The organism is Arthrobacter sp. 3Tela_A (assembly GCF_049311025.1).
In the GTDB taxonomy this organism is placed as follows: domain Bacteria; phylum Actinomycetota; class Actinomycetes; order Actinomycetales; family Micrococcaceae; genus Arthrobacter_B.
The window spans coordinates 1-44743 of the sequence record NZ_JAXIOM010000029.1 but is presented as its reverse complement, the minus strand read 5'-3'; the positions used below and the strand labels follow the sequence as shown (position 1 = coordinate 44743).

The following is a 44743-nucleotide window of genomic DNA, read 5'->3' as shown; positions in this document are numbered from 1 at the left end:
CCCCCCGGGCGCCCCCCCCCCCCGGGGGCGCGGCCCGCGGGCCCCCCCCCCGCGGGGCCCCTGTTCCGGCGGACCCATTCCAGGGCGGCGACCTGGTCGGCCAGGCCAACATTGACGTCAAAGGTGCGCCCGGCAGTGGAGTAGGAACGGAAGTCCATAAACCCCAGGGCGCCCAGCCGGTAGTTCATCGAGACAAACAGCACGTTTCCCGCTGCAGCCAGTCCTGTGCCGTCGATCAGGTCCATGGCCGCTGATCCGGTTGTGAAAGCACCGCCGTGGATGAAAACCAGGACGGGCAGCGGAGCGTCTGCCGGGGCTGCGGGTGCAGCTATGTTGAGCGTCAGGCAGTCTTCACTCATCGGAGTTTTCGGATCCGCGCCCGGCAGGAGCCGGCGGACCCGCTGCGGTGCCCAGGCGCCAAAGCTGCCTGCGTCCAGGACTTCGCTCCGGCGTTCGGGCCGGAGCGGCAGCCTCAGCCTCAGGTCCCCTACCGGGGGCCGGGCATAGGGAATGCCTCTCCAGACCCGCGCGCTGCCCGTGTGCCGTCCGCGGACGGGCCCCTCGGTGGTCTGGACGGTGAGATCTGCTTCCGCGGTGGTAGTCGGCATGTTGGTCCTTTCACCAGTGCGGCCGGAACATGGCTTGAACGGTGCCGGGCACCTTCGGATACTAGTTCCCGGCCAGGGCGCAGACCATCCCCACGGTGAATACCAACCCGTCCTGCGCCGGGATCGGGCAGCGGGATGCCATGTGCACAGTTCAGCCAGCGGCAGAACAAGTCTCTTGCGGGACCATCAGTATGCTTATGCTTCCTGTACGACCCCCGATGAGAGGAGCAACATGGCACGCGTGGCAATTATTGGCGGACACGGCAAGGTGGCACTGCAGCTGGCAAAGGACCTCGCAGCGAACGGGCACCAGGTCTCCTCGCTTTTCCGGAACCCGGACCATGTGTCCGAGGTGGCAGCAACAGGCGCTGATCCGGTTGTGGCGGACGTCGAGAAGCTGGGCGCGCAGGAAATCGCTGAGCTGCTGGGCGGGCACGACGCCGTTGTGTGGTCTGCCGGAGCAGGCGGCGGTTCCCCGGAACGGACCTACGCAGTGGACCGGGACGCCGCCATCCGTTCCATGGAGGCAGCGGAGCAGGCCGGGGTGAAGCGGTACGTCATGGTTTCCTACATGGGTGCGGGCAAGGACCACGGCGTGGATCCGGAGAACGGCTTCTATGCCTACGCAGAGGCGAAGGCAGCGGCGGATGAGCATCTGCGCCGCAGCGGCCTTGACTGGACCATCCTCGGTCCGAGCGCGCTGACTGATGATCCCGGTACCGGACGCATCAGCACCGGCCCGGCCCAGGACGGGAGTGTTTCCCGTGCCGACGTCGCCGCGGTGGCGGCTGAGGTGCTGGAGCAGCCGGGGACGGTTGGCCAGTTCATCGAGTTCATCAACGGACAGACCCCGATCCGCGATGCCGTGAGTTCCCAGGCCACGGCCTAAGCGGGACTCAGGGCAAAGGGCGGGTTACGGCAGCATCGGCGCCGTACCCCGCCCTTTCCGCTGACCCGGCGGCTGTTCAGGCATCCCTGCGGGCTCCGGGCCCTGGCTCGACGGCGAACACCTCGGGGGCCGCGTAACCTGACCGCTCAAACGCACGCACCACGGCCGCCCCAATCCGCTCCGCTTCCGGCCGGCTGACCAGGGCTACGGCTGAACCGCCAAAACCGCCGCCGGTCATGCGCGCCCCGGCGGCCCCTGCCGCCATGGCCGTTTCAACCGCCAGATCCAGTTCGGGGCAGGAAACCTCAAAGTCATCCCGCAGCGATTCATGGCTGGAGGCGAGCACCTGCCCCAGACCGCGGATGGGACGGCCTGCTTCAAGATGCGCGACGGCGGTCAGTACGCGGGCATTCTCGCTCACTACATGCCTGGCGCGCTGGTAGGCCCTCCGGTCCAGCTGTGGAGCCGCCAGCACAAGATCCGGCAAGGTCAAATCCCGCAGCGACGCTACACCCAGGGCTTCTGCTGCCCGCTCACAGTCACCTCGGCGCTCGGCGTACCCGCCGGAGTCGTGGGCGTGGCTGACTTTGGTGTCGATGACCAGCAGGGCCATTGCCTCCTCCGCAAGGTCCAGCGGCACCAGCCGGCTCTCCCGTGAGCGGCAGTCCAGGAACAGTGCGTGGCCGGCCTCGGCAAGCAGCGACGCCGACTGGTCCAGTATGCCGGTGGGCGCGCCGGCAAACTCGTTCTCTGCCTGCTGGCACAGCAGCACCAGGTCCGGCACCTCTGATCCGCTGAGTTCCCGAACGGCCAGTGCAGCCGCACATTCAACCGCGGCGGATGAGGAGAGGCCTGCGCCGACCGGAACATCGGAGTCCAGCAGGATATCCATTCCGGGCACGTGTACTCCGCGCAGGCCGAAAGCCCAGTGCACTCCGGCCAGATACCGGCTCCAGCCGGTCAGTCTTCCCGGTGCCAGGTCCGTGACCCTGATTTCGGCAGGGTCCCCGGGCGCCGTGGTGGCGAGCCTGAGAAGTCCGTCCTGCCGCGGCGCTGCGGCTATCCGGGCCCGGCGGTCGATTGCCAGGGGAAAGACGAAGCCCTGGTTGTAGTCGGTGTGCTCGCCGATGAGGTTCACCCGCCCGGGTGCTGACCAGATGCCTGCCGCTTCATACCCGTAAAGGTTCCGGAACGCCGCTGCGGTGTTCATGATGGGACTCCTGCCGTACCGGCAATCGCCGCAGGGGCGGCATCCCGCAGCCGGGCAGCCGTTGCTTCCGGACTTACATCGGCAATGAAGGCTCCCATTGCGGCTTCGGATCCGGCAAGGTATTTCAGCTTGTTCTCCGCCCGCCGGGGAGAGGTCACCTGCAGGTGCAGGCGGTAGGTATCCCGGTCCGGATGGTTCACGGGTGCCTGGTACCAGGCCGCGATGTACGGCGTCGGCGTGGGGTACAGGGCGTCGATCCGGCGCAGCACATCCAGGTAGAGAACTGAAAGTTCTTCCCGTTCCGAGTCCGTGAGCGAGGCGAGGTCCGGAACCTGGCGGTGCGGCACCACGTGGACTTCGAGCGGCATCCGGGCTGCGTAGGGAACATAGGCGGTCCACCGGCGTCCGCGCACCACTACCCTGCTGCCCTCCTGCAGCTCCCGGGCCAGGAGGTCCTGGAACAGGTCTCCTCCGGTCTCAGCGTGGTACGACTGCGCCGACTCAAGCTGGCGCAGGGTCCTCGGCGCAGGGAAAGGGTAGGCGTAAATCTGCCCGTGCGGATGGTGCAGGGTGACGCCAATGTCAGCGCCGCGGTTCTCGAAGATGAAGACCTGCTCAACCCCGGGGACGCGGGAGAGCTCGGCAGTGCGGTGCGTCCACGCCCGGATGACCGTCCGTACCCGTTCCAGGGTCAGCCCGGTGAAAGAGGCCTGGTGCTCCGGCGCAAATGCCACAACTTCACAGCGACCAATTGCCAGCACCTCTGTGCCACCGGATTCGCCCGGGCCTGTGCCGGGCCCAAACGCCGGAAAGCGGTTCTCGAATACGGCGACGTCGTAGCCGGCCGCCGGGATTTCGGTCGCGTGGCCCGGGGCGGAGGGGCAAAGCGGACACTCCGAAGCCGGCGGCAGGTGGGTGCGCGTCTGCCGGTGCTCGGCATATGAAATCCATTCCCCCAGCAGGCGGTCATACCGCATCCGCGGTGTGCCGGGACGCGGGGGCAGCGCGCGGGTGTCCGGCGGCGGCACCGGGGCAGCTGAACTCGCGGTGCGCCCGGCGTCGAAAAAGTACAGCAGCTCCCGCCCATCGGCCAGGTGTGTGCGGAGGGGACCGGTCCCGCCCGGAAGATCCGCACCGGACGCAGCCGGAACCACGCTCTTAGCCCGTGATCTTGTACTTGGCGCGGTCCGCTTCGTCCAGGACCACCTGCTCTTCGGGGGTCATGGCGGATCCGCCGCGGCTCACCGGCACCCACCACGCGCCGTCGGGAGCCTTCTCGGGGTATGTGTCGATGCACTCGTCGATTCCTGCCTGCAGAATTTGCTGCAGGCGCTGTGTCTCCTCGGGAACCGAGGCAGCGGGATCGATCTTCAGCGGTTCGCCGATGTGGATCCGGACGGGTGTCTTCCAAACTGCCTTCAGGCTCAGCCCATGGCCGCGGGTGAGCATCCGGTGCCCTCCCCAGACAGATACAGGGATAATCGGAACGCCGGCTTCCGCTGCCATGCGGACCGCTCCGGTCTTCAGCTGCCGCACAGTGAAGCTGCGGCTCACACCAGCTTCGGGAAGGACCGCCAGATAATCGCCCTTGTGCAGCTTCTCCACGGACTCGGTGTAGGCCGCTGCACCGTTCGAGCGGTCCACCACCACATGCTCGCACCAGTCGCAGACAGCCGCCACGAACTTCTTGCGTGCAGCCTTCTTGGTGACCAGGTAGCGCATGTGAACCTTGAGCTGCTTCCACAGCAGGTATTCGGCGAAGACAAAGTCCAGGTAGCCGAAATGCGTGATCGCCACGACGGCGCCCTTGCCCGGCTCCACCTTTCGGTCCAGTCCCCGGACAACTCCGTCCGTGGGCAGGTGCTCAAGTCCGGAGGCAATGACCTTGACCCGGAAGAGCTTCACCGCTGCTACACCAGCGAAAACGATGGAGCGGTAAACGTACTTGTTAGGCCGGCGTTTATGGGGCACGGTCGACTCCTTGGCTGGGGACGGGACAGCACTGGCAGTTTATCGCCTGCACGGCGCTGCCCGGTAATACCTCCGGCGGCCGGGACTACGGGTGGCCCTGCCCGGCGGCTGTTCCCCGGACCAGCAGGTATTCCCAGTCCATTTCAATGCCGCCGCTGGTATTGCGGGCATGGCGTTCGGCCAGTGAGGACAGTTCCCGGTCCAGCGCGGCGCTGCGTTCAAGGTCCTCCCCGATCCCGCGGTAGACCCCCACCACCGGACCAAAGTTCGCCTTGAAGAAGTCCCGGAAGTGCTCGGGGTTCTCGAACCTGTCCACGGTGACCATCTGCTTACGGCTTTGCCAGTCCTCGAGCGCGCCATCTTCAAAGAGGCCGGCAACGTAATCCTCCCGTCCCCACATCGGCGGGCCGGGGACGGCCGTCTGCGGGGGCTGGTAGTCGCGCATGATCGCGATCAGCTCACCGACGAATCCCTCCGGTGTCCAGTTCAGCAGGGCTATGGTTCCTCCCGGCCGGCAGACCCGCAGCAGCTCTCCCGCAGCCACCCGGTGGTTGGGCGCGAACATCACGCCGACGCAGGAGATGACGGCGTCGAACGTGCCGTCCGGGAAAGGCAGGTCCTCGGCGTCGCCCTGCACCCAGTCCACTTCCACGCCCTGGTCACCGGCAATCCCCCGGCCAGCCGCAAGGAGTTCAGGGGTAAGGTCCAGTGCCACCACGCTGGCACCTGCAAGGGCTGCGGGGATGGATGCGTTCCCGGTTCCGGCTGCCACGTCCAGAACGTAATCGCCTGGCCGAATGCCCGCCTCAGCAGCCAGGACCGCACCGAGTTCGGGAACCACCTCGCCGGCAACGCTTTTGTAGTCGCCCATCGCCCACATCCGGCGGTGCCGGTCCTTAAGCTCATCGAACGGGTCGGGGCGGGGCTGGGGTGTTTCCATGGCTGCTTCTCCTGGGCCAAGCAATCCGGGCAGGACCTTCAAGGTCCGTTCCGGCCATTCTGATCTTGCCGCGGGGGGCTGTAAAGGCGTGCGAACACCTTCGGCGCAGCACCTGCGCTGGCTATCGTTAGGTATGGCCCTCCCGGATGGCGATGTTCCCAAGGCGTCCGACGGCGCCGGCTACGGCACTGCCGCCCCGCCGGCGGCGGAACTGGATTCGCAGATTGGTTCCATCGACTGGGCAGTCCTGCCTCCGGGAGCGGTGCGGCTCAGCCTGGACGTACCCAGCGGAAAGCTCGCAGCGTCCGCCATGGGTGAGCATGGCAGGACGCCGGTGGTCCTGGTACCCGGGGTGATGGGCTCCAAGGAAGACTTCTCGCTGCTGATGCCGCTGCTGGCTGCGCAGGGCTACTACGCCCTGGCCTATGACCTGGCCGGCCAGTACGAGTCAGCTGGGGCCGGTCCGGAAAACCTTTCTCCGCCACGTCAGCATTACGACTATGACCTGTTCGTGGAGGATCTGCTTTCCGTCCTGGAACGAATGGGCGAACCGGTCCACGTCCTGGGCTATTCGTTTGCCGGAGTGGTTGCTGAACTGGCCCTGCTGCGGCGGCCCGAGCTGTTCCGGACGCTGACTCTGATGAGCGCACCCCCAGAGCCGGGATTGGCCTTCCGCTCCGTCAGCATCCTGGGGCCGTTCTCCCCTCTCGTTTCCGGACCCGTGAGTGCGGACCTGATTGTCTGGGGTGTGAAGCGGAACTTCGCCCGGGTGCCGCCGTCCAGAATGGATTTTGTGCGCCGGCGCTTCCGGTACACACGCAGGCAGTCCATCCGGGACATCATTACCCTGATGCGCCACGTCCCGGATGTCCGTTCCGAGCTGGCGGCCCAGCCGCTGCCGAAGCTGGTGGCCGTCGGTGAACATGACGTGTGGCCCAACCGGGTCCACGCCGGGTTTGCCCGGGCAATCAAGGGGCGTCTGGCGGTGTACCGCGGCGGGCACAGCCCCTGCGAGACGGCGCCCAACCAGCTGGCCCGGGACCTGCTGGCCCTTTACGCGGACGCAGCTCCACCCGCGGGCCCGTAGGCACCGCCGGGCCGGTGCCCTTCCTGCCATTCCCGCCGCAGCCTGCGCCGTGTCAGCGGGCCCTGCTGGCGGAAGTCCGTGGCGAACGTTGTCCAGGCCATGGAGAGCCGCCGCCCAAGCCCGGACCAGCTCTCGAGCGGCCGGGCAGATACTCCCACCCGGAGCGAATCCACCCAGAGAACATTCATGTCCGGTGCCACCTGCCAGCTCAGGTCCAGGTCGTCGTGGATCCTGGAACTGGAACGGTGCACTCCTTCGCGCATGCGTTTCCACATGGCTGCGGGGAGGGCGAAGTTGGAACCGAAAATGGGCGGATGACCCATCAGCAGGTTCATCGACCAGCGGTAGCCGGCTATGTAGAGGTGTTCCGCGATCCACCGGGTGAGCCCGTTTCCGCCGTAGAAGTTCCCGGGACCGGTAACGACGGTGAGTGGACCGGACGCTTCCACCAGGGCTTCAATCCGCTCCAGCCAGTCGGGCGGGGGCACCGAGTCCGCGTCCAGCCTCGCCAGCAGTTCGCAGCCCGCGGCGTCGAAGCCGCAGGCCGTAGCTGCGGCAACCCCGGGAAGAGACTCCGCTACCCGGCGGACACCGGCTGCCTCGCAGATCGCCGCTGTATCGTCTGTGGAATCGTTGTCCACGACCACAATTTCGTCCGGCGTCCGGGTCTGCCGGGCCAGTGCGGCCAGGCACTGCTCGAGGAAGGCGCCGTCGTTCCGCGCGGGTATCACTACTGAGATGGTTGCCATATCCCCTGCCCTCCGGCCTACGCAATCGTCCCATTGCCGGCGCCGGGGGTGGAAGGCGGACTGCCCGGTCAAGACCGCCGGGGCAGCAAAAAGGGCCGGCGGCTGCCGGCCCTTTCCAGGTTGTATCCGCGCCTAGAGCGTGATGGTCACTTCGTCGTAGTCGTAGCGGGGCAGGCGGTCGAACCAGGGGTTCTCTCCCGGCTTGCCCACATTGACGACCATAAAGGTGCGGCGGTTCGTGCCCGCGTGGAATTCGGCGTCGATCCCGGCGGCGTCGAAGGCGCCCATCGGACCGGCTGCAAGGCCGACGGAACGGACAGCCATGATGAAGTAGGCGGCCTGCATGTGGGCGTTGTTGTTGCCCATGATGCTGCGCAGTTCGGCATTGCCGTCGAACATGGCCTTGCGGTCGGCCGCGTGCGGGAAGAAGGTCGGGAAGCCTTCGTGCCATTCGGTGTCGAAGCTGAGCACGGCTACTGCCGGAGCGGAAGCGGTCTTGGCCTGGTTGCCTTCGGCCATGTGCTTGACCAGGCGTTCCCTCGCTTCCGGGGAATTCACCCAGGTAATGCGCATCGGCTGGATGTTCATCGAGGTGGGACCCATCTTCGTCAGTTCGTAGATGGCCCGCATCTGCTCTTCGGTGACGGGTTCAGAGGTGAACGTGTTGGCGGTGCGTGCTTCCAGGAACAGGGTGTCGAGGGCTTCGCTGTCAACGACGAACTGATCCTGGCTGGTCTGGGTAGTGCTGTTGCTCATGGAGACACTTTCTGGTTGGCGAAGTTACCGGAGATTGTTAACACCGCTAACTGCATTCCGCTTCCCAAAAGTGAACGTGATGGTCCTCACACTCAGGCGTCCGGCAGGTCCATCTTTCTTCGGCTCGGCTGTACCCGCGGCGGTTCACCGGGCATCTTCGGGTAATCCGGGGGAAAGGGGAGCTCCCCCAGTCCGTTGTCCAGATCCCGCTGCCACCACTGCAGCAGGGTGTCGATGCTGCCCTGCCGCTCGCCGAACTCAGCCCACGGGTCCCCGGTCTCAGCCAGCCTTTCCGGGACGGTTGCCACCGTGAAGGCGCGGGGATCCACGCCCTCCAGCTCCTCCCAGGTGATAGGCGTGGAGACGGGCGCGTGAGGCAGTGCGCGCGGGCTGTAGGCGCCCGCCATGGTCCGGTCCCGGTTGGCCTGGTTGAAGTCCACGAATACCTTCTCGCCGCGCTCCTCCTTCCACCACGACGTCGTTACCTGCGCTGGCATCCGGCGCTCAAGTTCCCGGGCGGCGGCAATTACCGCGTGCCGGACGTCCTGGAATTCACGTACCGGCTCAATCGGGGCGAAGACATGCAGACCGCGGTTGCCGGAGGTCTTAATTAAGGCTTCCAGTCCTGCCTCGGCCAGCACTTCGCGCAGGGCAACCGCGGCGGGTACCGCGTCGTCGAAATCGGTGCCGGGCTGGGGGTCCAGGTCAATCCGGAGCTGGTCCGGGTTGTCCGGGTCCCCGGCCAGGGAGGGCCAGGGGTGGAACACCACGGTGTTCATCTGCACTGCCCAGACAGCTGCCGCCGGTTCGTCAATGACTAGCTGGGGGTGGGACCGGGCACTGGGGTAAACGACCATCACGTCACGGACATAGTCGGGGGCGCCCTTGGGCGGGTTCTTCGAGAAGAACTGTTCTCCGTCAATGCCGCCGGGGAAACGCTGGAGGGACAGCGGCCGGTCCCCGTTCGCAGCTGTGAAGGCCCCGCCCACGGCCACCATGTAGTTGGCAAGGTCCAGTTTGGTGAAGCCGGACTCCGGCCACAGCACGCGGTCCGGACTCGAGATTCGAACCTCGCGGACACCGTGGGGTCCGGGCACGGAAAGGGTAGTTGCTTTGGCCGCCATGCAGGCAGGCTACCCGCTGCCTGCCGTGCTGTCAGCGGCGGCTGACGAACCGTCCGTGCACAAAGTGGTACAGGACCATCGCTGCAGCTACGACGGCGGTGAGCACCGCGTACATCCCGGAGAGGCCGGTCAGCGGGATGAGCAGTCCCAGCAGGAAGGGGCCCAGGCCAATACCCGCGTCGAGAATCAGGAAGAAGGTGGACGTCGCGATGCCGATCCGGTGGTCCGGGGCCACGGTCACGGCGATCGCCTGGGCGGTGGGCATCAGGGCTCCGAAGCCCATTCCCACAAACGCTCCGGCCAGGGCCAGCACCGTGGTGTTCGGCGCCCACGCCAGCAGTCCCAGTCCAACCGCGAAGGAAGTCAGGATGGGATACACCACGGCGTTGTCCCCTCGTGTGTCCTGGAGCCGTCCAACGACGAAGCGGGAGATGAACACAATTCCGGCGTAAATCAGGAAGAAGGCCGACGCCGCTGCCACCATGTCCTTCTCCTGTGCGTAGGAGTTCAGGAAGGTCAGCACTCCCGAGTAGGCGACGCCGGCCACCAGCATCACCGATGCGACTGCCGCTGCGCGCGGTTCAAAGAAATCCGCCGGCCGCATCCGCCACTTTGCCGCGGTCTCGGCTTCGGTGAGTGTCCGTTCGGGGAGTTTGAGCGCCAGCGCTGTCAGCAGGGACGCGGCAGCGCATACCGCAGTGACCATGTACAGGACGTCATAGCTGGTGCGGTCCACCAGGAGCACGGCCAGGAAGGGTCCGGCGGCGGTCGCCAGGGTGCTTGAAATTCCGAAATAGCCTGTTCCCTCGCCCCGGCGCCCGGCGGGAATCAGTCCCATCACGGAGGCCGAGATGGCCGTGCTAGCCAGCCCAAAGGCAGCGCCGTGCAGCACGCGGATGGTGATCAGGACCCCCAGGCTGCCTGCCGGAATATAGAACAGGGCGGCCACGGTATAGAGCAGCAGGCCAATCAGCAGCATCCTGCGCCGGCCGACAAAGTCGAGGAACTTCCCGGCGAAGATCCTTGCCACGAGCGCGCCGAGCACAAAGGAGCCGGTGGTCAGGCCTGCAGCGGTGTCCGAGGCCCCGAACCGCTCCACCGCATAGAGGGCCATGGATGTCATCAGCAGGTAGAACACCAGGGAGATGAAGAAATTGACGGCGATCGCCAGGCTGAAGGCCTTGGTCCACAGCGGCCGGGGAGCGGCGTCGTTCCCGGTCCGGCCCCTGTCCACGGGCAGTTCGCTCCTGTCCGCCTGTTCGTGCTGTTCGCCTTCTTGCGGCAATTTACGCTCCGTTTTCCGTTTCTGTCCCCCGTTAGGCTGCCTAACCCAACTACCTAACGCTACGCCGGTGAACTCCGGGGGCGGAATTGATTTCGGCGGTGCAGGGCCCGGTCGCACCCCGGAATTACGGGGTGATTCCGGGGATTCCCTTCCCTGCCGGTGTGGCCAAGCGCATACTTTCTCACACGCCGGCTTGTACCGGACCCGGACAGTATTGGAGATGATCGGCTATGCCCACCCAGATGAATCCCTACCTGAGTTTCCGTGACAACGCGGCAGAAGCCATGGCCTTCTATCAGGATGTTTTCGGTGGAACTCTCGAGAGCTCCACGTTTGGTGAGATGAATGCCAGCGAGGACCCATCCGAGGCCGGCAAGATCATGCATTCCTCCCTGACAACGGACAAAGGGTTTGTCCTGATGGCCTCGGACACGCCCAACAGCATGAACCTGGACGAGGGCAGCAGCTATTCGATCTCACTTAGCGGGAACAACGGCGATGAGCTGCGCGGCTACTGGGACAAGCTGCTCGACGGCGGCCAGATGACTGTGCCGCTGGAGCGCGCTCCGTGGGGCGACGTGTTCGGAATGCTGACCGATAGGTTCGGCACCAGCTGGATGATCAGCATCGAAGACAGCGGCTCCTAAACCCCGCACGGACGGCCGGAACTACGGGATCCGCGTTCTGCCTTCGACGGCGCTGCGCAGCGCCAGCGCCGCAACCGCGCCGCCGATAGCCGCGTAGAGGGCTTCAAGGGGCTGGAACTCAATGACGGCGACTTCCCAGATCTCCAGTCCGACCAGAGCCGCGCCTGCTGCTCCGGAGACCACCGGGGCGGCCGGATGCCGCAGCAGCTGAAGGGTTCCGGCGGCCAGATAGCCTCCCCCGCAGCCGACTCCCAGCAGCAGCCCGGGAAGGCGCCAGTTCCGAAACGGGGTCCTGCGCAGGACCTCAGGACCGGCATGCAGGAAGGACCCGTCAGGCCGCGCAGCCAGCAGCGCCCCGGAGACGAGGGCAGCCGCACCCGTGCTCAGTTCCAGGCCGATCAGCAGCTTTTCGACCCGGGTGAAGCCTTTGGATTCATGCATTCTTTCCTCTGCTGTCCTGCCGGTGTTCGCGGTGTTCCCGGTGTTCCCGGTGTTCGCGGTGTTCCCGGTGTTCCCGGTGTTCCCGCCGGTCCGTGCCGAACGATGTACCCGCCGGTGTCCCAACCCGTGTAACCGGCCTACCGGCAGTATCCAGCGTGCCGACGTCGTCGTCCAGCCTTGTTCCGGGCAGGTGCCGGGGCGGAACGCGTAAGCTCAGGACATGGCCAGATACTTCGATGTTCACCCGGATAATCCCCAGCCGCGCACCGTCAGCCAGGTTACGTCTGTGCTCCGGGACGGCGGGCTGATCGCCTACCCCACCGACTCCTGCTATGCCCTGGGCGCCCAGATCGGCAACCGCGACGCCCTGGACCGGATCCGTGCTATCCGGGAGCTGGATTCCAAGCACCATTTCACCCTGATGTGCCGTGACTTTGCCCAGCTGGGCCAGTTTGTCCAGGTCAACAATGACGTTTTCCGGGCGATCAAAGCGGTCACACCGGGCAGCTACACGTTTATCCTGCCTGCCACCAAAGAGGTTCCGCGCCGCATGCTGCACCCGAAGAAGAAGACCGTGGGTGTCCGGATTCCCAACAACAAGGTGGTGCAGGCCCTGCTGGAGGACCTCGGCGAGCCCATCCTCTCCAGCACACTCCTGCTCCCCGGACAGGAAGAGGCCCTGACTGAAGGCTGGGAGATCCAGGACCTTCTGGGCAATCAGCTGGACGCAGTTGTGGACTCAGGTTTCTGCGGACCGGATCCAACCACCGTCGTCGACTATTCAAGCGGTGTGGCCGAAGTTGTCCGCGTCGGCACCGGGGACCCGTCCAGGTTCGAATAGGACCCTGCTGCGCGGCAGTGTCATGGTGTGGACGGCCGGTTTCGTGCCCCGCTGTTGACACCGGCTCAGGCGTGCCGAAAGGGTGAACCCACTTGATTGGGGGGAATGCGTCACCACTCGCGCACTCTGAGACGGGAAACCACAAATGAACAAGGGAAAACTGACAGTAACGACGGCGATACTGGGCGGACTGATCCTCTCCGGCTGCAGCGGCGGGGCCGGATTGGCAGGCGGTCCACCGGATCCGGGAGCAGAACCTGCTGCTTTGGAACAGGCCGGCAACAAGAAGGACCATGGTCCCGGGAAGCCACGTCCGGACAAACCGCAGGCGGCCAAGAACATCATCCTGATGGTCGGTGACGGCATGGGCACGGCCCAGCGCAATGCCATCCGGCTCTCCCACGTGGGACTCACCGGCGAACTGGTGATGGATTCGCTCCCCGAGCTGGGGCTGGTGCACACCAATTCAGCGGATCCGGAAACGTTCGTCACCGACTCCGCAGCAGCGGCCACCACCATGTCCACCGGAGTGAAGACCTACAACGGTGCCATCGGCGTCGACCTTAACGGGGTTCCGGTGCCCACGGCCCTGGAGATCGCCACTGCCCTCGGCAAATCCACGGGGCTGGTGACCACCGCGCAGGTCACGGACGCCACGCCGGCCGCGTTTGGTTCGCACGTCGCAGACCGCGGGGAGCAAAGCGAGATCGCACGGCAGTTCCTCGAATCCAGCCGGCCCGATCTTATTCTCGGCGGCGGCGAAGACCACTGGTATCCGGTGGGAAATCCGGGGAAGTATCCGGACAATCCGCCCGAGGATCCTTCGGAAGAGAGCACCGGAACCGTCAATTTGGTGGAGCAGGCGCAGGCAGACGGTTACGAATATGTCTGGGACGAAGCCGGACTCCTGCAGGCACAGGGACCCAAGGTCCTGGGCCTCTTCGCCAATGAGGAAATGTTCCAGTACGGAGACGATGTCGAGGAGGTCTACGAACCGAACGTTCCATTGACCACGATGACTCAGAAGGCTCTTGAGCTGCTCTCCTCCCCCGCATCGCAGGCACGCCACGGCGGTGGGCACGGTGGCGGACCCGGTGGCGGCGGCACCGAGGGTGAAGGATTCTTTCTCCTTGTCGAGGACGAAGGCATCGACTCGATGTCCCACGTCAACGATGCGGCCCTGACGATCAAGGCAGGCATAGCGTTTGAACAGTCCGTAGCTGTCGCCCGGGACTTCGCTGAAGCTGACGGGAATACCCTGCTGATCGTGGTCGGTGACCATCAGACCGGCGGCATGACGATCGAGGCCTTCAACGACACTGAAGACGAGTCCGGGGTTGGCATCTCAGCCGAAGACGGTCCGCTTCCGGTTGCGAATTCGGACCAGGTCTTTTCCGTGGACTGGACTACCGACGGGCACACTGCCCTGGACGTTCCGCTGACCGCCATGGGTCCGGGTTCGGAGAAACTGGGCGGGTTCTACGAGGACACGCACATTTTCGACGTGATGGTTGAGCAGATGCGCGCCGGGGTCCAGCGTTCCGGGCTGGACCTGCAGTCGCACCGCGGCGGACGCGGTGAGTATACGGAGGAGTCGCTGGCAGCCTTCCGGCATTCGCTTGAGCTTGGCGTGAGCACACTGGAACTGGACACCCACCTGAGTGAGGACGGCGCCGTCGTCGTCTGGCATGACGACGTCATCCTGGACACCAAGTGCCGGGATACCGAACCGGCGGCTGCCAACGATCCGGACTTCCCCTACGTTGGCGACAGGGTCACTGAGCTCACCCTGGCGCAGCTGAAGACCCTCGACTGCGGCTTTACGCAGCTGCCGGGATTCCCCGAACAGCAGGTTGTGGAGGGAAACAGGATTGCCGAGCTGAAGGACGTATTCGCCCTGGCCCGTGAGCTGCGGGCGCGGTCTGTCGGCTTCAATATCGAGACCAAGGTCGAGGAGGGCCGGGCCGGCGGTCCCGGGATGGAAGCACTGACCCGGGCAGTTGTCCGTGAAGTTCGGCGGTCCGGTATGGCGGACCGTGTGACCATCCAGTCCTTCGACTGGTCGGCCCTGAACCTGGTGGGCCGTCTGGCTCCGCGGCTGGATCGGGTGGCTCTGGTAGCCGACCCGGCCACCCTGGAAATCGGCCAGCCGGGTGCTGCTCCGATCCTGGGCGGCATCGACATTGACGATTACGACGGGTCAGCGGTGAAGGCTGCCGCAGCTCAGGGGTATGACGTGATCTCTCCCATCTACACCTCCGTTACCCGGCAGATGGTTGCCGAGGCGCGGAAGGCCGGACTGAAGATCGTTCCCTGGACGGTCAATGAGCCGGCCACGATGAATTACCTCATCGACCTTGGTGTTGACGGCATCATTACCGACTACCCCACCCGGCTCCGGCTCGTTATGGAGCAGCGCGGGATTCCGCTCCCCCGGGCTTACAGGGGTTCGTGACGGTCCGCTTCCACTGACCGGGAGTTTTCCGGTCCGGACGACGACGGCGCCTTCCGCACCCTGCGGAAGGCGCCGTCGTCGTTGTGCTTGGAGCCTTAGTGCTTGGAGCCTTAGTGCTTGGAGCCTTCTAGACTTGAGAGCGACCCGTCCGCACCATCGAAGAAGTTCTGAATGTCCCGAGGGAAGCATCATCCGCCGCGTCCGAAACCTGCCAACAGTGAAGATTTCCTGATTGCAGCGGATTTGAAGAAAGAACGCGGCTGGACTGAAACACAGATTAAAACGTTTTTGCCGGAACCTGACCGTACTGCCCGGAATCCGTTTTCCCGCAAAGCCGCTCCGATGAAGCTCTATTCCCGGAAACGTGTTGAAGCTGTTGAAGCCACTGATGAATTCCGGAAGGCCCGTGAAGCCTCGCGCAAGCGCCAGCTTGCTGCCCGGGAGCGTGCTCTTGCCAAGAAAAAAGAAGCTGTTGCTGCTGCCCAGGCATTGGAGCTGCGGATAGTTCCTGAGCCATGGGATGAGGTTCAGCAGAAAGCCCTGGATCATTACAATTCCCGGTTGCGCCGCAGCCAGTCTCCTGCCGGTCCGAGGACTTCGCAGGCCCGGCGTGACCGGATGACTGTGAATTACCTTCGGCACAAACAGACTTCCTATGAAGAGGAGCTCAAGGAATTCAAGGGTGTGGTTGGTGTTGGTGAAGCGTATTTGATTGTGCGGAACCGCATTCTGGATTTGATTGCCGAGACCTATCCGCCTTTGCGTGCTGAATGTGAGCGTCAGAAGTTCGATGCTCCGGAGCTGCCTGACGGGGTTGTCCTTTAGGTTTGCAGTCGCCCCGGGAAAATCGTTTGTGGGCAGGCAGCCGGTGGTGGCTCGGGGCATGGAGTTCTGCGGCTCAGCGTCCGCCCGGCCCGTGTACCGGCACCTAAGCAGTTCTGTTTCCGGGCAAATTCTGTCAGCAGCCTCCGCTAAGGCGGCCGCTACCGTCCACTCACGGCCCGACACCGTTCTTTTCTCAGTGCTCACGCAGGCCGGTTCACCTCCCGTAGCCTGTGTCGACCGCGCCAGTAAAAGCGGGTAACTGACCGGTAATTGGTGGTCCTGAAAAGGGCTGTTTTTGGGCTCGGAATGTCAGTGGCAGCTGAAAGAGTTAGGGGTATGAACCGTTCCTCGGGCACCGCGTTCTCCCAGTCAACTGACCGGGATCGGAGCGGTGTGCCGGGTGCTGGGCCGGGGGTGGAAGCGGGTGTTGAATCAGGGGTTGAACCGGATGCCGAGTCCTCTGTCTTGCCGGGTTCCGGCGCCTCGCCTGGGCCTCATCCTGGAAGCCAGTCTGGGCCGCAACCCGGGAACCCCTCTGGCCCGCAACCCGGGAACCAGTCTGGCCCGCATCCCGGGTTTTCGCGCGGACCGGGACCTGCCGGCTCGTCTGGGCCTCATTCCGGGAACCCGTCCGGGCCTCATTCCGGTTTTTCGCGCGGACCGGGGCCCGCCGGCTCGTCTGGGCCTCACCCCGGGAACCAGTCTGGGCCGAATCCCGGGTTTTCGCGCGGACCGGGACCCGCCGACTCGTCTGGCTCGCATTCCAGGTTTGGTGTTCCTTCCGGTGCAGTGTTCTGTGCCGATCCTGCCTTGGCTGCTGACACCCCGGTGGAAGCGCTTCCTGAGGGATTTGCTGGCAGTTTGTCGTTTCATGGCGCCGAGTCCTTGGGCTATGACGAAACCGTGTCTGCTCTGCAGCGTCTGGGGATGCTGGTCTCCTGGGCGCAGGCTCAGCAGGCACGTGTTGCCGCCCGGTTGGAGGTTCTCTTCGCCCGGGACATCGCCGATGCCTCAGGAAGGGAAGAACCAGCACTGGCCATGAGCCTTGCGGCAGCGGAAGCATCGGCTGTCTTGAACATCCCGCATATGACCGCGATGCAGCTCATCAGTGAATCCTCCCGCCTCTGCGCCGACGCCCCGGAGACTCTGACCCGTCTGGCAGAGGGGAAGATCGCACTCCAGCACGCCCGGATCATCCTCGAGGAAACCCATAACCTCCCTACAGACGTCTTGGGGGTCCCGGAAGGTGAGTCCGGGCCAGGTGCCGCCGACGACCGGGCGGGGGCAGATGCCGGTGGCAACCAGTCAGATGCGGGCCAGCTGGACCTCGGACTCAATATGGGACCCGGCGGTGGAGTTGGCGAGGGAAATGGGGACGGGGCTGACGAGGGAAATGAGGACAGGGCTTCGGGATCAGCCTCCAATGGAACAGCGTCGGTCGACGGGGCCGGAACCGGAGGTGCCCTGGCAGGTGCCGATTCACTGACTGTGCGTGGCGCGTTCGAACGCGACCTGCTCACCGAGGCTGAGGGCAGGACTGCTGCCGGGTTCGGCCGTCGGGCCCGAAGGCTCCGGGAGTCCCGGTTCCCGGATCTGATTCCGGTCCGGCACCGTGAGGCGAAGGACAAACGCCGGGTGATGTTCCAGCCCCTGCCCGACGGGATGTCCTGCCTGAGCGCGATCATCGCTGCGGAGAAGGGCCAGGCCATGTTCGCAGCCCTCACCAGTGCCGCCAAAGCCGGCAAACGAGCCGGCGACCCGCGAACCATGGACCAGCTCCGCGCCGACGCCCTCACCGAACTGCTCCTCGAAGGCGAACCAGTACCCACAACCACGGGCCCTGGTTCTGGTCCGGGTACTGCAGCGAGCAGTCAGGACGAGTCTGGCACCGGCACTCCCGCCAGCGATCGCTGCGACTGCCGCGGTGCCACTTCCACTGGCACTGCCACTTTCCCCGGCTCAAGCACCGGCGGTCACACTGGCACTGGCACTCGCACTGGCACCGGCCATGGCGATGGCCGCGGCCGCGGCCGCGGCTCCCGCGGTGCCGCTTTCTCTGACACAGGCACCGGCACTGGTGTTGGTGTTGGTACCGTGGGCGGCACCGCACGGGTGAAGCCCCTAGACACTCCTACCGAGGTCGGAAGCGAGACTGCGACCGGGACCGGAACTGAGACTGAGACCGGTCCCGTTCCCGATTCCAGTGGACCGCTGGCCTCCACCCCTCGTACGAACCCGGAACCGAAACGGCCACGCCGGGCCGAACGGCACCGGAACCGGAACCGGTCCAAAGTCCGCACCGAAGTCATGGTCCTGATCAACGCTGACACCCTGGCCGGACTCGACGAGAACCCTGCTGAACTCAACGGCTACGGACCAATCAGTGCCGACACCGCACGGACCATGATCCTCGAGGCCCTGCACTGGACACCCCTGCTCCAAGACCCGGCCACCGGTGAAATCCTCAACGTGGGTCGAACACGCCGTATCCCCGCAGGACTCAAACGCTGGCTCCAAGCCCGGGACGGAACCTGCCGCTTCCCCGGCTGCTCAGTCAGCGTCACCCATGCCGAGATCGACCACACCATGCCCTTCTCCCACGGCGGACCAACAGACCATACAAATTTGGAACACCTCTGCCCCAAACACCACCGCTTCAAAACCCTCGGCCACTGGAAAGCCCGCCAACCCGAACCCGGAACCATCGAATGGGAGTCACCGACGGGACGTACCTACACAACTGACGCTGCCCTGGATTACATGCCACGGGCCAACAGCGCGAGATTCCAGGAGAGAGCTCAGAACGGCCCCGCCGGAGGCGGCTCCGATTCGGGCGGCTGGTACGGATTGGGGGACGTCGCTGCCGGCGGCGTCAGGGCCCGGGGTGTGGGTGGGGGTAGAGATGGTACAGACAGATCCCGCACGGCCCGACAATCCGATGACGCCGACTCCCTGGCCAACGACCCGCCGCCCTTCTGATCTCTGGTCAGTCAGTGGCCAGGCACCGTGCCGGGCTTGTGTGCATGCCGGAGCCACACATCGTGCTGGGCTAGTGGACAACCGGAGCCACACGTCGTGCCGGGCTTCTGAATCGCCGGGCCAAGCATCTTTCCGGCTCTCGGCCGTCGTGTGCCCACAACCGTTCCGCACCAACGCCATGGAACCCCTCAGCGGCACAAACATCCGCCCTCAACGTCTGGCCTGTCACCAGAGCAATCGTCCCTGTTTACCGTCCGAACAGCTTCGCCAGCCAGCCCGCACTCTCGGCCTTGGGGGCAGGTGCCTTGCGGTCACAGGTGCAGCGGTCCGACTTCGGAATGTTCCGCATGACGTCCTGCACATGGTTTCCACAACCTGCCCAGGTCGACTTTCCGCAGCTACGGCATTTCACGGCACGGCACATGGTTTTTCTCCTCGTATGGGTCGACTGCCGGATCTTTACCCGGCAACGCACCCATCATCCGCCATACCCCTAGGGGTATGCAAATTACCCACCGGGGTATACCATTGAGGGAATCGTGCCGGCATCGGCACACCGCGGCACAGGAGAAACCATGCAGCTCGACAGCGAAGACACGACGCCGATCATCAACCGCCTCAAGCGCGCCCAGGGACAGCTCGCAGCCGTCACACGGATGCTTGAAGAAGGACGGGACTGCAAGGACATCGTCACGCAGCTCTCTGCCGTATCCAAAGCGATTGACCGGGCAGGATTCGCAATCATCGCTTCCGGACTCGAACAGTGCCTCACAAGCGAAGACCCCACCCTGGACCGCAAAGAGATGGAAAAGCTGTTTATGTCCCTCGCCTAGAGCGAATAACGACGGCGGCGGGGGCACCAAGGGCGATATGCACCTCGGTGACCCCGGTTCCGCACAGATCCCGCGCCGGCATCCGCCAGCTCAGCTAGAAGATCACCACAAACCTCATCAACGCGTCATAGAGCTTCGAACTCATCGGCTCATCGGGACCCATCCCCTGACGGTCCCGAAGAGCCACATCCGGATGGTCAGTAATGATGCCGTCAACACCATCCCGCAGCATGCCCCGGATGGCATCGGAACCATTCACAGTCCACACATAGACGTCTTTGCCGTCCGCCCAGGCAGATTCACGAACCGCATCGGTATACGAGGCTTCCTCCACAACAATGAAGTCCGCGGTAGTCTGCGGAGCTGCGACACCGGCCACCGCAAGGGTCAGACCCACATACAGCTCAGGGCGCAAGCGCTTCAGTTCCTCAGCCTTCTCCTGGCTCAGCGAGTGGTAGATGTTCTCGTGCAGAGCGTCCAGCGATTCAAGCTCGGCAACCAGGCGTTCAACATAGTCGTCAGTTTCACCGCCGTGCAGCTTCAGCTCAATCAGCAGCGGCTCACCAATCTCCTGCGCAGCAAGAATGTAGTCCCGCAGCGACGGAATCGAATCGGTGTGGCCAAACTGGTCATGAACAGTCACGGACGTGAGCTCGGCAAGGGTCAGATCCCCAACGGCCTCATTCCGGCCGGCCAACCGCTGCAAATTCGCATCATGCATCACAACGAACTCACCATCCGAGCTCTGCATAACGTCCATTTCCACCAGATCGGCCCCAACCGCTTCGGCAGCACGCAATCCGGAAACCGTGTTCTCCACTCCCCCGCCGCTGAATCCGCGGTGCCCCAAAACCAGCGCTTCGGGAACGTTGCGCAGCCCTTCCATCACGGGAAGATTCAGGACACCCAGAATCAGGGCAGGTACGACGGCGACAGCCGCCACCGCGGCACGCCCAGGATTTCTCCGCCGTCCGCGCAAGCGGCTGCGATCGCCGCTCCTGTTGTAGACCGCACCTCTTCCACTGTCGGACAAAACGGCAGTCAACTGCACATCCGAAGGAAACAGAGGCACGCTTCGCTCAGTCAGCTCGAGGAGCATACCCGCAACAAAGAGAACAAAACTGCCGGCAATCACCACCCCGGCAACCTGGGCAGCACCAAGGCTGAAAGCGGCAACTCCGGCAGCGGCCCGAGGTAACACCAGATCGGCAGCAAGGGTCGGAAGCAGCGTCAGGAACACCAGGAGAGCACCCGCGAGCAGGCCGGCCAGAACCGCTGCGGCACCGCCCACCAGCAGTGCCGGCGTCGTCCGCCCGGTCACCCGCCAGCTCAGACGCATCGCCCTGCCGCCGGGAACACCACCCACGGCAAACAACGGAACCGCCAGGGAATAGCGCAGCGCAAGGGTTCCGACCACAACAAGGAAGGACACGTAGGTAAGCGTCCCCGGCATCGACTTGAGCATCTCCCCGGACACGAAGTTGGGGATGGAGATTGAATGAGTCAGGACCGAAAAGAAACCCGCCTGAGTCAGAGGTACGGCCAGGAACAGGTACGCACCGAGAGGCAGCGAACCCGGACGCAGCAGCCGGCCTATCAGGGGCCGGCAAATCCGCAGGAGCACGGCAGGACGCAGGCTCCCCCCGGCACGGACCTGTGCAGCGGCAACCACCAGCACACCTAGCTGCAGCGAAACCGTCAACAGGGCCAGCACACACAGACCCACAAGCCAGGCCAGCGAAACCCGGTTCCCAAGCATCTCCGAAATCCCGGCCGAGTTCACGGCCTGGGCACCTGTGGATGCAAGAGCCTGTGTGAACATCCAGTGGATCAGCGGGGAAACCAGCAGCAGTGGCAGCGCCTGGGTGGCTGCATAGACGGCGACCAGCCGCCAGCCGCCCAGCTTCAGCAGGTCCCGTCCGGCTCGCAGAAGACCGGGCAGGAGCGAACGGAAGGCGAGAGCAGGAGGGAGCTCCTGCCGTCTTCCGCGCCGGGACTCGCTACTGGGCGGAGTGGTGCCCTCCGGCAGGATGGAGGCCTGCAGACTATTCGGCATGGACACTGCTCCCGGCAAAACTCAGATTCAAAACCAGACGCAACGGATTATTTCCCGGCACGGTTGCGGACCTTCCGGTAAGGGTGGGTATCAACTTTGGTGGTGAGATCCGTAATCACGTCCTCATAGGAGCGGTTACGCCGGGCCGCAGCCATCATGCCCTTGGTGGTCTTCGCCGCGCTGCGCAGGTTCATTGGCCGGCCGGCTACGCCATAAAGAAGCAGGGCCCAGTCCGGAAGCAGTGAAAGGATGCCGTCCTGGATGACGATTCCGGTCCAGACCTTAACCGGGTTACCCCGCAGGGAGGGCTTGCGGATTGCCTGGCTGACCTCCGCAGCAGGCAGGCACAGGGCCAGCCAGTGCCGCTGGTCATCGATGTATTTCTCCAGCTCGACGTAGGTTGCCGGCAGCCGCGCCGGATCGATCCCCACCAGTTCGGCGGCGATATGCTGCTCCACAACGAACTGGTCCTGCTCCTGAACTGAAAGCTTTGGGCCGAACGCATCGGCAGCCCGCAGAACTGCATACACCAGGGTGTTGTGGGTCCAGTCCATCCAGTCCGCAGTCTCGGCGCGGAGAGTCTCTCCGGTGACCGGATCCTGCCAGTTCGCATGCTTGTGCATTCCACGAACAGACCGCGCAGCGGCGTCGGCGTGGGCCTTGTCCCCAAAAATGGTGGTGTCGATGTACTGTCCCGTGCGCTCGCCCCGGGCCACAGGATCCTGGCCTGCGGCACTGACCGCAGTGAACAGCCTCATCATGCTGGGATTCAGCGCCTGCAGCAGGAGGGCAGCGATCCCGCCCAGTTTGGACGACGGATCTGAGTACAGCCGCCAGCTGATGCTATCCGGACCGAAGTATCCGAAGTCCTGGCGGGGCTGGTCAGTGGGCCGGGCTGTCTGTGTCACTTTGGCTCCTCACGCAACGGTCGGCCGGTATTTGGTGGCCAGTCAAACTTGGACAGTATCCAAGTTGCGTTGAGTATATAAGCTGCGTCACTTCCGGTGCGTCATGATGGCGACACAATCGTCAGACCCGCGGAAACGGGCCGGACACTACTGTCGGCTAAAGGCCTCCGCCTTCTTCGTAGGTCCGGCCACCAGGAGTTCGTCGCCCTCCTCGATCAGCAGATCGGGTTCGGCGAACTGCCACTCGCCGTCGGACTTGCGGACAGCAACAATTACGACGCCGTACCGCCGCCGTACCTGGGCCTCATAGATGGTGGAGCCGGCCAGAAACTGCCGCGGCGACGTCTCGATGACGGCAAAATTGCCGCCCAGCGGGATGTAGTCCAGCATGCTTCCCTGCACCAGATGCGCCACCCGGCGGCCCATATCCTTTTCCGGGAAGATGACGTGGTTGACGCCGAGCTGATGCAGCACCGTGCCGTGTGCTTCGCTGACGGCTTCCGCCCAAATCTGCGGCACGCCGAACCGCAGCAGCAGGGAGACGATGAGGATGCTGGCACCGATATCCTGCCCGATAGCCACCACAACCCGGTTGAATTCAGGAATCGAGAGCTGCCGGAGAACATCCTCCTGCGTGGCATCGGCCATCACCAGGTAGGTCAGCCGCCCGTCCAGGCTCTGCACCACCTGCTGTTCCCCGTCGACCCCCAGCACGTCGATACCGCTGGCCATGAGTTCCAGGGCGAGTGACTGGCCAAACCGGCCCAGGCCAATCACCGCCACGGCATCGGATTCGCTGATCCGCGCTGATTCCCTGCCGGAGAAAACACTGAGCCTAGCCAATGATCGGCCTTTCCTCGGGAAGTCTGTACTTGAGCCTGCGCTCCTGGAGAGCCAGGGCGGAAGCAAGCAGAATGGGCCCAAGCCTGCCTGTGAACATGAGTACCACCAGGATCAGCTCCCCAGCTACCGGCAGAGCCGAAGAAACCCCTGTGGAGAGCCCGACTGTGCCGAACGCGGAGACGGTCTCGAACAGCAGGCGGTCCATGGGGTAATCCGTCATGGCCATCAGTGCCGCGGTGGCGGAGACGATCAGTCCTGCGGCGACCAGCACCACCACCAGTGCCTGCCGGGCGGTGTAGGCAGGAAGCGTCTTGCCCAGCGCCGTCACCTCCGGGTTGCCGCGGGCTTCAGCGACAACGGCGAAAAACAGCACCGCGAAGGTTGTCACCTTGATTCCCCCGCCGGTTCCGGCCGGCGCAGCACCAACGAACATCAGGACATCCATGCCCAGCCAGGACAACGGGTCCATTTGGGATACGTCCAGGGAACTGAAACCTGCGGTTCGGGTCTGGACCGACATAAAGAACGCCGCCAAAATGCGTTCCGGTCCGGACAGTGCCCCCAGCGTCTGTGGATTGCTCCATTCGCACAGGGCAATGAAGACGGTGCCGGCCGGGAGGAGGATCAGGGTCCCCCACAGGACCAGCCTGGTGTTGACGCTCCACCGGAGCGGTTTCCCCCAGGCACGGCGCAGCTGAATAAGCACTGGAAAACCCAGCCCGCCGATGATCACCGCTGCGGCCAGGGGAAGGCAGATCAGCGGATCGGACGCATAATCCTCGAAGTTGCGGGGGAAGAGTGAAAAACCGGCATTGTTAAACGCCGAGACGGCATGGAAAACCCCCAGCCACAGAGCTTCCCCCGGGTCCTTTCCGTAACCGAGCCAAAACCGGAGCGCCAAAGCGAGGGCTACCATCGCTTCGGTGGCGAGTGAGATCCGCACCACGCCGGCAATCACCCGCGGGGTTCCGTTCAGGTCCTGGCTTCGGTTCTCCGCAATCGCCTGCAGCCGCGACCGGAAGCTGAACCGGCCTATGACCGCCAGGCCCACAAGGGAGGCGAACGTCATGACGCCCAGCCCGCCGATTTGGATGAGCACGAGAATCACCACGTGCCCGAACGTGGACCAGTAGATGTGGGTCTCCACCACTGACAGGCCCGTTACGCACAGGGCTGAGACCGCGGTGAACAGTGCATCAGTGAAGGAGGCACTGCCGGCAACGGCATCCGAGGCAGGCAGCATCAGCAGTCCCGTTCCGCAGAGGGCCGCGGCTACGAAACCGAGGAAGACCACCTGTGAAGGACGCGAGACCCGTCCGCGGCGTCCCGGCCCGGTACGCTCAGGCACACATCGACAGTACGCCGGGGCTTCATTCCCGGTCACCGCTTCGGCTGCGGAAAGGCCGCTGCCGCCGCGATCAGCGGGATCCCTGAGCTCTTCCCCTGCCTGGCTGCACTGCCGGACTGGCCCACAGCGCCACATGGACCCTGGTACCGCGCCGAACCAGACCACGCGGGCCTGCTGCAGCCATCATGGCCTCTGTCGCTTCCGCGCTGGCCGCGAACCGCTGCAGGGAAAGGGCAGCCGGTGCCGCGCGTGCTCCCTGCAGCGTGGTGGCCCACCACAGTCCGGTCAGCGGAGTCCCGGGAAAGGGAACCTGCACCAGTTCCGCGGCTTCAAGTTCCCGGCGGACTACGTGTGCCACGGCCAGCATGATTCCCTCCCCCGCTCTCACCGCCGCCAAGGACGCCGCTTCACTGTCCAGCTGGACCAGCTCCGGCATCACCGGAAGCCTGGCCATCCAGCGCTGCTCTTCCCCGGTGGTTTCGGACAGCGGTCCGGTAAACCAACGCTGCGAAAGCACAGCAGCGGGGTGCCGCCCGGCCCGGTGCACGGCTAGCGGATGGCCGGGATGCGCCACAAGAACGCGGTGGTAGCGCAGGAACGGTACCGCCTGCATCCCGGAACCGGCGGGGCGTGCCCCCAGCGCGACGTCGTAGGCACGTTCTTTCAGGAGGGCGCCGGAGTCGGCGGCAGAATCAACGACGACGCGCGGGGCCGGCCCGGGCGCGCGCCGGGCAAAGGCCTCAAGCAGCCGTCCGGCAGCATGTTCGGCAAATGCCGGCGTAGCCAGCACCCGCAGCTCATCACCCGCCCGCGATGCCAGGGCCACTTCCCGGCGGGACTGTTCCACCAGGCCGACGATTTCCTGGGCATACGCGGCAAGGGCCCGGCCGCCGGCGGTGAGCGCGATGCCGCTGCCGGACCGGACCACCAGTGCGTCGCCCAGGTCTCCGCGCAGTGAGGCAAGTGCACCGGAGACCGCCGGTTCGCTGACTCCGAGCTCCTTCGCGGCCTCCCGAACCGAGCCCAGACGTGCCACCAGCGCAAAGGTGCGCAGCTGGCTCAGCGTCATCGGCACGGCATCATAACCTTTCGCTTAGGTGGATATTGACACCTCCGGAAGCCGACGGCAACCTTAGCCAGACCAGCCTGCTGCAGGTTCGCCGCGAGGTGAGCTGCACCGGGCGCAGCATCGGTTATCAAAGGGGATATCGTGCAGATACCCGCTCCATTTGACTACGCCCGCGCCACCGACGTGGCAGACGCCGTCGCACTGCTGGACCGCTATGGCCCGGAGTCGCGGATTGTGGCCGGAGGCCACAGCCTGCTGCCCATGATGAAACTGCGTCTGGCCCGGCCCGAATGGCTCATCGACATCAATGACCTGTTCGAACTGGACTACATCGTGAGGGAAGGGCAGTGGCTAAGGGTTGGAGCCCTGACCCGCCACAACACGCTCCTGGACTCCCCGGCTGCTGCGGAGCTCTTTCCGATCATCGCGGAGGCAGAGCGCACTATTGCGGATCCGGTGGTCCGAAACCGGGGCACGATCGGCGGTTCACTTTGCCAGGCGGACCCGGCGGAGGACCTCTCCACGGTCTGCTCAGTGCTTCGGGCGGAGGTGGTGCTGCGCGGCCCGGGAGGAAGCCGCACCCTGTCCATGCCGGAATTCCACCGCGGCCCGTATGAAACCGCTGCCGCCCCCAACGAAGTTCTCTGCGAAGTTCGTTTCCCAATCCTCCCGCGGCAGGGCAGCTCCTACGAGAAGGTTGAACGGCGGGTGGGTGACTGGGCAATCACCGCAGCCGGGGCCGCGGTGTCGCTCTCACCCGACGGGTCCGTGAGCCAGGCCTCCATCGGACTGACCGCTGTAGGGCTGGACGGCACGGCGGCAGAAGCCGAGGCTGTCCTGACCGGACAGCGTCCCGAACCCGGTCTGATTGCGGAGGCCGCCCGGCTGGCTGCCGAGGCCTGCAACCCCGTGGCAGACCAACGCGGGCCCGCTGACTACAAACGCCACCTTGCCCGTGAACTCACCACCCGCGTGCTCACGCGCTCCTGCGAACGCGCCGCACTCCAGGAGGACTAGGCCAATGGAAATCAACCTCACCATCAACGACGCCGATGTGAGCAGTGACGTCGAACCCCGTGTGCTGCTGGTCCACTATCTCCGTGAGCAGCTGGGCATGACAGGCACGCACTGGGGCTGCGACACCACCAACTGCGGCGCCTGCGTGGTCCTGATGGACGGTGAACCGGTGAAGTCCTGCACAGTCCTGGCTGTCATGGCAGACGGACACACGATCCGCACGGTTGAAGGCCTGGAAGTGGACGGCCGGCTTGATCCGGTGCAGCAGGGCTTTATGGCTGAACACGGACTCCAGTGCGGATTCTGCACACCCGGCATGATGCTGACCGCCAGGGCCCTCCTGGACCGGGATCCCGATCCGAAGCCGGACGAAATCCGCGAGGCCATCTCCGGACAGATCTGCCGGTGCACCGGCTACGCGACAATCGTCCGCTCCATCCGGTGGGCCGCTGAACACCCGGCCGCTTCTGCCCTCGGGGTGGATGAAGGTTCCGGCGAATTGACTACCAGCGGCAATTACGACGGCGAGTTCGCCAACGACGTCGATATCCGTGACATTCCCCAAACTGCCGAGCGCGTCACCTCTTCGGAGGAAGGAAGCACACCATGACCACCGTGGAACGCGAAGCGAACCCAGCCGCGGACAGTCCGGACCGCCCCATCGGCTTTGGCCGGATGCAGCGGAAGGAGGATCCGCGCTTCGTCCGGGGCAAGGGACGCTACGTCGACGACATCACCCTTCCCGGTATGCTGCACGGTGCGATCCTGCGCTCTCCCCTCGCCCACGCAAGGATCGTGTCCATCGATCCCTCCGAAGCGCTGGCTCACCCCAAAGTCCGGGCAGTGATCACCGGAGCCGACCTTGAAGGGCTGAACCTGGCCTGGGCCCCGACGCTCTCCGCGGACGTCCAGGCAGTGCTCGCCACTGACAAGGTCCGGTTCCAGGGCCAGGAGGTGGCCTTTGTTGTCGCCGAAGACCGGTACGCCGCCCGCGATGCACTGGAACTGATTGAAGTCGAATATGAGCAGCTCCCGGTGGTCATTGACGCCCGGCGTGCCCTGGATGAGGACGCCGCCGTAGTCCGGGACGAGATGCCCGGCCGAACCGATAACCACATCTTTGACTGGGAAGCAGGGGATGCTGCCGAGACCGATGCGGTGTTTGCCCGCGCAGATGTTGTGGTGGAGCAGGAGATCATTTATCCGCGCGTCCACCCGGCACCCATGGAGACCTGCGGAGCCATCGCGGACTTCGACCCGGTGGACGGCAAGCTCACCCTGTATGAGACCTCGCAGGCCCCGCATGCCCACCGGACAATTTTCGCCATGGTCGCCGGGATCCCTGAACACAAGATCCGGGTGATTTCACCGGATATCGGCGGCGGATTCGGCAACAAGGTGGGCATCTACCCCGGCTACATCCTGGCCGTGGTCGGTTCGATCGTCACCGGAAAACCGGTGAAGTGGATGGAGGACCGTTCAGAGAACCTCATGTCCACGTCCTTCGCCAGGGACTACATCATGCACGGCGGCATCGCCGCCACCGCAGACGGCAGGATCCTGGGACTGCGCACCAGTGTGCTGGCCGATCACGGCGCATTCAACGCCACCGCCCAGCCCACCAAGTACCCGGCCGGCTTCTTCCACATTTTCACCGGCAGCTACGATCTGGAGGCTGCGCACTGCAAGGTCACCGGTGTCTACACCAACAAGGCGCCCGGCGGAGTGGCTTATGCCTGCTCCTTCCGGGTGACGGAAGCCGTGTACCTGGTGGAACGGCTGGTGGACATCCTGGCCCAGCGGCTGGACATGGACCCGGCGGAACTCCGGCGCAAGAACTTCATCCAGCCGGACCAGTTCCCCTACGCCAACAAGACCGGATGGGAGTACGACTCCGGGAACTACGAGCCGGCCCTGGCCAAAGCGCTGGACATGGCCGGTTACGGGGAGCTCCGCCGCGAACAGGCAGCCAAGCGCGAACGCGGGGAGCTTATGGGCATAGGCATTGCCTTCTTCACCGAAACCGTCGGCGCAGGCCCACGGAAGCACATGGACATTGTGGGCCTTGGCATGGCAGACGGCGCCGAGCTGCGCGTTCACCCCACGGGCAAGGCCGTGGTCCGGCTGTCAGTTCAAAGCCAGGGACAGGGACATGAAACCACGTTTGCCCAGATTGTGGCCGAGGAACTGGGAATCCCGCCCGAAGACATCGATGTGGTGCACGGCGACACGGACCAGACCCCCTTCGGCCTGGGCACCTACGGCAGCCGCTCCACTCCGGTCAGCGGCGCAGCCGTCGCCCTGGTGTCCCGCAAGGTCCGGGAGAAGGCGCGGCTGATTGCCGCCGCCATGTTGGAGACCCGCCCGGAAGACCTGGAGTGGGAGAAGGGCCGCTGGTTCGTCAAAGGCGACCCGTCAGCCTCCAAAACAATGTCTGACATCGCGATGGCTGCCCACGGCACCATGGAGCTGCCCGACGGCGTCGACGGCAACCTGGATGCCGAAGTCACGTACGACCCGCCCAACCTGACCTTCCCCTTCGGCGCCTACATTTGCGTGGTGGATGTGGACCCCGGTACCGGGCGTGTGAAGGTACGCCGGTTCATCGCCGTCGACGACTGCGGCACCCGGATCAACCCGATGATCATCGAGGGACAGCTGCACGGAGGGCTTGCCGACGGTGTGGGCATGGCCTTGATGGAGTTCATTGAGTTCGACGCCGAAGGCAACAATCTGGGCGGATCGCTGATGGACTACCTCATTCCCACCGCCATGGAAGTGCCGGACTGGGAAAGCGGGCACACCGTCACCCCGTCGCCGCACCATCCAATCGGCGCCAAAGGCGTGGGCGAGTCAGCAACGGTGGGTTCCCCGCCGGCGATCGTAAACGCCGTCGTTGATGCCCTGGCGCCGTTCGGGATCACTCATATGGACATGCCCTGCACACCCGCCCGAGTCTGGGAGGCAATGCAGGGCCGGCCGCAGCCCCCGATCTGAGGATCCCAATGGAAACAATGCCAGCAGACCCGGAGGCCCGCGCCCGGAAGCTCCAGGAGCTTCGCCTTCCTTACGTGCGGGCCACGGTGGTGCGGGCTGAACGGCCCACCAGCGCCCGGCCCGGGGATACTGCCGTGCTGGACGCCGACGGCAGCCTGACGGGGTTTGTGGGCGGGAACTGTGTTCAGGGATCCGTGCGCCGGTACGGCCTGGAGGCTCTGACCGCCGGGGACCCGCTGCTCCTCCGCGTCCTGCCCGGTGAACCGGCCGCAGCGGCCGGCGAGGGTGCGGTTGAAGTCCGGAACCCGTGCCTGAGCGGAGGCGCCGTGGAGATTTTCCTGCAGCCGGTACTCCCGCCGCCCCACATGCTGGTGGTGGGAGAGACGCCCGTGGCCCGTGCCCTCGGTGAACTGGGCGCACCTCTTGGCCTGCAGGTCACCCTGCGCCCTCCCGGTGAAGCTGAACCGTCGGCAGGAGACGCAGCACTAGTGGTGGCTTCCCACGGCACGGGTGAAGAAACCGCTCTGGAAGCTGCGCTCCGGGCAGGGGTGCCGTACGTGGCACTGGTTGCCAGCCGCAAACGGGCTGCGGAGGTGCTGGCGTCCCTCGATGTCGAAGCGGACCAGCGCGGACGGGTCCATTCACCGGCCGGACTGGCTCTCGGCGCCCGGACGCCGGCGGAAACAGCGCTGTCCATCCTGGCTGAGTTCACGGCACTGCGCTCGCAGCAGGCGACTGCAGGCAGCGCAGGGAGTGCAGGCAGCGCAGGGAGTGCAGGCAGCGGAGAGAGCCATCCGGAGGCAGCTGAAAGCCCGGACTCCCCCGGTCAGGCGATTGACCCGGTCTGCGGGATGACGGTTGAGATCAGTGCTGCTGCTCCCCGCGCGGAGTCCGGGGGGATCACGTCATACTTCTGCTGTCCCGGTTGCCGGGCAGCCTTCCTGCGGGACCCGGACCGGTATGCAGCCGCTTCCTGACACCGCGGGCAGCCCTGCCGCCGGACCGTACCCCGACCCGGATGCCCTTGCCAAGGCCTTGGAAGAGCTCGATTACGTCACGGACCCGGGGCTCGCCACTGCGTTGTTCCTTGCCATGGGCCTTCCGCAGCCGATCCTGCTTGAAGGCGAGCCAGGTGTTGGCAAGACTGAAGCCGCCAAGGCACTGGCCCTCCTGCTGGACACTCCGCTCTACCGCCTGCAGTGCTACGAGGGAATCGACGCGGCAGAGGCACTCTACGAATGGAACTATCCCCGGCAGCTGCTGCGCATCCGGGTTGCCGAATCAGGCGGTGCCGGAGTCAGCGAGGAGGACCTGTACTCCCCCGAGTACCTGCTTCGCCGCCCCATCCTCCAGGCCCTGGAACATCCCGGGCCGCGGCCCGCTGTCCTCCTGCTTGATGAAATTGACCGGGCGGACGCTGAGTTTGAGGCGTTCACCTTCGAGCTCCTGGCCGAAGCAGCCCTGAGCATTCCGGAGCTGGGAACCATCCGCGCCCAATTCCCGCCCATCGTCATTCTGACTTCCAACCGCACCCGTGAACTGCACGATGCCCTGACGCGCCGGTGCCTCTACCACTGGATCGATTACCCCGCACCGGAGCGTGTCGCGGAAATCATCCGCCGGAGGGTCCCGGCGTCGTCCCGGCCGCTTGCCCTTGAGGCCGCCGAAGCGCTGCGCCGGGTGCGCAGTCTGGATCTGGCCAAACCACCCGGGATCGCCGAAGCAGTGGACTGGGTTTCCGCCCTGTCACTGCTGGACATTGAGCACCTCAGCGCCGCCAGCATCCAAGGCACGCTGGGTATGGTGCTGAAGAACCGCGAGGATCTGGAGGCCGTGGCTGCACATGGCCCTGCGTGGCTGGCGGGGTCCCCGTGACCGGCCCGGGACCGGGCGCGGCTGTCCTTGAAACGGCCGCTTTTTCTGCCGGGCTGGGCCACGCGCTGCGAAGGGCAGGTGTTGAAGTTCCGCCGGACAAGTCCGCGAATCTGGCCCGGGCACTTGCCCTGGTGCCGCCCTCCTCCCGCAGCCGCCTGTACTGGACCTGCCGCACCGTGCTGCTGCGGGGTGAAGAACAAATCCCGGTGTTCAACGCCGTGTTCTCTGCCCTCTTTGACGGGATGCTGGACCCTGCAGATACCCGCGGCGAGAAGAATGCCCCTCCGCCTGTGGGATCCGAACCTCGGGCCCGGACCGCACCGGAAACCGCCGCCGCCTTGCCTGGCGAACAGAAAGCATCGAGCCTCCAGACGGTCCTTCCCGGTTCCGGAGATGCGTCCGGACAGGACACAGATGCCGTCCTGCTGACTGCTTCTGCGGATGAGTCGCTGCATACCAGGAACTTCGCCGGGCTGACCCGGGAAGAACTGGCGGAGGTCAGTGCGCTGGCACGCAGGATTACGCTGGCCACCCCGCACAGGCTTACCCGCCGCTCACGCCGCAGTCCGCGGGGAGCACAGCTTGACCTGCGCCGTACCACCCGGTCCGGCCTGCGCTCCGGCGGTGCTGCCTACCGGCTTATCAGGGCAGAACGCACGACGGCGGCCCGCAGGCTGGTACTGCTCTGCGATGTGTCCGCCTCCATGTCAGCGCACACGCAGGTCTTCCTCTCCCTGATGCAGGGGGCTGTGGGGACCTCGAATGCGGAGGCCTTTGTGTTCTCCACGGGAATCTCAAGGCTCACCCGCCAGCTGGACGGCCGGAACGCAGACCAGGCGCTGGCAGCGGCCGCCGGCAGCACAGCGCACTGGGACAGCGGAACCCTGCTGGCGCGGTGCCTGCGGACGTTCCTGGATGCGTACGGACGGCGCGGCATGGCCCGGGGCGCCGTCGTCGTCGTCTTTTCTGACGGCTGGACCCAGGACAACCCGGAGGATGTACGCGCCCAGATGGCCCGGCTGCGTCGCCTGGCCTACCGGATTATCTGGGTGAACCCGCGGAAAGCAGCACCGGGTTATGAACCTTTTGCCGGCGGAATGGCAGCTGCGCTGCCGTTCTGCGACGCGTTTACCAGCGGCCACAGTTATGACTCGCTGGCAGAACTCCCTACAGCCCTAGCCGGCACGCACCATCACCCCAGGAGAACAGGATCTGCTCATGGACATTGACAGCACGTTCACAGTCGACGCCCCGCCCGCGGAAGTGTGGGAAGCCGTCATGGACTTCGAGTCGGTAGCCGGTTGTATTCCCGGCGCGCAGATCCTCAACAAACTCAACGATGACGCTTACCAGGTGGGTATGAAGGTCAAGCTCGGACCGGTTTCCCTGCAGTACCGCGGTCAGCTGGACGTGCTGGAACGCGACACGGCTGCGCGCCGGGCCGTCCTGCAGGGAAGCGCCAAGGAAGTCCGGGGCCAGGGAACTGCTCAGGCCACCGTGATCCTAAAACTGGAGGAAGCCGGAGGGGGAACCCAGGGACTGGTCAGCGCTGACATCGGGTTGTCCGGCAAAGCGGCGGCAATGGGCAAGGGTGTGATCGGCAGCGTCACAGAGCAGATGATGGCTGTGTTCGCCGAGAATCTCCAGGCCATGGTCAACGCCCGGTCTGCAGGATCCGGTCCTGCCGGCGATGCGCAGTCCGTTCCGGTTCCGGAGACTGTGTCCGGTGCCGCGCAGACGCCGGTTCCAGGCGGCCCGCACACCGGAGGGTTTTCCGGGGCAGCCGGCTCGGGGACAAGTGAGCCGGACCGCACGGACCTTCCTGCAACTCACCCGGGTCCGGCTGGCCGAACGGTCGGTGCAGGTACGGCGGGCCTGGGCGCGGTGGGTGTGAAGGACCGGGAAGAAACACCGGCCTCTCCGTCCCTGCCCCTGTCCGGCATACAACCTCCGAAACCGGCGGCGGAAGTTCAGGGACTCGACGGGCTGGCGCTGATGCGCGGTGTGGTGGGCGAGCAGCTGCGCCAGCCCGCCGTGCAGCTTTGGCTCTACAGCGCCGTCGCCTTCGCGGCCTACCATCTGGGCAGGCGTGCAGCACGCCGTTCCGCCTAAGCGCGGAACCTGCTGGCCATCGAACAAGGAGCAGCACCGTCATGAACGAGGTCCTGAGCACTCTGCTGGCTGAATGGGAAGCCGGCCGTACCGCTGCCCTGGCCACCGTAGTACGGACCATGGACTCTGCACCGCGGCCTCCGGGAGCACAGATGCTGGTGACTGCTTCAGGCAGCGTCGTCGGCTCGGTCTCCGGCGGGTGTGTGGAGGGTGCCGTGTACGAGCAGGCAATGGAGTGCATGGAAGGTGCCGGGCCGGTGCTTGCCCGCTACGGAGTCAGCGACGATGACGCTTTTGCCGTTGGCCTTACCTGCGGGGGCACTATTGAGGTCTTCATCGAAGCACTTCAACCCGGCGAATCTGCAGTGTTGGGCCCGGCTCTGCGGGGAGTAAGCGACGGTGACCCCGTGGGCATCGCAACCGTTATCGAGCACCCCGATGCCAGTCGACTGGGACGAAAACTCGCGATTCTTCCTTTGCAGACGGGCGGCTCGCTGGGCAGCCTGCGCGCCGACCAGGCAGTGGCGGACGACGCATTGGGCCTGCTGGCCGCCGGGCGCAGCGGCGTGCTGACCTACGGGCCTGAAGGAGAACGGCTGGATACGGGAATGAGCGTCTTCCTGAACGCCTTCGCACCGCTGCCCCGGATGCTGGTCTTTGGTGCCATCGACTTCGCTGCGGCGCTTTCCCGGCTGGGGAAATTCCTCGGCTATCACGTCACCGTCTGCGACGCGCGGCCCGTCTTTGCAACGCGGGCACGTTTCCCGGACGCGGATGAGGTGATTGCCGCGTGGCCGCACCTCTACTACCGGGACCAGCTTCTGGCGGGCAGAGTCGACGCCCATTCCGTGGTCTGTGTGCTGACCCATGATCCGAAGTTCGATGTGCCGCTCCTAGCCGAAGTCCTGGGTGGGCCGCCGGTTGCCTATGTGGGTGCCATGGGTTCCCGGCGAACGCACCGGGACCGAACCGAGCGCCTGCTCGACGCCGGGGTCAGTCCCGAAGCGCTGGCAGCGCTACGAAGCCCGATCGGGCTGGATCTGGGGGCGCGGACACCGGAGGAAACTGCCGTGTCGATCGCGGCAGAGTTCATTGGCGAAGCGTGGGGCGGGACCGGCGTTCCGCTAAGGCTGCTGGCTGAGCGGATTCACCATGACGCAGCTGGTCCGCTTACGGAAGCCGGACTTCAAATGCCAGGTCGCCGTGCCGGATCCCGTTAATCTGCAGCTGCAGCCGGTGTGTGCCCGCATAGTGGCGCCGGGTGGTCATCTGATGAAGGGCGTGCGAGCCGGACAGTGAGCGGGCTTCGCCCGGCTCCAGCTCAAGGACCGTCAGCTTGAAGACCGCCGGAGCCGTTCCGCCGTGTGCCTTGACGTAATCCACCACGTAGTCCACCGCCAGCCGCGCCGCGGCGGTCCCGGTGTTCCTGACCGCGAAGCTGAACTGGAGCTTTCCCGGAAGGGTGATGACGGGTGTCTGGGTGGAAAGGTCCCGGACTTCAACTTCCGCCGGAGCAAAACCAAGCAGTTCGAGAGCACCGGGGTGGGCTTTCTTGATGAGGGTCCGCAGACTGTGACGGACGAGCCGCGCCGTCGTGGGTGCCGGGTCCCCCAGCCAGCGGGCGGCCGTCTGCACGGTGACCTCGGGTGCATGGCGGGAGATGTCGTTCAGGTGGTTGGCTACCGACCGGCGCACGTCTTCACTGGGATCGTCACGGAGGGAGTTCAGGATGGGCAGGGTTGCTCCCGGGTTCTCCAGCAGCCAGGGCACACGGATCGCCCAGGGAAGGTAGGCCCGGGTTCCCTCGCTGGCCAGACGCCGAACCGGTGGATCGGCGTCCTGCGCCCCGGCCGGGCCGCGGGCCAGGGCCCGTACCGGATCCGCCGCCAGAAGCCGGCGGATGGCGAACTCACTGGTCAGGCGGGGCGTGAGTTCGGCGAGCAGGTCAAGGGCGTCGTCGAAATCCGCCGATCGTGAACCGGCCAGGGCCAGTGTGACGGCGGATTCGGTCACCGGCCACATCATCCACCCCTTGAACCCCTGGTCGGCGAGGGCAGTCCGGTAAGCGGCGGCCGCTTCGGAGTAGGCGGGGTATGCGCGGGTCAGTGCCCCGGCCAGAAGGTCAGTCCGGGCGCGCAGCGAAAGCGGCTCAAGCTGCGGCACCGCAGAGAGGAGGTCCGCGAGTCCGGGTGCAGGAGCGGCCGAGGTGAGGCTGCGGTGCAGTCCGGCAACTTCAGCCGGACCCAGCAAATTGTCCATGGCACCCATGCTTTCCCCCCCTGTCATCTGTGCCCGGAAATCCCCGGGTTCACAGATTACAGGTTCACATCGGTGTAACGGCCGCGCTCACCGGTGACGGTACGGGCCGGGGTATCCGCGGCCCCAAAGGAAGCGGTGTAGCTGTCCACTGCGGCCGCAGGTTCCCGGTGACCCGCGCCGTCGTACCGGGCGGTGTATCCGCAGCCGGCGGCAGGACGGACCGTGCCAGGACGGACCGCGGCAGCGTGCTGCATTCCGGAGCGGGGGCGGCCGAAGGCAGCCACGTAGTTGCCGCCAAGGGCCGCCCGGCGGGCCGGCACGGCGCGGGTCTCACGGGGCACATTGTGGTTGGTGCCGGTCTCCTGGTCCTGGATGGGAAGGGCTGTGGCGGTGGTCGTGGTCTCGAACATTGTTCTCCTGGAAGAAGGTGGGCAAGGCAGCCGGGCAGCACGGAGTGCGCCGGCGCTTTGGCGGCGTTGCAAAAAGTCGGGAGCAGCCGGCACGGAGCGGGGCTGCGGGAATGCACGGCTCCCTGCAGAGGAGGCCGGCATGGATGCTGATGCCGAACGGAAACCGTTCGGTGCTGGTCAAGACTCTAGCAGTTATTCTGAGTCATTCATAAAAAGGATGGTGTCGCCTTCGTCTCACTTATGACAGGGACTGTCACCTTTTGAATAACGACACGTTTTTGTTCGCTAATATGAACTCCAGCTTGCTTAGGCCAGCCTAACCAACCTAGACGTTACGATCGGAGTTCCGGTGTCCCGCCTTACCCCCGCACAGACCCATCCTTCCCGCCGAACACTCCTTGGGGGTGGACTGGGACTGCTGACGCTGGCTCTCGGAGCCTGTTCCTCCCGCGACACCGTTGCCGCCGGAGGCGCAGCACCCGCAAGCGGGACCGCTTCGTCCACCGGTTTCACCGTTACGGACATGCGCGGCCAGACCATCAGTTTCGACGCCCCGGTGCAGCGGATCGCCACTACCGTGATCCCTTCACCCTCGATGATCGCAGCGGTGGACGGCGGATATGACCGCATCGTCGGCATCAACGAATCAACCCTGCAGGCAAACAGGCAGGGACTCTTCGGGGAGATCTTCCCCGAGTCCAGGTCCACCACGACCATCTCCCCCTCGAGCTTCACCCCTAACATCGAAACCATTACCGAGCTCGCTCCCGACGTCGTCTTCCAGTGGGCAGACCAGGGAGACGGCCTGGTTGAACCGCTGGAGAACGCCGGCTTCAAGACCGTCTGTCTGCTATATGGCACGCAGGAGTACCTGGAAACCTGGGTCCACCTCTTCGCGGCGATTCTTGGCAAGCCGGAACGCGGAACAGAAATCACCGGCTGGATGCATACCGAACTGAAGCGGCTGCGCTCGGAACTGGCCGCTGCGGCGCCGGTCCGGGTGGTCCACCTCGGACAGTCCGGGGAGGGCTACTCGGCTTCCAACAAGGCCTCCTACATGCACTTCTGGATGGAGCTGGCCGGCGGCCGGAACATGGCGGCAGACAACGTCTCAGCAGAGAACACGGTCAGCGCGGAACAGCTGATCGAGTGGGATCCGGAAGTCATCACGCTTGGCGGCTTTGACGCGCGGACGCCGGCGGATGTGTATGCCGACGGCGCACTCGCGTCCGTCTCCGCAGTCCGGAACAAGCGGGTCTACAAGGCACCGCTCGGCGGCTACCGGTGGGAGGTCCCGTGTGCTGAATCGCCGCTGATGTGGCAGTGGGCCGCGGAGCTGTACCACCCTGAACTAACCAGCCACACCCTGCGGAACACCATGCGGGAGAAGATCAGCTACCTCTACAACTACGACGTCTCCGAAGCCCAGGTCGACGCTGCACTGAGGCTGGAGATGAACCGCGGCAGCCGCGGCTACGAAGTTTTCGAAGCGCAGCCGTGAGCCTGGTTAAGCACGCCCCCGCCACTCCCGGCGGGCGTTCCCCGCGCGCAAGGATGCTGCGCCGGCATCCGGTGGTCATCAGCCTGGTCCTGCTGCTGGCCGTTGCCGTGGGCTCCATGGCCGTGGGCCGCTACTGGGTTCCACCCAATGAGATCCTCCGCATTCTTGCCGGTGAGGCCGGATCGCTCCTGGGCAGCGAAAGTCTGCTGAGAAGAACGTGGACAGACCAGGAGGCCACCGTCATCCTGGACGTCCGGCTGCCGCGGGTCCTGCTCGCATTCCTGGTGGGCGGAGCACTGGCCCTCGGCGGCGCCTGCCTCCAGGCACTGTTCCGCAACCCCCTTGTCAGTCCGGACATCATTGGAGTCACGGCGGGAGCCTCCTTCGGCGGAGTCCTGGTGCTGACGCTGGGACTGTCCGGCGCCTGGATGGTCGGGGGCGCCTTTGGATTCGGCCTCGCAGCACTGGCCTTCGTCCTGTTCCTGGCCCGTTTGGGACAGGGCAGCCGGATGCTGATGATTGTGCTGGGCGGAATCGTGGTTGCGGCATTCTTCAATGCCCTCGTGTCCTTTATGACCTACATTGCCGATCCCTACTCTGAGCTCCCCTCGATCGTCCACTGGCTGCTGGGATCCATTGCGGCGGCCAGCTATGACAAGGTGCTCATTGCCCTGATCCCGGTCGGGATGGGTGCGGCGGTAATCATTGCCCTCCGATGGCGCCTGAACGTCCTGTCCCTTGGGGACGACGACGCCGCCGCCCTGGGCATCAGCCCCCACCGTTCACGGCTGGTGCTGCTGGGCGCCGTCGCACTGATGACAGCGGGCACGGTAGCCGTCGCGGGCGCCGTGGGCTGGGTGGGACTGGTTGTCCCGCACCTGGCGCGGATTTGGGTCGGCTCAGACCACCGGGTGCTGCTTCCGGTCTCCCTGCTGCTGGGCGGAACCTACCTGATCCTCATCGACACGCTAAGCCGGTCCATGACCAGCAGCGAGATCCCGCTGGGGATCCTGACCGCCATCATTGGTGCGCCGGTCTTTGTGGCACTGCTCGCCCGCACCCAGAAGAAGGCAGGAACAAATGGAAACTAAGCAAGCCGGCAATGCGGTACTTCTGGAAGCGCAGGGGCTGGGCTTCCGCTATTCAAGGCTTGGGCCATGGCTCTTCCGCGGCCTGGATTTCAGCCTTGAACGCGGGGAAGTCCTTTCCATCCTGGGGCCCAACGCCCGCGGGAAAACAACGCTGCTCAAGTGCCTGTCCGGGCTCCTGAAACCGGTGGAAGGGACGCTTCGCACCGGTCCGTCCGTGGGCTACGTCCCCCAGGATCACGGAAGCGGGCCGGACTTCACGGTTCAGGACATGGTACTTATGGGCTGCACGCGGCACCTGCGCCCCTATCAGGTCCCCCGCCCTGAAGACCGGGATGCCGCCGCACGGGCAATGGAACGCGTGGGTGCGGCGGGGTGGGCGGAACGGTGCTACTCGGAACTCTCAGGCGGTCAGCGGCAGCTCGTCCTGATCGCCCGCGCCCTGGCGTCCGGGTCCCAGCTGCTGGTACTCGACGAGCCTGCCTCCGCGCTTGATCTGCGTAACCAGTCCCGTGTGCTCACCGTCCTTGACTCGCTCGCAGCCGAGGGAATGGGCGTCATCATGACAACCCATCATCCAGACCATGCCCTCCACGTCTCCCGCAACGCCCTGCTGTTCGTCAACGGCCACGACACCCGCTGGGGGCCGGTGGACGAACTGCTGACCGGACCCGCTCTCTCCGATGTCTACGGACTGCCGATCTGCACACCCACCGTGGACACGGTCTCAGGCAACCGCACGATCGCGGTTCCGGACTTTGGCCCCTCCTGCAGGCGCAGCTGCGCTGCAAACCCCCGAAAGGAACTTTCATGAGAATCATTCGGCTCGCCGGATCAAACAGGATGCGCGGACTTGGTGACCCGGACTGGCGCGGCGCCATTGAGGACACCGACGCCTACCGGCTCGATGATCCCGCTGCACGCAGCACCATCCTCTCAGCAGGCGCCCTGATCATCAGCGGGGCCGCTGACCATGTACTCCTGCACCGGCACCGAAGCTACTTGACCGGATTCGTCCGCGACGGCGGCCGAGTCCTGGTTAACGGCCAGGTGGTGCTGCCATTCATTGACGGCCTGGCGCGGTGGCTGAAGCTGGACTACCGCAGCCCATGGGACCTGCGGCCGCACGCGCTGACACCCCACCCCGTGTGGGAGGGCGTGGATTACCGTGACCTGCATTTCCGCACCGGGGTTCCGGGTACGCACTCCTACGAGAGGCTGCAGGAAGTTGGCGTTGCCGGCTTCTACGGCCGGGGTTATTCCTCACCGCTGCCCGACGGCGCCGTCCCGGTAACCGGCATAGGTCCCAACTCGCTGCCCCTGGACTACGAATATCCGCTGGGAAGCGGCACCGTCCTGGTCCACGGCGGCCTGGACCTGGAGGGATTCGCAGACGAAAGGTACAGCAGTGCGCGGCTGGGACCGAACCTCGTTACCTGGCTCAGTTCAGGCTCCACCGCCGACACCCCCAAGGAAGCATCAGCATGAGAACAACACCACGCATTGGCCTGCTCCACGCCGGCACCTTCCCCGCCCTGCGCACACTGGAAGACCCCGCACTCCAGCCCTACCGGGTCGAAGGCATCTACCTTCCGGACGCAGACCCTGCCGGGCTCAGGGAGCTGGACGTCCTGATTGTGGGAGACCGGCTGCATCCCGGCGTACGCTCACGCTTTGAGCCGGCCATCCGCGAGGCGCTCCAGGACCCCGGAAAGACCATCGCAGTGCTGGGAGAAAACAGCGTCCAGGACTGGCTGCCCGGCGTTGGCTACTCATTCCGTCCTACCGTCTTTTGGGCCTGGCGGACCGGCACCGACACCGGCACACGCCTGCGCCTGCCGGAGGATCCGCTGTGGGAGTTCTTCACCCGGCGCGCTGTTGACTGGCACCACCACGGACTTCTCCACCCGCCGTCGGGCGCCCGGAGCCTGGTAACCATGGAGGAGGACGGCACGGACAGCGGAGCCCTGCTGTTCATCGATGAAGTGAACCAGCCCGCCCGCCTGCTGGTGACAACCATGGATCCGGTCTACCACCACGGTTCGGGTTTTATGCCCGGAGCCACCCAGCTGCTGTATTCGATCCTGCGCTGGGCCACCGCAGCCCATATCCAGTCCCTGGGTGTCCAAAGGAACCGGATGGGCTGACGGGACAGCATGCATTGAGGGGGCAGGACGGCGTACGGGGATAGGGCTGCAAGACAGCAACAGGCTGCAGCACCTGCGGCGATACAGTTGAAGACATGAGCAACACCCCCGCGCGGACCGGCAGGTCTGTCTTCTTCCTTATTCCGCTGGGCGCACTGGCAGGCATGGCACTGGCCATGCTGAACTTCCAGCTGAGCTATGCCTCCACGGTCCAAGCCGGTGAATTGACCAGCTACATCGTGTGGACCCTGATTGGCGGCGCGGTGCTGGGCGGGTCATTTGCCTGCCCCGCCTCCGCAGCTGCCTACATCAGTGCTGCTTCTGGAAAATCGGCGTGGTACTGCGCAGGCCTTGCGGGTGCAGCACTGGCCGTCTGCTGGCTGCTCTACGCCGCCGTCTCCGTTTCCGGAGGCACACCTGCAACGTGGCTGCTGCCGGCTGCAGCTGTTCTCACAACGGCGGCCGGCAGCTGTTTCGCCTGGCTGGTGGTGCGCCGGGCCGTTTGAGATTCTCAGGCGCTAGCCTCCGTAGGGTCCACCAATAAGGCGTACCAGCGCGCCGGTTGGTGAGGGAATTTCAGCGCCATGGGCAAACAGTATGCGGGCCGGCGCCAGTGATGCGATGCGTTCGAGGGACTCCTCGGCGCGCGAAGCATCCGAGGTGAAGGCCGCGGGGCTCCGGACAGCTTCGCCGTGATCCGTTGCGGCGGCGTCGCCGATAAAGAGTGTTCCGGTACCTTCATGGAAGATGCTGATGTGCCCCGGGGTGTGGCCCGGAGTAGCGAGGACCTGGAGGTCCTGCACGGAGTCACCTTCCTCCATGGCCCGCACTTTCCGCGGTGACCGGATGTCCGGTGAATCCGGACCGCCGGCATAGATGGACGCCAGCGGTGCCTGCTCGGCGATGGCAAACAGTGACCCGATGTGGTCCATATGCAGATGGGTCAGGACGATGTCCCGAACATCCGTGAAGGTGCCTCCAAGGGCTTCAACAGCGTCCGCAATGGCGTTAGCTGCGTCAGGCATTCCTGTGTCAATGACCACAATGCCGCCGGGTTGAGCCACGGCATAGCAGCGTACGTCCGAAATCACCGGTTCCGGGCCGGCAAGACCGGCTGGAATACTCATCTCGCGGACAACTTCCTCAATGGGCAGACGGGATGATCCGCTGCTTGATTCCTGGTCCACAACCGCTCTCCTTCGCCGGAATGCAGGGGTTTAAGCGTAGTCCTACTGCGGCGTCCGCGTCCCGGTGTAGCTCCAGAATTCTGCGTCGGGAGGCCAGGCCGCATACCTGCTGCCAGCGGGATGCGGATGTGGCACCCGGGGAAGAACTCGACAGCGTGCTGTTTACTAGCATGAGTGACCCAGCAAACACAACGGCAACACGGTGCCGTTACCGAATTGCAATCAAAAAGAGATTGCTGTTAGTGTCCTTGGCATGCCGCAGACCTGATGCGGCGCCCCGGGCTTGTTACCTAGCTCTGCCGCTTGGCCGGGGTCCCTTTTGCAATACGACGGCAGGGGCGGGGGAACCAATTTTTTGGGTCCTTTGAATCCTTGGGGTTAAGCCGACCGGATGAGACCGGCGGCCGGGTGACTCCCATCCGAACCCGACAGCTCACCTCGCAGGTATAGGGAGAGGTAATACCTTGTCTTCTAAGAATCGCGGACGTCATTGCGCAGAGTCCAGCATCTGGACCACCATCGCAAAAGCAGCACCCGGTAAGGCACGCACCGTCACCGGCACCGCAGCAGCGGTTGTAGCAGGCTCAGGCCTCATGTTCGGCATGGCAGCACCGGCCCAGGCCAGCGCAGTCATCAACGAGGCACCGGCACCCGCCGCGGCGGCAAGCGCCTTCGTTGCTCCGGCAGCCCAGCCCGCAGTTGCCCCCGTAGCCGAAACTCCGGCTCCGGCTGCAGCCGTAACCCACACCGTAGTTTCCGGTGACACCCTGAGCGAAATCTCCGCCGCCTACGGCGTGAGCCTGGACAGCGTCCTGGCCCTCAACGGCCTGTCGCTGGAATCCATCATCTACCCCGGTGACGTGATCACTGTTTCCGGTGAAGCCGCAGCAGCCGCGCCCGCTGCGGCAGCCCCGGCAGAGACCTACGTTCCGGCTGAAACCTACGTCGCTCCGGCCCCGGCCCCGGTCGCGGCTCCGGCCGCAGCCTCATACACCGATCCCGGTACGTACGCCGACTACAGCAGCAACATCACCACCCAGTCCGTCACCCCGGCACCTGCTGCAGCAGCTTCCGGCAGCGGCGCGATCATGCTGAGCTCCGCATACGCCCAGCTGGGCGCTGCACAGGACTGCACCATCCTCGTTGAGCAGGCACTCCGTGCGGCCGGCCACTCGGTTGGTGACCTTTCCCCGGCACAGCTGGCCGCCTACGGCACCCCGGTGTCCAACCCCCAGCCCGGTGACATGATCTACTACGCCAACGGCGGAGCAGGTGTCCCCCACATCGCCATCTACATCGGCGACGGCCAGGCCATCCACAGCGGAATGAACGGCAACCAGACCGTTATCGCCACTGCGAACCTCGGCTCCGGCCCCGTCTACTACCGCGCATAGTCCGCGTTGCTGCCCGACCGCCGGGGGGCGCGGCCCGGGGCAGGGTGCCTCTTCCGGATTCCGGGAGGGGCACCCTGCTTTAAGCGCCCCGCGGCGAACGTATCCGGGCCCTGCGGACAACCAGCTCCCACCCGGGCCGGGTACATCTGCCCCGAACGTGAAATAATGGAAACTGCCAGACTCGCGGCTGCCGGAACCTTCACCCATGTGCTGGTAACGTCTCCGCGCTTCCGTCACAGCGCTCAGCCGTTCCGGGCCTGCGGCGGGACGGACATCCCACAGTGTGCCCCGCCCATTCGGCCGCTAAGGATGCCGGGTCGGGAATCGACGCAGCCAGAGGTAAACACATTGACGTTTAACATCGGTCAAACCGTAGTCCACCCCCATCATGGCCCAGCCGCCATCCGCCGGCATGCCACCCGCAAAGTGCGCGGGGAAGACATGGAATACCTCGTCCTCGAGGTACATGCAAACAAACTGGAGGTCTGGGTCCCGCTTGCCAAGGCTGCCGAGGTAGGGCTTCGCCCGGTTCTTGACGGAGCCCAGCTGCAAAAACTCATGGAAGTCCTCAAGGCCGAGGCAGACACCGAAGAAACCCAGTGGTCGCGCCGGTTCAAGGAGAACACTGAACTGCTGGCCAGCGGGAGCATCACCGACGTCGCCCGGGTGGTCCGCAACCTCACGCTCCGGTCCCTTGATAAGGGACTCTCCCATGCCGAACGGGACATGCTGCGGCACGCCCGCCGTCCGCTTCTGACCGAAATTTCCCTGTCCCTGGGCGTCAGCGAGGATGAAGCATCCGCAGTGCTCGACGCCGTCTGGGCCGGGTCAGCGAGTTCTCTCGCCGAACCCGTCACCTAAGGGCCGGGCCCCCCCGGCCCCCCCCCCCCCC

At 65.1% G+C, this 44743-nt stretch carries 42 protein-coding genes and 1 riboswitch; of the genes, 24 read left to right on the top strand and 18 right to left on the bottom strand.

What is annotated here, in order from left to right:
- Nucleotides 1-608: carboxylesterase family protein (locus TVC13_RS10225; RefSeq protein WP_422401106.1), on the bottom strand; the 608-nt coding region annotated here is incomplete at its 3' end.
- A gap of 232 nt (nucleotides 609-840) precedes the next feature.
- Between TVC13_RS10225 and TVC13_RS10220 the strand changes: the two genes are divergently transcribed.
- On the top strand, nucleotides 841-1497 hold the full coding sequence (locus TVC13_RS10220) for an SDR family oxidoreductase (protein ID WP_422401105.1): 657 nt from the start codon (nucleotides 841-843) through the stop codon (nucleotides 1495-1497).
- 76 nt (nucleotides 1498-1573) lie between these two features.
- Here the strand turns inward: TVC13_RS10220 and galK are convergent, their stop codons facing one another.
- From galK to TVC13_RS10200, 4 genes are all read right to left on the bottom strand, one after another.
- On the bottom strand, nucleotides 1574-2707 hold the full coding sequence (gene galK / locus TVC13_RS10215) for a galactokinase (RefSeq protein WP_422401104.1): 1134 nt from the start codon (nucleotides 2705-2707) through the stop codon (nucleotides 1574-1576).
- Complete coding sequence (gene galT, locus TVC13_RS10210) at nucleotides 2704-3861, bottom strand: galactose-1-phosphate uridylyltransferase (RefSeq protein WP_422401103.1); 1158 nt, start codon at nucleotides 3859-3861, stop codon at nucleotides 2704-2706. The genes galK and galT overlap by 4 nt, the downstream gene beginning before the upstream one ends.
- 4 nt (nucleotides 3862-3865) lie before the next feature.
- The gene (locus TVC13_RS10205; protein ID WP_422401102.1) at nucleotides 3866-4678 is read right to left on the bottom strand and encodes a lysophospholipid acyltransferase family protein; all 813 of its coding nucleotides are present in this window, start codon (nucleotides 4676-4678) and stop codon (nucleotides 3866-3868) included.
- A gap of 85 nt (nucleotides 4679-4763) precedes the next feature.
- Entirely contained in the window at nucleotides 4764-5618 is an 855-nt protein-coding gene (locus TVC13_RS10200) for a class I SAM-dependent methyltransferase (RefSeq protein ID WP_422401101.1), read from the bottom strand.
- A gap of 133 nt (nucleotides 5619-5751) precedes the next feature.
- Between TVC13_RS10200 and TVC13_RS10195 the strand changes: the two genes are divergently transcribed.
- Nucleotides 5752-6705, top strand: coding sequence for an alpha/beta fold hydrolase (locus TVC13_RS10195; RefSeq protein WP_422401100.1), 954 nt, complete (start codon nucleotides 5752-5754; stop codon nucleotides 6703-6705).
- Here TVC13_RS10195 and TVC13_RS10190 read toward each other — a convergent pair.
- The 4 genes from TVC13_RS10190 to TVC13_RS10175 all read right to left on the bottom strand — a co-directional run bounded on the left by TVC13_RS10190 (nucleotide 6672) and on the right by TVC13_RS10175 (nucleotide 10619).
- The gene (locus tag TVC13_RS10190) at nucleotides 6672-7454 is read right to left on the bottom strand and encodes a glycosyltransferase family A protein (RefSeq protein WP_422401099.1); all 783 of its coding nucleotides are present in this window, start codon (nucleotides 7452-7454) and stop codon (nucleotides 6672-6674) included. The genes TVC13_RS10195 and TVC13_RS10190 overlap by 34 nt on opposite strands.
- A gap of 132 nt (nucleotides 7455-7586) precedes the next feature.
- On the bottom strand, nucleotides 7587-8210 hold the full coding sequence (locus TVC13_RS10185) for a malonic semialdehyde reductase (RefSeq protein ID WP_422401098.1): 624 nt from the start codon (nucleotides 8208-8210) through the stop codon (nucleotides 7587-7589).
- A gap of 92 nt (nucleotides 8211-8302) precedes the next feature.
- Nucleotides 8303-9334 carry a non-homologous end-joining DNA ligase gene (gene ligD, locus TVC13_RS10180; RefSeq protein ID WP_422401097.1) on the bottom strand — a complete coding sequence of 344 codons (1032 nt, stop codon included), beginning with the start codon at nucleotides 9332-9334 and terminating at the stop codon, nucleotides 8303-8305.
- Nucleotides 9335-9365: 31 nt separating this feature from the next.
- Entirely contained in the window at nucleotides 9366-10619 is a 1254-nt protein-coding gene (locus TVC13_RS10175) for an MFS transporter (RefSeq protein ID WP_422401096.1), read from the bottom strand.
- 230 nt (nucleotides 10620-10849) lie between these two features.
- On the opposite strand from TVC13_RS10175, the gene TVC13_RS10170 reads away from it, so the two are divergent.
- Nucleotides 10850-11266, top strand: coding sequence for a VOC family protein (locus TVC13_RS10170; RefSeq protein ID WP_422401095.1), 417 nt, complete (start codon nucleotides 10850-10852; stop codon nucleotides 11264-11266).
- Between the two features lie 21 nt (nucleotides 11267-11287).
- On the opposite strand, the gene TVC13_RS10165 is transcribed toward TVC13_RS10170, so the two are convergent.
- Entirely contained in the window at nucleotides 11288-11707 is a 420-nt protein-coding gene (locus TVC13_RS10165; protein WP_422401094.1) for a hypothetical protein, read from the bottom strand.
- A 220-nt stretch (nucleotides 11708-11927) separates the two neighbouring features.
- On the opposite strand from TVC13_RS10165, the gene TVC13_RS10160 reads away from it, so the two are divergent.
- From TVC13_RS10160 to TVC13_RS10140, 5 genes are all read left to right on the top strand, one after another.
- Nucleotides 11928-12548 carry an L-threonylcarbamoyladenylate synthase gene (locus TVC13_RS10160; RefSeq protein WP_422401093.1) on the top strand — a complete coding sequence of 207 codons (621 nt, stop codon included), beginning with the start codon at nucleotides 11928-11930 and terminating at the stop codon, nucleotides 12546-12548.
- A 145-nt stretch (nucleotides 12549-12693) separates the two neighbouring features.
- The gene (locus TVC13_RS10155) at nucleotides 12694-15003 is read left to right on the top strand and encodes an alkaline phosphatase (RefSeq protein ID WP_422401092.1); all 2310 of its coding nucleotides are present in this window, start codon (nucleotides 12694-12696) and stop codon (nucleotides 15001-15003) included.
- Between the two features lie 171 nt (nucleotides 15004-15174).
- Nucleotides 15175-15828, top strand: coding sequence for a hypothetical protein (locus tag TVC13_RS10150; protein ID WP_422401091.1), 654 nt, complete (start codon nucleotides 15175-15177; stop codon nucleotides 15826-15828).
- Between the two features lie 903 nt (nucleotides 15829-16731).
- Nucleotides 16732-18807, top strand: a complete 2076-nt coding sequence (locus TVC13_RS10145) for a DUF222 domain-containing protein (RefSeq protein ID WP_422401090.1) — start codon at nucleotides 16732-16734, stop codon at nucleotides 18805-18807.
- Between the two features lie 575 nt (nucleotides 18808-19382).
- A complete protein-coding gene (locus TVC13_RS10140; RefSeq protein WP_422401089.1) occupies nucleotides 19383-19640 on the top strand; it encodes a metal-sensitive transcriptional regulator in 258 nt (85 codons plus the stop codon).
- A 94-nt stretch (nucleotides 19641-19734) separates the two neighbouring features.
- Here TVC13_RS10140 and TVC13_RS10135 read toward each other — a convergent pair whose 3' ends face one another.
- From TVC13_RS10135 to TVC13_RS10115, 5 genes are all read right to left on the bottom strand, one after another.
- The gene (locus TVC13_RS10135) at nucleotides 19735-21696 is read right to left on the bottom strand and encodes a glycerophosphodiester phosphodiesterase family protein (protein WP_422401088.1); all 1962 of its coding nucleotides are present in this window, start codon (nucleotides 21694-21696) and stop codon (nucleotides 19735-19737) included.
- Nucleotides 21697-21743: 47 nt separating this feature from the next.
- Nucleotides 21744-22604, bottom strand: a complete 861-nt coding sequence (locus tag TVC13_RS10130; protein WP_422401087.1) for an oxygenase MpaB family protein — start codon at nucleotides 22602-22604, stop codon at nucleotides 21744-21746.
- Nucleotides 22605-22751: 147 nt separating this feature from the next.
- Nucleotides 22752-23447, bottom strand: coding sequence for a potassium channel family protein (locus TVC13_RS10125; RefSeq protein WP_422401086.1), 696 nt, complete (start codon nucleotides 23445-23447; stop codon nucleotides 22752-22754).
- Entirely contained in the window at nucleotides 23440-24795 is a 1356-nt protein-coding gene (locus TVC13_RS10120) for a TrkH family potassium uptake protein (protein WP_422401085.1), read from the bottom strand. The genes TVC13_RS10125 and TVC13_RS10120 overlap by 8 nt, the downstream gene beginning before the upstream one ends.
- A gap of 70 nt (nucleotides 24796-24865) precedes the next feature.
- A complete protein-coding gene (locus TVC13_RS10115; protein WP_422401107.1) occupies nucleotides 24866-25864 on the bottom strand; it encodes a LysR family transcriptional regulator in 999 nt (332 codons plus the stop codon).
- A 141-nt stretch (nucleotides 25865-26005) separates the two neighbouring features.
- Between TVC13_RS10115 and TVC13_RS10110 the strand changes: the two genes are divergently transcribed.
- Genes TVC13_RS10110 through TVC13_RS10075 form a run of 8 tightly spaced genes read left to right on the top strand, consistent with a single transcriptional unit; the run spans nucleotide 26006 to nucleotide 35085 of the window.
- The gene (locus TVC13_RS10110; protein WP_422401084.1) at nucleotides 26006-26881 is read left to right on the top strand and encodes an FAD binding domain-containing protein; all 876 of its coding nucleotides are present in this window, start codon (nucleotides 26006-26008) and stop codon (nucleotides 26879-26881) included.
- Nucleotides 26882-26885: 4 nt separating this feature from the next.
- Complete coding sequence (locus TVC13_RS10105) at nucleotides 26886-27491, top strand: (2Fe-2S)-binding protein (protein WP_422401083.1); 606 nt, start codon at nucleotides 26886-26888, stop codon at nucleotides 27489-27491.
- Nucleotides 27488-29878 carry an aerobic carbon-monoxide dehydrogenase large subunit gene (locus TVC13_RS10100; protein WP_422401082.1) on the top strand — a complete coding sequence of 797 codons (2391 nt, stop codon included), beginning with the start codon at nucleotides 27488-27490 and terminating at the stop codon, nucleotides 29876-29878. The genes TVC13_RS10105 and TVC13_RS10100 overlap by 4 nt, the downstream gene beginning before the upstream one ends.
- A gap of 8 nt (nucleotides 29879-29886) precedes the next feature.
- Complete coding sequence (locus TVC13_RS10095) at nucleotides 29887-30855, top strand: XdhC family protein (protein WP_422401081.1); 969 nt, start codon at nucleotides 29887-29889, stop codon at nucleotides 30853-30855.
- Complete coding sequence (locus TVC13_RS10090) at nucleotides 30839-31753, top strand: AAA family ATPase (protein ID WP_422401080.1); 915 nt, start codon at nucleotides 30839-30841, stop codon at nucleotides 31751-31753. The genes TVC13_RS10095 and TVC13_RS10090 overlap by 17 nt, the downstream gene beginning before the upstream one ends.
- Nucleotides 31750-32982 (top strand): vWA domain-containing protein, encoded by a 1233-nt coding sequence (locus TVC13_RS10085; protein WP_422401079.1) that lies wholly within the window; start codon nucleotides 31750-31752, stop codon nucleotides 32980-32982. Before TVC13_RS10090 ends, TVC13_RS10085 begins: the two co-directional genes overlap by 4 nt.
- Nucleotides 32972-33865 carry an SRPBCC family protein gene (locus TVC13_RS10080; RefSeq protein ID WP_422401078.1) on the top strand — a complete coding sequence of 298 codons (894 nt, stop codon included), beginning with the start codon at nucleotides 32972-32974 and terminating at the stop codon, nucleotides 33863-33865. The genes TVC13_RS10085 and TVC13_RS10080 overlap by 11 nt, the downstream gene beginning before the upstream one ends.
- 41 nt (nucleotides 33866-33906) lie before the next feature.
- Nucleotides 33907-35085, top strand: coding sequence for an XdhC family protein (locus TVC13_RS10075; protein WP_422401077.1), 1179 nt, complete (start codon nucleotides 33907-33909; stop codon nucleotides 35083-35085).
- Here TVC13_RS10075 and TVC13_RS10070 read toward each other — a convergent pair.
- Together TVC13_RS10070 and TVC13_RS10065 are read right to left on the bottom strand one after the other, a co-directional pair.
- Complete coding sequence (locus TVC13_RS10070; RefSeq protein ID WP_422401076.1) at nucleotides 35036-36124, bottom strand: DNA alkylation repair protein; 1089 nt, start codon at nucleotides 36122-36124, stop codon at nucleotides 35036-35038. The genes TVC13_RS10075 and TVC13_RS10070 overlap by 50 nt on opposite strands.
- Nucleotides 36125-36180: 56 nt before the next feature.
- Entirely contained in the window at nucleotides 36181-36534 is a 354-nt protein-coding gene (locus TVC13_RS10065) for a hypothetical protein (protein WP_422401075.1), read from the bottom strand.
- Between the two features lie 349 nt (nucleotides 36535-36883).
- Between TVC13_RS10065 and TVC13_RS10060 the strand changes: the two genes are divergently transcribed.
- From TVC13_RS10060 to TVC13_RS10035, 6 genes are all read left to right on the top strand, one after another.
- Nucleotides 36884-38035, top strand: coding sequence for an ABC transporter substrate-binding protein (locus TVC13_RS10060; RefSeq protein WP_422401074.1), 1152 nt, complete (start codon nucleotides 36884-36886; stop codon nucleotides 38033-38035).
- The gene (locus TVC13_RS10055; protein ID WP_422401073.1) at nucleotides 38032-39126 is read left to right on the top strand and encodes a FecCD family ABC transporter permease; all 1095 of its coding nucleotides are present in this window, start codon (nucleotides 38032-38034) and stop codon (nucleotides 39124-39126) included. The genes TVC13_RS10060 and TVC13_RS10055 overlap by 4 nt, the downstream gene beginning before the upstream one ends.
- Nucleotides 39116-39937 carry an ABC transporter ATP-binding protein gene (locus tag TVC13_RS10050; protein WP_422401072.1) on the top strand — a complete coding sequence of 274 codons (822 nt, stop codon included), beginning with the start codon at nucleotides 39116-39118 and terminating at the stop codon, nucleotides 39935-39937. The genes TVC13_RS10055 and TVC13_RS10050 overlap by 11 nt, the downstream gene beginning before the upstream one ends.
- Nucleotides 39934-40611: a hypothetical protein gene (locus TVC13_RS10045; RefSeq protein WP_422401071.1), complete on the top strand. Its 678-nt coding sequence runs from the start codon at nucleotides 39934-39936 to the stop codon at nucleotides 40609-40611. The genes TVC13_RS10050 and TVC13_RS10045 overlap by 4 nt, the downstream gene beginning before the upstream one ends.
- Entirely contained in the window at nucleotides 40608-41270 is a 663-nt protein-coding gene (locus tag TVC13_RS10040; RefSeq protein ID WP_422401070.1) for a hypothetical protein, read from the top strand. The genes TVC13_RS10045 and TVC13_RS10040 overlap by 4 nt, the downstream gene beginning before the upstream one ends.
- A 95-nt stretch (nucleotides 41271-41365) precedes the next feature.
- Nucleotides 41366-41776, top strand: a complete 411-nt coding sequence (locus tag TVC13_RS10035; protein ID WP_422401069.1) for a hypothetical protein — start codon at nucleotides 41366-41368, stop codon at nucleotides 41774-41776.
- 12 nt (nucleotides 41777-41788) lie between these two features.
- On the opposite strand, the gene TVC13_RS10030 is transcribed toward TVC13_RS10035, so the two are convergent.
- Entirely contained in the window at nucleotides 41789-42457 is a 669-nt protein-coding gene (locus tag TVC13_RS10030) for an MBL fold metallo-hydrolase (protein WP_422401068.1), read from the bottom strand.
- Between the two features lie 295 nt (nucleotides 42458-42752).
- A riboswitch (cyclic di-AMP (ydaO/yuaA leader) is annotated at nucleotides 42753-42918 on the top strand.
- A 3-nt stretch (nucleotides 42919-42921) separates the two neighbouring features.
- Between TVC13_RS10030 and TVC13_RS10025 the strand changes: the two genes are divergently transcribed.
- Both TVC13_RS10025 and TVC13_RS10020 read left to right on the top strand, forming a co-directional pair.
- On the top strand, nucleotides 42922-43851 hold the full coding sequence (locus TVC13_RS10025; RefSeq protein ID WP_422401067.1) for a LysM peptidoglycan-binding domain-containing protein: 930 nt from the start codon (nucleotides 42922-42924) through the stop codon (nucleotides 43849-43851).
- A 165-nt stretch (nucleotides 43852-44016) separates the two neighbouring features.
- The gene (locus TVC13_RS10020; protein WP_422401066.1) at nucleotides 44017-44712 is read left to right on the top strand and encodes a CarD family transcriptional regulator; all 696 of its coding nucleotides are present in this window, start codon (nucleotides 44017-44019) and stop codon (nucleotides 44710-44712) included.
- The last annotated feature ends 31 nt before the right edge of the window (nucleotides 44713-44743 follow it).

Bases quoted from the DNA above. Each gene is read 5' to 3' on its own strand.
- TVC13_RS10075 (WP_422401077.1), top strand. From the start codon at position 33,907: ATGAACGAGGTCCTGAGCACTCTGCTGGCTGAATGGGAAGCCGGCCGT.
- TVC13_RS10070 (WP_422401076.1), bottom strand. From the start codon at position 36,124: ATGGACAATTTGCTGGGTCCGGCTGAAGTTGCCGGACTGCACCGCAGC.
- TVC13_RS10135 (WP_422401088.1), bottom strand. From the start codon at position 21,696: ATGCCGAATAGTCTGCAGGCCTCCATCCTGCCGGAGGGCACCACTCCG.
- TVC13_RS10090 (WP_422401080.1), top strand. From the start codon at position 30,839: ATGCAGCCGCTTCCTGACACCGCGGGCAGCCCTGCCGCCGGACCGTAC.
- TVC13_RS10115 (WP_422401107.1), bottom strand. From the start codon at position 25,864: ATGACGCTGAGCCAGCTGCGCACCTTTGCGCTGGTGGCACGTCTGGGC.
- ligD (WP_422401097.1), bottom strand. From the start codon at position 9,334: ATGGCGGCCAAAGCAACTACCCTTTCCGTGCCCGGACCCCACGGTGTC.
- TVC13_RS10105 (WP_422401083.1), top strand. From the start codon at position 26,886: ATGGAAATCAACCTCACCATCAACGACGCCGATGTGAGCAGTGACGTC.
- TVC13_RS10155 (WP_422401092.1), top strand. From the start codon at position 12,694: ATGAACAAGGGAAAACTGACAGTAACGACGGCGATACTGGGCGGACTG.
- TVC13_RS10080 (WP_422401078.1), top strand. From the start codon at position 32,972: ATGGACATTGACAGCACGTTCACAGTCGACGCCCCGCCCGCGGAAGTG.
- TVC13_RS10160 (WP_422401093.1), top strand. From the start codon at position 11,928: ATGGCCAGATACTTCGATGTTCACCCGGATAATCCCCAGCCGCGCACC.
- TVC13_RS10195 (WP_422401100.1), top strand. From the start codon at position 5,752: ATGGCCCTCCCGGATGGCGATGTTCCCAAGGCGTCCGACGGCGCCGGC.
- TVC13_RS10040 (WP_422401070.1), top strand. From the start codon at position 40,608: ATGAGAACAACACCACGCATTGGCCTGCTCCACGCCGGCACCTTCCCC.
- TVC13_RS10200 (WP_422401101.1), bottom strand. From the start codon at position 5,618: ATGGAAACACCCCAGCCCCGCCCCGACCCGTTCGATGAGCTTAAGGAC.
- TVC13_RS10100 (WP_422401082.1), top strand. From the start codon at position 27,488: ATGACCACCGTGGAACGCGAAGCGAACCCAGCCGCGGACAGTCCGGAC.
- TVC13_RS10035 (WP_422401069.1), top strand. From the start codon at position 41,366: ATGAGCAACACCCCCGCGCGGACCGGCAGGTCTGTCTTCTTCCTTATT.
- TVC13_RS10185 (WP_422401098.1), bottom strand. From the start codon at position 8,210: ATGAGCAACAGCACTACCCAGACCAGCCAGGATCAGTTCGTCGTTGAC.
- TVC13_RS10190 (WP_422401099.1), bottom strand. From the start codon at position 7,454: ATGGCAACCATCTCAGTAGTGATACCCGCGCGGAACGACGGCGCCTTC.
- TVC13_RS10220 (WP_422401105.1), top strand. From the start codon at position 841: ATGGCACGCGTGGCAATTATTGGCGGACACGGCAAGGTGGCACTGCAG.
- TVC13_RS10165 (WP_422401094.1), bottom strand. From the start codon at position 11,707: ATGCATGAATCCAAAGGCTTCACCCGGGTCGAAAAGCTGCTGATCGGC.
- galK (WP_422401104.1), bottom strand. From the start codon at position 2,707: ATGAACACCGCAGCGGCGTTCCGGAACCTTTACGGGTATGAAGCGGCA.
- TVC13_RS10095 (WP_422401081.1), top strand. From the start codon at position 29,887: ATGGAAACAATGCCAGCAGACCCGGAGGCCCGCGCCCGGAAGCTCCAG.
- TVC13_RS10150 (WP_422401091.1), top strand. From the start codon at position 15,175: ATGTCCCGAGGGAAGCATCATCCGCCGCGTCCGAAACCTGCCAACAGT.
- TVC13_RS10140 (WP_422401089.1), top strand. From the start codon at position 19,383: ATGCAGCTCGACAGCGAAGACACGACGCCGATCATCAACCGCCTCAAG.
- TVC13_RS10065 (WP_422401075.1), bottom strand. From the start codon at position 36,534: ATGTTCGAGACCACGACCACCGCCACAGCCCTTCCCATCCAGGACCAG.
- TVC13_RS10170 (WP_422401095.1), top strand. From the start codon at position 10,850: ATGCCCACCCAGATGAATCCCTACCTGAGTTTCCGTGACAACGCGGCA.
- TVC13_RS10045 (WP_422401071.1), top strand. From the start codon at position 39,934: ATGAGAATCATTCGGCTCGCCGGATCAAACAGGATGCGCGGACTTGGT.
- TVC13_RS10020 (WP_422401066.1), top strand. From the start codon at position 44,017: ATGGAAACTGCCAGACTCGCGGCTGCCGGAACCTTCACCCATGTGCTG.
- TVC13_RS10050 (WP_422401072.1), top strand. From the start codon at position 39,116: ATGGAAACTAAGCAAGCCGGCAATGCGGTACTTCTGGAAGCGCAGGGG.